Source organism: Candidatus Hydrogenosomobacter endosymbioticus, from assembly GCF_021654655.1.
In the GTDB taxonomy this organism is placed as follows: Bacteria; Pseudomonadota; Alphaproteobacteria; order Holosporales; family GW7; genus Hydrogenosomobacter; species Hydrogenosomobacter endosymbioticus.
Window position 1 is genome coordinate 749,730 of sequence record NZ_AP025225.1, and the last position, 57,671, is coordinate 807,400.

Annotated in this window: 45 protein-coding genes and 1 other RNA gene (2 of these 46 cut by a window edge); 28 read left to right on the forward strand and 18 right to left on the reverse strand. The window is 42.4% G+C overall.

Annotation, left to right across the window (positions count from 1 at the left end; all coding sequences use genetic code 11):
- On the reverse strand, positions 1-731 hold the 5' portion of the coding sequence (locus HYD_RS03475; protein WP_236864954.1) for an LptF/LptG family permease. The gene continues 400 nt to the left of window position 1, outside the view; only the first 731 of its 1,131 coding nucleotides appear in the window; it begins with the start codon at positions 729-731; the stop codon falls past the left edge of the window.
- A 2-nt stretch (positions 732-733) separates the two neighbouring features.
- Positions 734-1,882, reverse strand: a complete 1,149-nt coding sequence (locus HYD_RS03480; RefSeq protein ID WP_336511900.1) for an LptF/LptG family permease — start codon at positions 1,880-1,882, stop codon at positions 734-736.
- Between HYD_RS03480 and HYD_RS03485 the strand changes: the two genes are divergently transcribed.
- On the forward strand, positions 1,881-2,876 hold the full coding sequence (locus HYD_RS03485) for a peptidylprolyl isomerase (RefSeq protein WP_236864956.1): 996 nt from the start codon (positions 1,881-1,883) through the stop codon (positions 2,874-2,876). The two genes, HYD_RS03480 and HYD_RS03485, sit on opposite strands and share 2 nt — an antisense overlap.
- A gap of 158 nt (positions 2,877-3,034) precedes the next feature.
- Here the strand turns inward: HYD_RS03485 and HYD_RS03490 are convergent, their stop codons facing one another.
- The 3 genes from HYD_RS03490 to HYD_RS03500 all read right to left on the reverse strand — a co-directional run bounded on the left by HYD_RS03490 (position 3,035) and on the right by HYD_RS03500 (position 6,176).
- A complete protein-coding gene (locus HYD_RS03490) occupies positions 3,035-4,033 on the reverse strand; it encodes an RluA family pseudouridine synthase (RefSeq protein ID WP_236864958.1) in 999 nt (332 codons plus the stop codon).
- Between the two features lie 114 nt (positions 4,034-4,147).
- Positions 4,148-4,906, reverse strand: coding sequence for a triose-phosphate isomerase family protein (locus HYD_RS03495; RefSeq protein ID WP_236864959.1), 759 nt, complete (start codon positions 4,904-4,906; stop codon positions 4,148-4,150).
- 115 nt (positions 4,907-5,021) lie between these two features.
- Positions 5,022-6,176, reverse strand: a complete 1,155-nt coding sequence (locus HYD_RS03500) for an ABC transporter ATP-binding protein (protein WP_419469449.1) — start codon at positions 6,174-6,176, stop codon at positions 5,022-5,024.
- A gap of 193 nt (positions 6,177-6,369) precedes the next feature.
- On the opposite strand from HYD_RS03500, the gene tsaD reads away from it, so the two are divergent.
- Complete coding sequence (gene tsaD / locus HYD_RS03505) at positions 6,370-7,410, forward strand: tRNA (adenosine(37)-N6)-threonylcarbamoyltransferase complex transferase subunit TsaD (RefSeq protein ID WP_236864962.1); 1,041 nt, start codon at positions 6,370-6,372, stop codon at positions 7,408-7,410.
- Positions 7,411-7,505: 95 nt separating this feature from the next.
- A complete protein-coding gene (locus HYD_RS03510) occupies positions 7,506-8,765 on the forward strand; it encodes an APC family permease (protein ID WP_236864964.1) in 1,260 nt (419 codons plus the stop codon).
- Positions 8,766-8,813: 48 nt separating this feature from the next.
- On the opposite strand, the gene mutS is transcribed toward HYD_RS03510, so the two are convergent.
- Complete coding sequence (gene mutS, locus HYD_RS03515) at positions 8,814-11,225, reverse strand: DNA mismatch repair protein MutS (protein WP_236864965.1); 2,412 nt, start codon at positions 11,223-11,225, stop codon at positions 8,814-8,816.
- Positions 11,226-11,629: 404 nt separating this feature from the next.
- Between mutS and HYD_RS03520 the strand changes: the two genes are divergently transcribed.
- A complete protein-coding gene (locus tag HYD_RS03520) occupies positions 11,630-12,247 on the forward strand; it encodes a class I SAM-dependent methyltransferase (RefSeq protein ID WP_236864966.1) in 618 nt (205 codons plus the stop codon).
- Positions 12,248-12,259: 12 nt separating this feature from the next.
- Complete coding sequence (locus HYD_RS03525) at positions 12,260-13,597, forward strand: phosphohexomutase domain-containing protein (protein WP_236864967.1); 1,338 nt, start codon at positions 12,260-12,262, stop codon at positions 13,595-13,597.
- Positions 13,598-13,666: 69 nt separating this feature from the next.
- Here the strand turns inward: HYD_RS03525 and HYD_RS03530 are convergent, their stop codons facing one another.
- Together HYD_RS03530 and HYD_RS03535 are read right to left on the reverse strand one after the other, a co-directional pair.
- Entirely contained in the window at positions 13,667-15,061 is a 1,395-nt protein-coding gene (locus HYD_RS03530; protein ID WP_236864968.1) for a hypothetical protein, read from the reverse strand.
- 284 nt (positions 15,062-15,345) lie between these two features.
- Positions 15,346-16,347, reverse strand: a complete 1,002-nt coding sequence (locus HYD_RS03535) for a L,D-transpeptidase family protein (RefSeq protein WP_236864969.1) — start codon at positions 16,345-16,347, stop codon at positions 15,346-15,348.
- Between the two features lie 226 nt (positions 16,348-16,573).
- On the opposite strand from HYD_RS03535, the gene HYD_RS03540 reads away from it, so the two are divergent.
- The 17 genes from HYD_RS03540 to dnaQ all read left to right on the forward strand — a co-directional run bounded on the left by HYD_RS03540 (position 16,574) and on the right by dnaQ (position 39,151).
- Positions 16,574-17,266 carry a hypothetical protein gene (locus HYD_RS03540; protein ID WP_236864970.1) on the forward strand — a complete coding sequence of 231 codons (693 nt, stop codon included), beginning with the start codon at positions 16,574-16,576 and terminating at the stop codon, positions 17,264-17,266.
- 39 nt (positions 17,267-17,305) lie between these two features.
- The gene (locus HYD_RS03545; protein ID WP_236864972.1) at positions 17,306-18,640 is read left to right on the forward strand and encodes an outer membrane protein assembly factor BamB family protein; all 1,335 of its coding nucleotides are present in this window, start codon (positions 17,306-17,308) and stop codon (positions 18,638-18,640) included.
- 132 nt (positions 18,641-18,772) lie between these two features.
- Positions 18,773-18,991, forward strand: coding sequence for a preprotein translocase subunit SecE (gene secE, locus HYD_RS03550; RefSeq protein ID WP_236864974.1), 219 nt, complete (start codon positions 18,773-18,775; stop codon positions 18,989-18,991).
- Complete coding sequence (gene nusG / locus HYD_RS03555) at positions 18,984-19,538, forward strand: transcription termination/antitermination protein NusG (RefSeq protein ID WP_236864976.1); 555 nt, start codon at positions 18,984-18,986, stop codon at positions 19,536-19,538. Before secE ends, nusG begins: the two co-directional genes overlap by 8 nt.
- A gap of 37 nt (positions 19,539-19,575) precedes the next feature.
- Entirely contained in the window at positions 19,576-20,004 is a 429-nt protein-coding gene (rplK, locus tag HYD_RS03560; RefSeq protein ID WP_236864978.1) for a 50S ribosomal protein L11, read from the forward strand.
- Positions 20,005-20,009: 5 nt separating this feature from the next.
- Positions 20,010-20,708 carry a 50S ribosomal protein L1 gene (rplA, locus tag HYD_RS03565; RefSeq protein WP_236864980.1) on the forward strand — a complete coding sequence of 233 codons (699 nt, stop codon included), beginning with the start codon at positions 20,010-20,012 and terminating at the stop codon, positions 20,706-20,708.
- A 12-nt stretch (positions 20,709-20,720) separates the two neighbouring features.
- Entirely contained in the window at positions 20,721-21,242 is a 522-nt protein-coding gene (gene rplJ / locus HYD_RS03570) for a 50S ribosomal protein L10 (RefSeq protein ID WP_236864982.1), read from the forward strand.
- 4 nt (positions 21,243-21,246) lie between these two features.
- On the forward strand, positions 21,247-21,624 hold the full coding sequence (gene rplL, locus HYD_RS03575) for a 50S ribosomal protein L7/L12 (protein ID WP_236864984.1): 378 nt from the start codon (positions 21,247-21,249) through the stop codon (positions 21,622-21,624).
- A gap of 633 nt (positions 21,625-22,257) precedes the next feature.
- Positions 22,258-26,415 carry a DNA-directed RNA polymerase subunit beta gene (rpoB, locus tag HYD_RS03580; RefSeq protein ID WP_236864986.1) on the forward strand — a complete coding sequence of 1,386 codons (4,158 nt, stop codon included), beginning with the start codon at positions 22,258-22,260 and terminating at the stop codon, positions 26,413-26,415.
- A 46-nt stretch (positions 26,416-26,461) separates the two neighbouring features.
- Entirely contained in the window at positions 26,462-30,655 is a 4,194-nt protein-coding gene (gene rpoC / locus HYD_RS03585) for a DNA-directed RNA polymerase subunit beta' (RefSeq protein WP_236864987.1), read from the forward strand.
- A 491-nt stretch (positions 30,656-31,146) separates the two neighbouring features.
- A complete protein-coding gene (gene clpX / locus HYD_RS03590) occupies positions 31,147-32,448 on the forward strand; it encodes an ATP-dependent Clp protease ATP-binding subunit ClpX (protein ID WP_236864989.1) in 1,302 nt (433 codons plus the stop codon).
- Between the two features lie 84 nt (positions 32,449-32,532).
- A complete protein-coding gene (ykgO, locus tag HYD_RS03595) occupies positions 32,533-32,658 on the forward strand; it encodes a type B 50S ribosomal protein L36 (RefSeq protein WP_236865823.1) in 126 nt (41 codons plus the stop codon).
- A 4-nt stretch (positions 32,659-32,662) separates the two neighbouring features.
- A complete protein-coding gene (rpoZ, locus tag HYD_RS03600; RefSeq protein WP_236864991.1) occupies positions 32,663-32,905 on the forward strand; it encodes a DNA-directed RNA polymerase subunit omega in 243 nt (80 codons plus the stop codon).
- Positions 32,906-33,385: 480 nt separating this feature from the next.
- Positions 33,386-34,276 (forward strand): hypothetical protein, encoded by an 891-nt coding sequence (locus HYD_RS03605; protein ID WP_236864993.1) that lies wholly within the window; start codon positions 33,386-33,388, stop codon positions 34,274-34,276.
- Positions 34,277-34,501: 225 nt separating this feature from the next.
- Complete coding sequence (locus tag HYD_RS03610) at positions 34,502-35,761, forward strand: 3-deoxy-D-manno-octulosonic acid transferase (protein WP_236864994.1); 1,260 nt, start codon at positions 34,502-34,504, stop codon at positions 35,759-35,761.
- A 128-nt stretch (positions 35,762-35,889) separates the two neighbouring features.
- The gene (gene gyrB / locus HYD_RS03615) at positions 35,890-38,286 is read left to right on the forward strand and encodes a DNA topoisomerase (ATP-hydrolyzing) subunit B (RefSeq protein WP_236864995.1); all 2,397 of its coding nucleotides are present in this window, start codon (positions 35,890-35,892) and stop codon (positions 38,284-38,286) included.
- A gap of 124 nt (positions 38,287-38,410) precedes the next feature.
- Positions 38,411-39,151, forward strand: coding sequence for a DNA polymerase III subunit epsilon (gene dnaQ, locus HYD_RS03620; RefSeq protein WP_236864996.1), 741 nt, complete (start codon positions 38,411-38,413; stop codon positions 39,149-39,151).
- A gap of 242 nt (positions 39,152-39,393) precedes the next feature.
- On the opposite strand, the gene devC is transcribed toward dnaQ, so the two are convergent.
- The 4 genes from devC to rpmF all read right to left on the reverse strand — a co-directional run bounded on the left by devC (position 39,394) and on the right by rpmF (position 42,880).
- Positions 39,394-40,557 (reverse strand): ABC transporter permease DevC, encoded by a 1,164-nt coding sequence (devC, locus tag HYD_RS03625; RefSeq protein ID WP_236864997.1) that lies wholly within the window; start codon positions 40,555-40,557, stop codon positions 39,394-39,396.
- A 6-nt stretch (positions 40,558-40,563) separates the two neighbouring features.
- Entirely contained in the window at positions 40,564-41,583 is a 1,020-nt protein-coding gene (locus tag HYD_RS03630) for an efflux RND transporter periplasmic adaptor subunit (RefSeq protein ID WP_236864998.1), read from the reverse strand.
- Positions 41,584-41,651: 68 nt separating this feature from the next.
- On the reverse strand, positions 41,652-42,674 hold the full coding sequence (gene plsX, locus HYD_RS03635; protein WP_236865001.1) for a phosphate acyltransferase PlsX: 1,023 nt from the start codon (positions 42,672-42,674) through the stop codon (positions 41,652-41,654).
- 5 nt (positions 42,675-42,679) lie between these two features.
- Positions 42,680-42,880, reverse strand: a complete 201-nt coding sequence (rpmF, locus tag HYD_RS03640) for a 50S ribosomal protein L32 (RefSeq protein WP_236865003.1) — start codon at positions 42,878-42,880, stop codon at positions 42,680-42,682.
- 370 nt (positions 42,881-43,250) lie between these two features.
- Between rpmF and HYD_RS03645 the strand changes: the two genes are divergently transcribed.
- Positions 43,251-43,892: an alpha/beta hydrolase gene (locus HYD_RS03645; protein ID WP_236865005.1), complete on the forward strand. Its 642-nt coding sequence runs from the start codon at positions 43,251-43,253 to the stop codon at positions 43,890-43,892.
- A 101-nt stretch (positions 43,893-43,993) separates the two neighbouring features.
- On the opposite strand, the gene argH is transcribed toward HYD_RS03645, so the two are convergent.
- Positions 43,994-45,316: an argininosuccinate lyase gene (gene argH, locus HYD_RS03650; RefSeq protein ID WP_236865007.1), complete on the reverse strand. Its 1,323-nt coding sequence runs from the start codon at positions 45,314-45,316 to the stop codon at positions 43,994-43,996.
- Positions 45,317-45,851: 535 nt separating this feature from the next.
- Between argH and HYD_RS03655 the strand changes: the two genes are divergently transcribed.
- Positions 45,852-47,300 carry a coiled-coil domain-containing protein gene (locus tag HYD_RS03655; protein WP_236865009.1) on the forward strand — a complete coding sequence of 483 codons (1,449 nt, stop codon included), beginning with the start codon at positions 45,852-45,854 and terminating at the stop codon, positions 47,298-47,300.
- A gap of 220 nt (positions 47,301-47,520) precedes the next feature.
- Here the strand turns inward: HYD_RS03655 and dnaX are convergent, their stop codons facing one another.
- From dnaX to HYD_RS03670, 3 genes are all read right to left on the reverse strand, one after another.
- The gene (gene dnaX, locus HYD_RS03660) at positions 47,521-48,831 is read right to left on the reverse strand and encodes a DNA polymerase III subunit gamma/tau (RefSeq protein ID WP_236865011.1); all 1,311 of its coding nucleotides are present in this window, start codon (positions 48,829-48,831) and stop codon (positions 47,521-47,523) included.
- A gap of 65 nt (positions 48,832-48,896) precedes the next feature.
- Positions 48,897-48,990: signal recognition particle sRNA small type (ffs, locus tag HYD_RS03665), an RNA gene on the reverse strand.
- 51 nt (positions 48,991-49,041) lie between these two features.
- Positions 49,042-49,443 (reverse strand): nucleoside triphosphate pyrophosphohydrolase, encoded by a 402-nt coding sequence (locus tag HYD_RS03670; protein ID WP_236865013.1) that lies wholly within the window; start codon positions 49,441-49,443, stop codon positions 49,042-49,044.
- A gap of 129 nt (positions 49,444-49,572) precedes the next feature.
- Here HYD_RS03670 and plsY point away from each other — a divergent pair, with 129 nt between their 5' ends.
- A complete protein-coding gene (gene plsY, locus HYD_RS03675; RefSeq protein WP_236865017.1) occupies positions 49,573-50,187 on the forward strand; it encodes a glycerol-3-phosphate 1-O-acyltransferase PlsY in 615 nt (204 codons plus the stop codon).
- A 23-nt stretch (positions 50,188-50,210) separates the two neighbouring features.
- Here the strand turns inward: plsY and ychF are convergent, their stop codons facing one another.
- Positions 50,211-51,290: a redox-regulated ATPase YchF gene (gene ychF / locus HYD_RS03680; RefSeq protein ID WP_236865027.1), complete on the reverse strand. Its 1,080-nt coding sequence runs from the start codon at positions 51,288-51,290 to the stop codon at positions 50,211-50,213.
- 60 nt (positions 51,291-51,350) lie between these two features.
- Positions 51,351-52,961: an AMP nucleosidase gene (locus tag HYD_RS03685; protein WP_236865029.1), complete on the reverse strand. Its 1,611-nt coding sequence runs from the start codon at positions 52,959-52,961 to the stop codon at positions 51,351-51,353.
- 258 nt (positions 52,962-53,219) lie between these two features.
- On the opposite strand from HYD_RS03685, the gene HYD_RS03690 reads away from it, so the two are divergent.
- The 3 genes from HYD_RS03690 to HYD_RS03700 all read left to right on the forward strand — a co-directional run.
- Positions 53,220-53,657, forward strand: a complete 438-nt coding sequence (locus HYD_RS03690) for a hypothetical protein (RefSeq protein ID WP_236865031.1) — start codon at positions 53,220-53,222, stop codon at positions 53,655-53,657.
- 340 nt (positions 53,658-53,997) lie between these two features.
- On the forward strand, positions 53,998-56,700 hold the full coding sequence (locus tag HYD_RS03695) for an excinuclease ABC subunit UvrA (protein WP_236865033.1): 2,703 nt from the start codon (positions 53,998-54,000) through the stop codon (positions 56,698-56,700).
- 167 nt (positions 56,701-56,867) lie between these two features.
- Positions 56,868-57,671: the beginning of a hypothetical protein gene (locus HYD_RS03700; protein ID WP_236865035.1), read on the forward strand. Its footprint extends 1,104 nt past the window's final position; 804 of the gene's 1,908 nt are visible here — the first part of the coding sequence; the start codon lies at positions 56,868-56,870; the stop codon falls past the right edge of the window.

Consider the following 57,671-nt stretch of genomic DNA (forward strand, 5'->3'; position numbering starts at 1 on the left):
ATTTTGCCAGCATTCATAAAGTTGGGGCTTTTATTTTGCTGTATTTTCCAACAGTTTCTTACAACTATAGAGTTTTTTTTGAATTTTGCGCTTTTTGCCCAATAGCTTTTTATGAATTCTCCTGAATTAGAGAAAAAATATATTCCAACATCATTTGCTACGCCTTTTTGTTTAATGCGAGCTATGTGAAGAAATACTTTTCCAGATTTTGTAGTTATGCTTTTCCAAAAGTTTGATGCTGCTGCCGATTCAGAAGAGGATTCTTTTCCAAGTAATGATTTAAAGGTTGCGCCATACTCTCTCATCATTTTTTCTGATACTGGGCTGAGTATATACAAATCTAGAGTTGCGATTATAAAGCTGATCAATAATACGGGGGTCATAAATTGCATAAAAGAGATTCCGATCGAGCGCAAAGCGACGATTTCTTTATGCCTGCTTAATCTAAAAACAAATAAAAGGGCGGAGAAAAATATAATGAACGCGAGAGTTTGATGTATGATAAACGGCATTTTCATGGCAGAGAGCCAAAGCTGATCTGCCGCTCTTATAAATATAGATGACTTGTTTCTTGACGTTTCAAGAAGTTCTAGAAGGGTTACAATAAATACAATAAATAACAATATTACTATAAGTCGTATTGTAAAAAGGCCTGAAAGATAAAAAAATATTTTGCGCGGGAGTATTAGGTTACTAATTTTTCGAAACTTACGATTTTTCAATTCAAACATTGCTATATTTCCCGTCTTAATAATTCGTCGGCTGCTTTTATCTTCTCTTCTCTAAACAGCTCGTATAACCAAATAATTACCGGGAATAGCATGGCGAATACCATTATAAATGAAAACAACGGGTTTGAAAATTTGTATAAACCAAATAGAATCACAGTTTCGAAAAGCATTACCATGGAGGTGGCCATGAGTGGTTGTTTCCATTTGTTTTTTCTTTGAGCGGAGGTTTTTAGAAAAACGAATACGGAGACTAGCGCAAATATAATCGGCATGAGGGGAAACACAATTCTATACAAAATTTCTGCGTCGTATACGCGCTTTTTTTCATCATCTCCTCCGTTTCTGTTTAGTATAAGTTCGTGAATAAAGCTTTCATGTGGCTTTTTTTCTACCAGAAAATCTTTTCGTGGCTCGAGGTTGACTGTGTATCGTTTAAATTTTAAGAAAAACGGCTGTGCAGACCTATCTATAGTAATTTCCTGATGAGTCCCGTTCGTTATTACGAAATTAATCCCGCCGTCTGCAGAAGCCTCAGTTGATGCTTTTTTCCCTGTTATCAGTGTTCGTTTTTTTGGGTCTGATTCGTCATAAACTATTATATTTTTGAAAACATTACCCGCGTCTCTTTCGCTTACATATATGGTGCGTCCATTTATTCGTATAAATTGTTTTGGAGCAAGGATGGACGGAGCTATGTTGCTCCTTATTTCTCTCTCTTTCTTTTTAAATTCTTGAAAACTAATTGGAAGCAAAAACAGGCTAATAGAATATAGGAATCCCACCATGAACACCGCTATTGCAAAACATGGGTATGCGAAAAACGAGCCGGCTACACCGCAGCACAGCGCTGCTTCCATCTCATGGTCATTTATTATCTTGTAATACACAAATAAAATCGCTAGCAAAAATCCAAACGGAAGAGCAATCATCATTACGTTTGGAAGGAGGAATATAAAAAAAGAGAGAAAATCTGAAAAAGATATTCCGCTGTATGCTATCAAACTGCAAAATCTAAACGATTGTGTCATCCAGATTATCGTTGTTAAAATACAGCTAATTCCTAATGTTGCAAAAATAATTGATCTTGATATATATTTCTGAAATAAAACCATGGGGACGTTAAGATATATATCAAAGGACGCAAACAGCATGAGTATAAAAAAATTTTTTTCTTTTTTCAAGTTTGTGTGCTCGGCGGTTATTATTTTGCTTATTTCGCAATTTATTAATTATTCGGAAGCAAAAGCTGGCAATGAATACGGAATAGCTGGAATTGTCAATAAAAAACCAATAACTATAGGAGATGTAGACGCAAGAGTCAGAATAGCATTTCTTGCGTCTGGAAGCAGGCCGACTGAGGAGGCTATGAAGTCTCTTAGGCCTCAGGCATTGAGAATGCTTATGGAAGAAGAGCTTCAAACTCAAATAGCGAAGCAAAACAATATAAGCGCTGATGAAGGCGAAGTAGAAGATAGGATAGATGCTGCTGCTAGGAATTTGGGCATTAGCAAGGGGGCGTTTATAAAATTTCTTGCTTCTAACGGAATTTCAATAGAAAGCGTTCGAAAGCAGATACGAGCATCTGTTTTCTGGGTCAATTATATACGTGAAAAATATGAGAGGCTTATTGTTGTGAAAAAAAGCGATATAGATGCGTTTATAAGGAGGAGCCTTGAAGACAATATAGGTGAGCAGTGCCAGATATGTGAGATAGTGGACTATGTGGACAGCAAGCATACGGAGCTGCAAGCTATGCAGAACGGTAAAAAGATACGTGCTATGCTTGATAATGGAGCGTCGTTCCATGAGATGGCGCGCCAAATGTCGTCTGCTCCTAGTAAGGAAAGCGGAGGTATGCTTGGATGGATTAGTGTTAACAGGTTAGACCCTTCCATTCGTTCAGCCGTGAAGCATATGCAGCCAGGAGAGTTTTGTGGTCCTATCCGAATTCCTGCGGAGGGGGTTGCAGATAGGGTTGTCATATTTGCTCTGGTTGATAGGAGAGTTGTCAAAAAAGAAGAATTTAAGATCCCGTCTGTTGAAGATGCCGCTAGCGTTTTGAAGCAGGAAGCTTTGGCTAGATGGTCTAAACGAGAGATGATCGATTCGAAAAAATCTGCGTATTATAAAGAGCTAATAAAATAGAAAATGGAAGGTGTGGATGTGTTGGTTGTTTGCTGAGAGCGTCGCTGTTTCTGCAGTTTTTAGGAGATAGGATAGTTTTTATTGTGCTAGAAGGGACCAGCATTCGTCAGAAATAGAAAGGTGGTTGTTGGCTGGGACGATATACAGCAGAATTGTTTTTATAAGTCAAATCTTTCTGGATCATTGGCGCGTATATTGGTCATAGCGGACGTGGCTGGATGAGAGAAAGATACGCTGCGGCAGTGTAGCATCATCCCTTCTTTAAGCTTGCAAGAGCGGTCCAAATTTCCGTATAAAAAATCTCCAACAACCGGACATCCTATGTGTGCCATGTGTGCGCGAATTTGGTGCGTTCGTCCGGTTTCTGGAATTATTTTTATAAAAGAAAAATGGGCTCCGTTTTTGCAAAACTTTCTTACAACTTCGTATTTTGTTACCGCTGATAGGGCCATGCTTGTATTATAGGGTGGGCGCTGGAACTGTGTATTTATCTGCATGGAACACACCATCTTTGCTCCTCCGTTCCAGGATGTTTTTATTAAAGGAGTATCTATTGTTCCCTCAGGATCCTTCGGAAAGTTATGCACAATTGCTATGTATTCTTTTTCTATGGACCTATCTCGGAACATAGCGGCAAGTGTGCGTGCGCATGATATAGTTCGAGAAAACAAAAGAACTCCCGATGTTTGCTTGTCGAGTCTGTGAGCTAATTTTACAGAAAACTTACCGCATTGTTGTAGGTTTTTTTCATAGCCATACAGCGTTTCGGCCACCATGTCCATGCTAACAGATTGACGTGTTCCTCCTTGAGAAGCAATACCGGCCGGTTTATTGAACGCTATCACATGCTCATCTTCGTATATTACCCATAGGCGAGCCGCATTCATGATTTCGTCTGGAATTTTGATTTTTGGACTATGCGTCGCCCTGTTTTCGTTTTCTTCGATGAGCTTGCTGTATATGGAGATCATGTCGTTTTCGCAGAGTCTAAGTGAAGGGAATGCTCTTTTATCGTTAACTTTTATGTCTCCGGTGCGCAAAAATTTTTGTATCGCGGAGGCGGGGATATTTGGAAGCCTATTATATGACCACTTATCGATTCGTGCGCCTGCGAAGGAGGGATCTACAAATTCTTGTACTGTTTTTTGCTTTGTCATAAGGAAGCTCTATCATTACGGTTGACCGCGCTGAAGAAAGGTCTACTCGCTTGCGTTACAATTGCGTTAATTATAAACCGAAGGCGCAGTATATCAAACGTTATTTTCTTTGGGTTAATTTTTTTGATTAGAGCTACAAATTTGCGCTATATCTAAAACTTCTTTTGCGTTCATGCCTGCTCTTCCCAGCATAAGCCCGTCCGCTCCGGAGGCCATTATCTGCAGAGCATTGATGGTGTTTGCTGCCCCTCCATATAAAACTCCAAGGCAGCGATCTTCCGCTGGGTGTATACAAGATTTTATGTAAGATATCGCTCGGGATATATGTCCAGAACTTACAGCCTCATATGGCGCTCCAACAGCCCATACAGGCTCATATGCAATGATGATTTTTCCATCGGATGGGATGCTGGAGGTTATTTGCTGCTGTATTTCGATATCAAATTTGCATGGAGAGCTTTCTCCGATGCATATTATGGGGGTGATGTTGTTTTTGATTGCGCTGAGCGCTTTTGCAAGAATAGTGCTGTCGGATTCTTTATGATATTTTCTTCTTTCACAATGGCCTAGTATTACATAGTCACATCCAATGTCGCGCAGCATGTTGGCGCTTACATCTCCAGTGAAAGCTCCTCTTTCTTCAGAAGAACAATCCTGAGCTCCGAGCGAAATTATGTCTGTATTCTCAAAATCTGCGCTGTTTGCGCAACTTGATAAACTTGGTAGATATGGAAAGGGAAAGCACGCTATTATTTTAGGTGGAATTCCTTGTCCTTGCGAACGTGTTGATTCGGAAATTTCGTCGATAAACTCTGTGACTAGCTTTTTGTTTCCGTTCATTTTCCAGTTGCAGACTATGAATTTATTTTTCATTATTTGTGTGAGAATTTATGTTGTTTCCATATGGTATACGGCTTTAATGTAGCTACGCAATGTCTGGATTCTTTGTGACGTTTTTTGAATGCTAGATTATAGGTTTTATAGATTTTTATATGGTAAGAATGATACTGTTTTCTGTCTGCCAGTAGAGAACAACTTTGTCGTCCCATGTGACAGGCCTTTCTGCCAAGCGGAACAAATTGGGTTGCGTCGCGATTACTATTTTTCCTGACCTAAGTTGAACGTAATAAAGCGAAACATCTCCGAGGTACGCGATGTCCTTCACAATTCCTATTGCGAAGTTGTTGGGGAGGTTTTTTATTTCCGTTGATATGAGAATTTTCTCTGGCCTAATAACCACAGAAACATGAGCCCCAACTGGCGCGGCTGACGAATACGCAACTGCTAGGTCTGTTTCTATATGAGGACTTTTTACGACCACATACTCTTGCTCTTCGGATGTTACTATCCCATCAAAAATGTTTACTATTCCAATGAATTTCGCAACGAAAAGAGAATTTGGGTATTCGTATACTTCTCCCGGAGTTCCAACTTGCTTGATTTTTCCTTTATCCATAATCCCAATTCTTGTAGACATAGTCATAGCTTCTTCTTGGTCATGGGTCACCATTATGAAAGTGGTTTCTACTTTCTCTTGTATATTCACAAGCTCGAACTGGGTTTTTTCTCTGAGATTTTTGTCTAGGGCTGCCAGCGGCTCATCTAGAAGTAGCACCTTTGGTTGTCTAGCTAAAGCTCGAGCCAGCGCCACTCGCTGTCTTTGTCCTCCAGAAAGCTGATATGGGCGTCTGTCTGCGAAATCGCTCATATTCACCAGATCTAGCATTTCTTCCACTCGCTCTTTTATAAATTTTCGGCCAAGTCTTGCTTGCCTTAGCCCGAATGCTACATTATCGCGAACACTCATATGCGGAAACAGCGCATAAAACTGGAACATTATGTTTACTGGAAGGTCATATGGCTCGGTTTTTGTCACGTCGATGTCGTCTATGTAGATATGGCCGCTTGATGGCTTTTCGAATCCTGCTAGTAGACGTAGCATGGTTGTCTTTCCGCACCCAGACTCGCCAAGCAGAGAGAAAAATTCACCCTTGTATATGTCTAGGCTGACGTTTCTTACAGCCGACACCGAGCCAAACTCTTTTGATACAGACTGGAACTGAATAAAAGGTTTCTCCGTTGGGTTAAGCCACGGGTCAACATTTTTTTCCCGCGCTGATTTCATGAAATTAGCTGTAGACATACAAACCATATGGAACAATAAGCAGCGAGACTTGCTGTGATTATACTCGTTTATTTTTGTGTTGGAAATTTTTTTGGAACTTGTCGAAATCTATTTTCGTTTTGTGTAGGTGAGGGCGGATGAATATAATAGCCTTGCGTATATGGAACTCAGGTGAGAGACTGGTGTTAATAATGAATTAATGCTGAGGAAAATGTTTCAGAACAATGTGCCAATAATCGGTATAGAAACAAGCTGCGATGAGACGGCGGTTGCTGTTATATGTGGCCGCAGTATCTTGAGCAACGAAATATATAGTCAAACAAAAGAGCACGAAAAGTTCGGGGGGGTTGTTCCTGAGGTGGCTGCTCGTGCTCATGTGACTGTTTTGACAGATTTGTTTTCTATAGCTATTGGCAAAGCAGGGATTAGGTTAAGGGATGCATGTGCTATAGGCGTTACAAGCGGACCTGGACTTGTTGGAGGGCTGCTCGTAGGAACTATGTTTGCAAAAGGCATAGCCATCGGATCTTGTAAGCCTGTCTATCCCATAAATCATCTTGAAGCACATGCTCTAACTGTACGCATGTTTGATGACCGCGCAAAATTCCCGTACTTGTTGCTTCTGATTTCTGGCGGGCACTGCCAAGTCATCATTGTAAATGGCGTGGGAAAATATCAGATGCTCGGAGCAACTTTGGACGATTCTCTTGGTGAATGCTTTGATAAAGTTGCGCGCCTTCTTGGGTTTTCATACCCGGGAGGACCTAAAATAGAAAAGGCTGCGGTAGGAGGAGATCCGTTTGCATTCGATATTCCGGAGCCGCTTAAAGGAAGCAAAGACTGCTTATTTTCTTTTTCTGGTTTAAAGACTGCTTGCGCTAGCATCATTCAAAGGAGTTCTCTAGACGAGCGCCAGGTAAAAGATTTTTGCGCTAGCTTTCAAAGGGTGGTAGCGGACCATCTTTGTAGAAAAATACTCGTAGCTGTGCAAAAGTCGGAAAAATTTGCCGGTTTGTCTGAAAACAAAATTTCATGTTGCGTGATCGCTGGAGGGGTCGCGTCTAACGCATATATAAGAGAGCGCATCAACTTCGCTCTTTCTAGTGTTCGCTATGAGCTTGTTGTTGCTCCATCAGAATTTTGCACAGATAATGCAGTTATGATAGCGTGGGCGGCGCTGGAAAGAATGGAAGCAGGGGTTGCTCCCGCCGACTCTTTTTCTGTTCATCCAAGGTGGCCTATTGGTTTTTAATTTTATTCTCATAAAAATGCCAAGCAATAGCTCTCAAAAATACATCGTCAAATTTAATAAATTGTGTGGTATAGTACGATCTGGTTGGCGTAGCAATGAAAGAATATATGCAGAGGGCGGGGTTTTGGTCTTTATTAGCATTAGTTATAGGAGTGCAGTTAGGTCTGGGCGCGACGATTCTGCCGAGCAATTTAGCTCCATATGGGGTTTGGGGAATTCTGAGTTTTCTTATTACTGGAAGTGGAGTCATATCTCTTGCCCTTGTTTTTGCAGCCCTTTCTGAGAATTCGCGCGCTGGCGGGCCATATGTATATGTGCAGGATGCCTTTGGTGACAGAGCTGCGTTTGTTGCGGCTTGGAGTTACTGGATAATATCATGGGTTGGAACCGTGCCAATTTTGGTTTTTGCGGCTGGTTCTATGGAGATGTTGTTCGGAGGATGGAGCACTTCTACGGCGATAATAGTTGAGATTACCATACTTACGGTCATAACACTGATCAACCTTACTGGCGTTGGAGCAGGCGAGATCATTTTTAGTGCTGCGCGCGTGATCCCATTTGTCGTTTTTCCGTTTATTGCTCTGAAGTATGGATCGCTGAAAAACATAGAAATACCTAAAGATATTTCGCCTATGCTTGCTTTGAATAAGGCGAGCCTAATAGCCCTATGGGGATTTCTTGGAATAGAGGCTGGCACTACGCCGGCAGATACTGTAGAAAATCCTAATAAAACGATTCCGAGAGCTATAATCTATGGAACTTTTATAGTTGCCGCTTTGTATATAGTAAATCTTGTTTCTGTGATGAGCGTTGTTCCAGCTGGCGCTCTTTCAAATTCCCTTAGCCCTTATGCGACTTATCTTGAATACTCTATGGGGGGAGATTATGCTAAGGTTGTATCAGTGTTTATCATCATAGTTTGTGTTGGGTGCGTGAAGTCATGGATTTTGACTTCTGGAGAAGCTGCGTATTCCGCTGCGCAGGAGCAAATGTTCCCAAGTTCCTTTGCTAAAAGAAACAAATTTGCTAGCCCATATGTTGGAGTAATAACTACATCAGTTCTTATGGGTATTTGCGGACTTATGTTGAAAAACAACACAATAAAGGAGCAAATCAACATTCTAATCGAATTTTGCAGCACAGCATATCTCATATTGTATATGATATGCGCTGTAATACTGGGTATTATGATGTGGCGTCGGAAAATAGCGGCCTCCGTTATGAGGTGGTCTCTTGTGACTGTGGGGTTGGCATTTTGTTCGTGGGCTATATGTATGGCCAGACCGAGAGATATAATTGGCGCCGCTATGATTCCTCTTTCCGGTGTTGTTTTGGGGCTGTTCAGAAGGAAATAGATTTTATTTATGTATACATAGCTTGCTCAGTTGCATGGAAGAGATTAGCTATAGTCTGTTCTCGAACCTGTCTAAAACTTGCTGAGCTCTATGGATTATATTTGTCGGTATTCCTGCGAGCCGAGCTACATGAAGACCATACGACCTGTCGGCGCTTCCTGGAATTATTTCGTGGAAAAATACTATTTTGTCATCCCATTCTCTGACGCTAAGCGTATAACATGCGATATTTTCTATTTCTTGAAGCTCGGTCAATTCGTGATAGTGCGTTGCAAACAATGTCCTGCACTTTGCAGACAATGCAAAATGCTCGACGCACGACCAGGCCAACGAAAGTCCATCGTAGGTCGCTGTGCCTCTTCCAATTTCATCAAGAATTACAAAACTTTTGCTCGTGGCGTGGTTTACAATAGTTGCAGTTTCTATCATCTCCACCATGAATGTTGAGTGGCCGCGAGAAATATCGTCTGATGCGCCAACTCTGCTGAACAAATGATCTACAACCCCGATCTTGGCTCTATCCGCTGGAACGAAACACCCTATATGTGCCATCAACACAATCAAGGCATTTTGACGAAGAAAGGTACTTTTTCCTGCCATGTTTGGCCCAGTTATCAGCCATAATTTCTTTTTTGATAGGTCGCAGTCGTTTTTTGTGAAATCAGACTCGTACGAATTTTTATAGGCTTGTTCAACGACAGGGTGTCTTCCGCCGATTATTTCAAAATCATCTGAATCATTTATTACCGGCTCTGTATAACAATTTTCTTCTGCGAGCAATGCAAACGCTGACGATATGTCTAATATTGCAAGAGAGCTTATAATTTTACGAATTTTTTCTGTTAGTGAGCGTAAATCTTCTATAAATCCATTAAAAATAGAAGTTTCCAACTGGATGGCTTCTGAATATGCTACATTTAATTTTTGCTCAATCTCTATTAGTTCTTGAGTTGAATAGCGCATTCCAGATACTAGCGACTGTCTAAGCACAAAGCTAAATGGTATTTTTGATGAAAGAGATGGCGATACTTCTATGTAATATCCGATTATATTATTACGTTTTATTTTGAGATTAGGAATTTTTGTTTCTTGCGCATATTTTTCTTGAAGCCTTTGTATTAGTTCTGAACTTTTGAAATGTGTGTCATAGAGTTCGTCTAGCTCTTCGCAATATCCTCTGGCAATTACTCCTCCGTCTCTTAGAAAAGCAGGAAGTTCGTCGTTGATCGCGGTAGATAATTTATGAGAAAATTCTCCAAGATCGCTGTTTATGTTGCTGATGGCATCAGAAATTTCATTTGGAATTGACCAGCATTCTTTGTGTGAAGCAAATATCATTTTAATAGATGGAAGAAGGCATAGCGCGCTTTTCACGGCTCCAAGATCTTTAGGGCCTCCTCTATCTAGTAATAGCCTAGAAAGAGACCGTTCTATATCTGGTATTTTTTTTAATATTGAGATTAGGTTATTTCTTGTTGCGTCATGCTGCTTGAAAAACCGTACGCTTTCGAGACGCTCCGATATGTCGAGCGCGTTTTTTAAAGGGTGCATAAGCCTCATGAGCAATAAGCGCGCCCCCATGGGCGTGGAAGTACGGTCTATTGTTGAGATAAGAGTCCCATTTTTTTCTCCTCTCATTGTTTGAAATATCTCCAGGTTTTTTCGAGTAAATGGATCTATTTCAAGAAATTCAGATTCACAAAGTTTTTTTGGACGAGATAGCGATAAAAGCTCTTTTTTCTGAGTAAGAAGCACATAGTCTATTAAGGCTCCGGCTGCGCAAACTTCCGATTCGGAAAAATCAGCTATTCCTTTGAGAGTTGTTACTTCGAAAAAACTTTTCATTCGTTCCATGCTTGAGCGTAAGCTGAATCTGCTGTCCGGCATTGGGTTTACTTTCCATTCGCGAATGATTTTTGATATTTGGTCGTTTCGCAAAATTCTTTCTGGAACCAAAATCTCTTTCGGCTGAATTTTATGGATAGCGGAGAAAAGCTGCTCAATATTTTTTGCTTCTGTGAAAAAATCTCCTATTGAAATGTCGATGAACGCTATTCCGAAAGATCCGCTATCGGCCTCATCGCAGATTGCCATAAGAAAATTGTATCCTTTCGATTCTAGAAGGTTGTCTTCCAGAAGAGTTCCTGGCGTGACAATTCTAGTCACCTCTCTTTTTACCAACTTTGAGCTTTTATTTTCAGCAGACTCTGTTTGGTCGCATATCGCTATTTTGAATCCCTTTTTTACGAGGCGAGAAATATAGTTTTCGCTCGCATGATGAGGAACTCCGCACATGGGAATATTATCCTTTTCTGTTTTTCCGCGCGAAGTAAGTACTATATCCAGCTCCTTGGACGCCGTGATTGCATCTTCAAAAAATAGCTCATAAAAATCGCCCATTCTGAAAAAAACCAGGCAATCTTGGTGCTCTTTTTTTACAGCAAGGTATTGTGTCATCATTGGCGTCTCTTTTGACGTCTCCACCTTTGAAAATCCATTGAAAGTAGTCACAAATTTTATACAAATGTTTGCTATACGGGACAATTCTACACCGTTATTGTGTTTTAGGTAAGGAATTCCATGAATCGTTGTCTAGCGCGTTGATGTATCGGTGGGACTTTGTTTTTATGGCTTGAATTTTTTCTTTTGACATTTATTTCTTAAGGTTTTGCGTGAAAAGGTGCGTTGTTTTTTCTAAGTTTTCTTTCGATAGCGGATTTTCTGAATTATTGCTAACCTTCTAAATTATGATTGAAAAATGGTTTATTAGGTTTTTATAAACGAATGAAACCTAGCCCATCGAAACTTGCCTAAAGTTTTTAGTTGCATTATAGTGTCTCAAGCAGTTTTTATCAGTTTTTTCTATGGATTGCGGGTTGAATGACAGGCAGCGCCGTTCGGAGACGTTGCTGTTTTTGAAGAGAATGGTGGCTCATCCCCTGCAGATTGGAGCCTTTTTCCCAAGCTCTAGGAATCTGTCTAGGGTTATTGCCGGCGAAGCTGTGAGATGCTTAAGGGACTTGTCTTGCGATTATGTTCTTGAGCTTGGCTGTGGAACTGGAAGGTTTACTCGCGCTCTTATAGAGGCCGGAATACCGGAGGAAAACCTTGTATGCGTTGAGATCGACGGGGAGCTTTTTAATTACCTAGCTGGTGAATTTAAAAAAGCTAGAGTTATACGCGGTAATGCGTGCGATATGATGTCTATAATTCCTGGCGAGCTTATAGGAAAGATCGGTGTTGTGGTTTCTGGTATACCTATGATTAATCTTCCGCATGTAGTGCAAAAAGCTATTGTAGATGGATGTATGAACGTTATGCGTCCGAGAGGAGAGATAATTCAATTCACATATAGTCCGTTGGCCTCTCTCAACACATCGTTGCTGGGATTGCGTAAACGAAAAGTCGCGACCGTTTTTAGAAATTTTCCTCCGGCGACTGTTTGGGCATATGAAAGAGCTCCTTCGGTCAATAGTCTTTGATCATAGCGTTTTATGATAAATAGGTATTTTGGGACTGATGGAATAAGGGCTCGTTTTGGCGAGTGGCCGCTTTCTCCGCATGGGCTCTCTGTCATTGCGAATGGTATTAGAAAGTATTTGCATGCGAAGAAAATCTCTAGCGTGGCGATTGGATGTGACACTCGCTCTTCATGCAAAGAGATAGAATTGAGAATTTGTTCTGAATTAGAAAAATGTCCTATAGACGTTAAGATTCTGGGTGTGATTTCTACGCCAATGATGTCTTTTTGTGCGATGACTGGCGGAGCGGAGCTTGGAATAATGATATCTGCGTCGCACAACCCATATGAGTATAATGGTATAAAAATGTTTGACCGTTTTGGAAACAAATTTTCTCTTGGGGACGAGGCCGAGCTCGAGGAATTTTTTGACGAAGTGGCGGCTGGTGACTGTGGGAGATCTCGGGTTTCCTATCGAGCAGAAAAGGGGTCTACCTACCATATGCAAGATGATTTTGTGCTGAGGTATAAAAATTTTTTGCTGGGAAATATGGCGCATGCTCTGGAAGGATTGTCAATTGTTGTTGATTGCGCAAATGGAAGTTATTCAAATATTGCGAGAGATGTTATGAAGTCGCTAGGAGCAAAGAGTTGCGTGTCTATTGCCGACGCCCCAAGCGGCTTAAATATAAACTACGAATGTGGGGCAACTCGACCTTTGCTTGCGCAAAGAACAGTGCTGGAAACTAGGTCAGATATGGGCATGTGTTTTGATGGAGATGGAGACAGGGTTATTTTTATAGATGAAAGGGGCCGGGTTATTGGCGGAGATCAAATAATAGCATATATAGCAAAAAAAGTGGGTTTGGAAGGTACGGCCGGAGTTGTTGGCACAGAGATGTCTAATAAGGGGTTGGAGTTTTTTGTAACAGGTCTTAGTATGGGATTTTCTCGCACTTTAGTTGGAGATAGGTTTGTTTCGGAAGAGCTGTCGAAACGCGGATGGAAAATAGGCGGAGAGCCGTCGGGCCATGTTATTTTGAAAGAATTTTTGCCAACAGGAGATGGGCTTTTAGTGGGTGCTTATGTCGCAGGGCTGGTTGCTAGCTGCAGAGGGGTTGCCAGCGAAGTGCTTAATGTGTTTTTTCCGTTTGCGCAGGTTTTGTTCAATATGCCGATAGAAAAGGTAAACCCTTTTGCTGTTGAAGACGCCAAATCTAGAGGAGCTTTTTTGAACCTTCTCGGATGTGACGGAAGAATTTCTATAAGAAAATCTGGCACGGAACCGGTGTTGAGAATAATGGTAGAAGCAGAGACTCACGAACACGCGAACGAAACCGCGCGCGCAATAGCGAAGTTCATCTCTGCCTAATAAACGAAAAAAATCCTAACGCCGAGCATTTCTCATGAATAAACCTAAATTTGCTCTAGTATACCCCACCTATCCTTTCGTTTTTTCTTCTTCATCGTCATCTATCTTCGGCTTCAGTTTCCGTCTTTTCGACTTCGATTTTTTCGACTTCGATTTTTTCGCATTTTCTAAATCTTTTTGCAAAGTCTCCTTTTCCAGAATTGTTTGAGCTATGAGCTCATCATATTTTTTTTGCAAATCCCCTTTTTCCAGAGCTGTTTGAGCTATTAGCTCATCATATTTTTCTATTTTTTTTTGCAAATCTCCTTTTTCCAGAGCTGTTTGAGCTATGAGCTCATCATATTTTTCTATTTTTTTTTGCAAATCCCCTTTTTCCAGAGCTGTTTGAGCTATGAGCTCATCATATTTAACTTGGTCTGACCTTAGCTCTGCAATATGGTTATACAATCTGGATATTTCCCCTCTATAGTAGTCTCTGTCTACTCCCCATTTCTTCCTGTCTTCATTAAAATCTTCTAACCTTATTTGCATATTGGCTTTTTCTGTTTTTGCTTTATCCGCCTCTTCCAACAAACCTAGCGTAACTTTCGACAATTTTTTATCAAAAGCTTCTTTTTGCGAAGAAATTTGCAGCTCTAAATGACTAATTTTGTTAATCAAGCTAGATACCTCAATTTTTGAATTGTAGACTTTATTTTCTAATGAAGTTTTTCTTTCAGCAAACTTAGCTTTTTCTTCAGCAAATTTAGCTTTTTGAACCTCGAACTGCTTCTTTTCATTTTCGATCCTCAGCCTTTCGTCGCAGAGTTGTTGCTCTAGAGAGTTATATTTTTCTTCAAACTCAGCCCGAATCTCATTTCTTATATTTTTTTGTTTTTCCAACAGTTGCGCTATTTGTTGAGAATGTGGTACGCGAACAAGTGCTTGCTGTTGTGCTGACGGCTTTTTTTGATTGGTTTTGAGCTGCGCTGACGGGCCTTTCTTGTCGCTTGTTTGTTTGCCTTTGCTCTGTTTTTGCTTTACAAAATCCTCCATCTCCTGGTATAGAGATTTTCTACCTCCAGCCTTCTGCACTGCTTGTTCTGGCGGCTGAGTGTGAATTCGCTCTTTAAGTTGCTCAGTGTCATCCTGATTTTGGATTTGAGCTAGCTCTTTAAGTTGCTCAGGTTGATTCCGGATTTTGCTTTGAGCTAGCTGTTTAAGCTGCTCAGTGTCATCCTGATTTTGGATTTGAGCTAGCTCTTTAAGCTGCTCAGTGTCATCCTGATTTTGGATTTGCTGGAGGTCCGTGATTTTCTTATGTTCTTTCTCTTTATTCTCTTGATATTGAGAGACCTCTTTTTTCGCACGAAATTGTGAAAGGTCCTTGCTATCAGCTGTTCGAGAAGTGAGAATAGCGCGTTTACCGCATTCGACCGTTTGTTTTGGGAGATCGCCAGAGAAAGATAAGCTGGTCTTTTTCATAGCAAAAGCGTCGAGATGTGCAGCAAAAACGATAGTTAGAAAAGTAATTCTGTTCATAATTTACCAAGCATGCCTACGGAACTCCGGTTATACATGTAAACAGTGGAATTATCAAGCAAGTAATGCATCGAAGAATTGTTTTTGCAGTGTTAGATAGGTTTCTTGCAATTGTTGCGTAATTGGTGCCGATAAGAGGACTGGTAGAAATTTTTTGCTATGACATAATAAACAATGGCGAGCATGCTAAAAATCTATTAATTGTTTAATATCGTTTAGCGAATCTATCATCCATATCCGTACACATCCTTGAAAAATGTTGGTTTTCCGTTTTCATCAATCCACACTGTGAGATACGAGATATATATAGGGACCGGGGCCCTAGGTTTTATGGTTTTTGTCTGACGGTGTTTTATGTATGAAGAAAAAGATTCTTTGTTTATTGTTCCTTCAAGGACAAAATTAGCTACCCGCTCAGGCTCCTTGACCCTGATGCAGCCAAGGCTGAAAGCTCGATAAGTTTTGTTGAAGAGGTTTTTTTGTGGAGAGTCGTGCATAGCTATGCTATGTTTGTTTTCGAAACTGAACTTTATTTTTCCAAGAGGATTGTTTTCAGATGGAGCTTTGACGAGAGCTCCTCCGACTATTCGATACCCGTCTCTTCCTGCTTTGCAGGCGAGCTTTCCTCTTATGCATGGAGGGACAACCCACGACGGATTTGTAGTGACAGAATTTATCTTTGCTATAATTTCAGGAGTTTTTTTAGAAATTTTTCCAACTATTACTGGGAGTTCTATTTTTTCTTTATGTTCATCAAATGCTTTTAGCGTGAACGAAGGGATGTTTATAAAAACGCATCTTGAAGGCCAAGGCTCCATTTTCTCCCATCTCGAGATATTGAGCTTTAGTTTTTCTATCAAGTTTTTTATGGGTTTATTAAGTTCTGTTATTGTATCTGGGGTTAGCTTTCCCGAAGGCTCCAGGCCTAGAGCTTTTTGAAAATTTTTTAAAGCTGCAATGGTTTCTGATTTACATGAATTTCCAACGCAGCTGTCTTTGGCTAAGAAGCCCATTTGAAATAGACGTTTATAAACTTCAGCGAATAGTGCTGTATCGTTTTTGTTGGAATTTGATATTTTTGTTTCTGAACTTGCTTGTCGTTCATAAAACTTGAGAAGCGAGATCAGTGCTTTGTGCTGAGGGTGGATGGACGCCTGGCTTGCGCAAGAGAGCTTGTTTCCTGTTTCTATATACTCGCTGCGCGCTGAAAATGAAGAAAGCGCAGCCATAGTAATCACTGTATATTTTAGATAATATAAATTTTGCATATAAACAACAGGCAAGACCGGAAATATCTGTAAAAACAATAATATAGTATAGGTGCGAAAATATCGTTTAAGCTGAAATAGTGGGGCGCATTAGTTGTATGGTTATTTTGCGATCAGAGTTTTTAAGGCTTTACGCAGATATCTAGTGGAGATATATTTAGTCTGAGTTGTTGGGGGAGGAATAGTTATGGCGAGCGCATTTGATGAGATAAACGACGAAATTGAACGGGAGAATTTTTTTGCTGCGGTAAGAAAATGGATACCTCTTTTTATAGCGGCGTCTTTTATTGCTCTCGTGTTTACGGCGTCATATTTGTTTGTTAGCTATCGCAACGAGCAAATTCTTATATCCCAAGAAAAGATGTATGAACAAGCTCTGGAACATATGAAAGTGGGCGATATAGAAAAAGCTAGGGTTTTATTTAATTCTTTGCGTAAATCGGCCAAAGAGAAGGGCTATGGATTTTTGGCAGCGTTGCAAATTGCTAGCATGGAACATAGAGACTTTAAAGCTAGCCTTAGCAAGGAACCCATTAAGCGAATTCAGGATATATATGTCGATATTTTGAGAAACCGCTTTGGTGGCGTTAGCACTGCGCTGGAAAATTTTTTTATGGCTGCTTTTGATTTGTCAAAGATGAACCATAGGCCTGATGATGGAAAAGTGAAATCTTTTGTGATGGGGCGTTTTTTTACTCCGCATAATGCATGGGCTGGGGTCGGCTATCAAAGAGTCGCTTTAGCTGACATTGCGAGCGAAGTTTCTTCCGATAAATTGGCGAAAAGCCTTGCAAATTGGGTTAAATTTTCCGATAGATCGTGGATGTCAAATTTAGCTTATATAGGAGAACAGGCGTCTATGCCGATGGAGATGGACTGACGTTGTATATGATCTAGGTGGTTGCTTGTGGGTGTTTTGATGGTTTATAGGTTTGTTGTTCTGCTCGGAATTTGTGCGCGTTGTTTTTTTCTTGCTGTCATAGCTGTGGCATTTGTTGGGTGCGATAAGAAGGAGAAGATACCGCTTGTTGGTGATAGGGTGGCTTTTGACGTTTCAGACTCGGAGATAGAGACCTTGCCTTGCGAGGTGACGGAACCATGTAGGATAGGTCCTGAAGAGCGAAGTTCTGTGTGGGCCCAGCCAAATAGGAACAACCGTAATGATATTGGCAATATTGTAGCTCCTAAGAAATTTTCTAGAACCGCCAAGATACAGCTCGGTTGTGGCGACGGAGCTGGAAAAATTTTGAGCTCCCCGGTTGTTTCTGGGAGAACGCTTGTAATAGTTGGAAAAGATGGGCGGTTATACTGCCACAGTTTGGATTCTGGTGAAGTTATTTGGTCTGCTAGTTTGTCTGTGGATGAGAGCCAGTGCGCTAACGGCAAAGAGATAAGCGGAGGTGGGGCGGTTATCTGTGGAAAATGTGTTTATGCTTCTAGCGCGACGGGAGGGGCGTTTTGTTTTGATGTCAGGTCTGGGAAGAAGATTTGGAAAACCAGACTGTCAGCTCCGGCGAGAAGCGCGCCTCTGGTTTTAGATGATTTGGTTATAGTCACTAATGTAAATAACCAGATCGAGGCGATGGATTTAGCTAGTGGGACTATAGTTTGGAGCCATTATGGGATTGTTGAAGATACAAACGTACAGGGCCTTTCTGTTCCCGTTGCTGTTGGCGGTTGCGTTATAGCTCCATATTCTTCAGGCGAAGTCGTGTGTGTGTCGGCGAAATCAGGCGAGGTGGTATGGGCTAATGCAGGCTCTCTACTTCGCGCTTTTGACGGGACTACCACTGCTCTCGCGCATATAAAAGCTTCTCCTGTGGCGAAAGACAACTGTTTATACACCGTAAGCTATAACGGTCAGACGTCGTGTTTTGACATAAGAAACGGGCAACTTTTATGGAAAAGAAATATTGGAGGAGTTGAAACGCCTTCTGTTTCTGGTAACTGTTTGTTTTTAGTTTCTATAGACAACGCTCTTGTCTGTATGAATAAAAATTTCGGATCTGTGTATTGGGCGAAGCATCTTCCGTTTGTCAAAGACGTTGTTTCTGCATGGGCTGGACCTGTTATAGCCGGGGGCTTGTTATATGTTGTTGGTAAGAATGGCGTTATGCTTGCGCTCGATCCTGCAAAGAAGGGAACTGTGGTGGCTAGCTATAAGCTTGATGCGCCTGTAAGTTTGGCGCCTATAGTTATTGATGGAAAAATTTTTGTTATAGATGAAGAATCTTTTTTGTATGTGTTTAGTTAAGTCATATATTGCTTGATTTTTAATTTATTTATGCAAAGCAGTTTTTTAGAAAAATGGAGGATGTTTTTAAGTTGACAGTTTTCTGATTTTTTGTAACAATTCAGACTGGTCCGTGCTGGTGTGTGGGATTTTGTGAAGTCTGCTGTATCTTGGATAGGCAAATCAGTTAGGTTTGTTGGCGAAGTTGTTTATGAGTGTAAGCGGGTCGTGTGGCCTACAAGGAGCGATGTGTTTGTTACGAGCATAATGGTGTTTGTTCTTTCTGCTATATTTTCTGTGTTCTTCTTTGTGATAGACCAGGTTCTTGGGTCGGTTGTTGGATGGGTATTGGGGATGGGCGCAAATGTGTAGCGAGGTTAGCGGGACAAAATCTGTTGCCAGGTGGTATGTTGTGTACGTTGCTGCAGGCGGAGAAAATAGGATGGTTTCCGAGTTGAGGGACAGATTTGATAAGTCCGGCGTCGGAGATTTGTTGTTTGACGTGTTTGTTCCCAAGAAGTGCGTCACTGTTGTTAAGCGCGGCGTGAAAGTTCGCACAGAGGGCAGGGTTCTTCCAGGGTATGTGTTTGTGAAGATGCAGTGCACTCCTGAGACCGTTAATATAGTGCAGAATTTCCCAAGGGTTCTTAGCTTTTTAGGTTCTAGCAACGGAGATCCGAAACCTCTTAGCGATAAAGAGATGGCGGCTTTGTTGGATCAGGTTGATGAGCTAGTTAAGACCTCGGAGTCTGAAGTTAATTTTGAGCCTGGTGAACACGTAAAGGTGTGCAACGGATTGTTTGCTTCTATGAATGGAGTTGTTGAAGAGGTTGTTGGGTCGAGACTTAAGGTTTCGATTTCTATACTAGGAAGATCGACTCCAGTAGATTTAGACTTTTCTCAAGTGGAAAAATTGTGATATCATCTAGTGGAATTGGAAGTTAGGTTGTTGTGTTATGGCTAAGAAGGTTGTTAAGTTTCTTAATTTGCAGATTTTGGCGGGAAAGGCTAACCCGGCACCGCCTATTGGACCCGTGCTGTCTCAGAACAAGCTTAACATTATGGAATTTTGCAAGGCGTTTAATGACAGAACGAAGGAGATGCCTTCGGATGCAGTTATTCCTGTCGTTATTTCTGTGTATGCTGATAAGACGTTTACGTTTGTGACTAAAAAGCCTCCTGTAAGCTATTGGATAAAGAAAGCCGCTGGGTTGAAAAGCGGAGGGAAATTGCCCGGTAGGGAGAAAGCAGGCAAAATAACTATGCAGCAGGTCGCTGAAATTGCCAGGGAGAAGATGGAAGATATGAACGCATATAACGAGTCTGCCGCTGTTAGCATGGTTATGGGTACTGTTCGTTCTATGGGCATAGAGATTGAGGGGTAGTTGATATGGCAGGGTATTGCAAGCGCTTGAAAAATGCTTATGGCGGAATTGATAGAGGCGCGATGGTTTCTATCGACCAAGCCGTAGCTATGGTTAAGGAGCGGGCTGTCGCTAAATTCGATGAGACGATTGACGTCGTTTTTCGGTGTAATATCGACACCAAAAAATCTGATCAGGTTTTGAGGTCTATCGTGAGTTTGCCGGAAGGGACGGGTAAGGTTGTTCGTGTTGCGGTTTTTGCTAAAGATGCTGCCGCTGAAACCGCGAAGAAGGCCGGCGCTGATATTGTTGGGGCTGAGGATTTAGTAGAGCGAATTCAGAGAGGTGAGATGGATTTTGATAGTTGTATCGCTACTCCTGATATGATGGCGCTTGTTGGTCGTCTTGGAAAGGTTCTGGGACCTCGTGGTCTTATGCCAAATCCCAAGTTGGGAACTGTGACTGCTGATGTAGAGAAGGCTGTTAAGGCTGTTAAGGGTGGGCAAATATCTTTCAGGGCTGATAAATCTGGAATTGTTCATTCTGTGATTGGAAAGGCAAGTTTTTCTGCGGAGGCTCTTCTTAACAACTTTCGCGCTCTTTATGGGGCGCTGATTGAAGCGAAGCCAGCTTCTGTTAAAAATGATCTTGTTTCTCGGGTGTTTGTATCTTCCACTATGGGAGTAAGTGTCCGAGTAGATGTTTCTAGTATAAAGTTTAGCTGATAGAGAGTTAGTATGAATCGTCAGGAAAAAGCACAATTTATCTCTGATTTAAAGGGGTTGTCTGGTAAGTACCCTATAGCTGTGTTGACTCGGCAATCTGGGTTGACAGTGTCTAGCATTTCAGAGTTCAGGCGTAAAGTTCGAGGTGTCGGCGCGCAGTTTATTGTGGTAAATAACAGGCTGGCAAAAATTTCCTTTGATGGGATGGCTTCAAATGGATTTATTGATGAGTTTAGAGGGCCTTGCGCTCTGTTATTTGGAGATGACCCTGTTGGAAGCGCCAAAGTGGCTGTGGATTTTGCAGACGAAAATGACGGGTTTAAAGTTGTATGCGCGTACTTTGATGGCGACGTCCTTGATGTGGTGGCGGTTAAGAATTTGGCGAGCTTGCCGTCGCTTGATGTTTTGAGGAGCCAGTTATTGTCGTTGCTTTTGGCGAGTGCAACTGAGTTTGTGTCTGTGCTTCAGGCTCCGTCTCGTAAATTGGTTTGTGTTTTGGACGCATATCGAAAGAAATTAGCAAAGGAGAATTAATAAAATGGCTGATAAATTAGTTAATATTGTTGGGTCTATAGAGCAGTTGTCTCTTATCGAGGTTTCTGAGTTAGTTAAGATGCTTGAAGAGAAGCTTGGCGTGTCTGCCGCGATGCCTACCGTCGCCGCACCAGTTGCGTCTTCGTCTTCCGCTCCTGCCGAGGAGGCTAAGTCGGAGTTTGATATTGTGTTGAAGAGTGCTGGAGATAACAAAATGAACGTTATCAAAGAAATTCGCACGATAACTGGGCTTGGGTTGAAAGAAGCCAAAGAGGCATCAGAGACTGCGGGAAAGGTGTTGAAGAGCGGGGTTGCTAAAGCAGAGGCAGATAAAATTAAAGAACAGTTAGAAAAGGCTGGAGCCGTAGTTGAACTTAAGTAGTAGAGGGATTCCTGCAAAGGGGTGTTTTGGAGGGCGCGTGGTTTTGCTCTCCTTTTCTCTTTTCTCTTTGCTTTTTGATGAGATTTGTTGTTTTGTTTGTAATTTTTTCAGGATGTCCTGCTGTGACTGTTTTATACCAATATCTGGTTTAGAAATGGTCAACGATGGAATGACCCGGTTTGAAGATGAGTTCGAGTTGGTTTGAGTTTTGTAGCGTGTGTTCTTGGTGAAGTGGTGTACTATGCTCTGTGTTTTAGATAGTTGTTGCATTCTGTTTTGCAATTGTCCTGTCGGCGGAGCTTTGTTACATTTGGCGCTTAGAGTTATCGCTTCTTCAGCGTCCTCGTCTTTGAAGGCCTCTTTTTTGCTTAGCGTTTTGGCGAATAAGTCTTGGTTATGCGTTCTTAGTTCTGATATTCGTTGTGGGCGTGGGAGTGATAGGAGACAGCGTGAAGGCGGTCGTTTTTTTGAGCGACATTTTGGGGCTGTTAGAGGCTTCGCGGTGACTGTTTTTATGGTCGTGGCGGTGGAGTTTATACGTATTCTGTGCGCTAGTCTGCGGGGTGTGAGTCTTATGTTTCTTCTTGCGCAGTCGTTGTTTTTTTTATGTGGTCTGGTTAGGGAGATATAAGTATGGTTTATTGCGTTGAATCTTTCTGTAGAGCTGCGAATGCGCATAAACGTATCAGGTATAATTTTGCGAAGATAACGGAAGTTATGTCTATGCCCAGTTTGATCGATTTGCAAGAGAAGTCATATCAGGATTTTTTGCAGAAAGATGTTCATCCTAATCAACGAGAGAATAAGGGCTTGCAAGCTGCGCTTCAAGCGGCTTTTCCAATTAATGATTTTTCCGGAAGGGCTCAGCTAGAATTTGATGGATACAAGCTGTGTGACCCTAAGTATGATATTGAAGAATCTAAGTATAAAGGTGTAACATACGCGTCTCCTATGCGTGCTCGGCTTAGGCTTGTGGTTTGGAGTGGAGAAAAAGAAAACCGAACTATAAAGCATGTTAGAGAACAAGAAGTGTATCTTGGCGACGTTCCTCTTATGACTGGTCGAGGTACGTTTATCATCAACGGAATAGAAAGGGTTGTTGTGTCTCAAATGCACCGTGCGCCTGGTGTGTTCTTTGATTATGACAATAGGGGAGGCGCCGTTGCGGGCAGATATATGTTCGTTGCCAGAGTTATCCCATTTCAAGGATCTTGGCTAGATTTTGAATTCGATATGAAAGACGTTTTGTATGTAAGGATCGATAGAAAGCGTAAATTTCTTGCTTCTACGCTTCTTATGGCTTTAAGCGACACTCCGTCTGATAAAGAAAGTGCCGGAATGAGCAAAGAGGAATTGTTGTCGAGCTTCTACGATAGTTTTGAATGCAGTTCTTCCGGTGGAGTTTGGCGTATACCATTTATGCCATCTATGTGGAAAGGCGTTGTGTTAGATGGTGACATGGTTAATGCTGAGACCGGCGAAGTAGTGGTAAAGTCTGGTGGGCGTATAGATAGAAAGACCATCAATGCCATTCAGGCTTCTGGAGTGAGACATATAAACATAGACAACGAAAAATTGGTTGGTAAGTATTTGGCGAGACGTGTTGTTAGTCAGGATACGGGCGAGGTTTTTGCTGAATGTGGAGCAGAAATTACTATGGAGTTTTTGCAAGCGCTGAGTAAAGAGCGAATAGACACTATACAGCTTTTAGAGATAGACCATTCTAATATAGGCGCTCATTTTAGAAACACGTTGATGGCCGAAAAAAATGAAACTAGAGAAGAGGCGTTGGTCGATATTTACAGAATTTTACGTCCTGGGGAAACGCCAACTCTAGAAGCGGCGAACACTTTGCTGTATAACTCATTCTTTAATCCTGAAAGGTATGACCTTTCAGATGTGGGACGTATAAAGATAAACTCATGCCTTAACCTTGATACCGATGTCTCTGTTCATGTTTTGCAGAAGCGTGACCTTATAGCTGCTGTGAAATTTCTCTTGAGGCTTAAGGATGGGCACGGAGCAGTAGACGATATAGACAGCCTCGCTAATAGGCGTGTTCGTCCTGTTGGAGAGCTTTTAGAGGGGCAGTACCGAGCTGGGATTATTAGGATGAAGCGCGGTATAAGCGAAAGGATGGTTTCTGTGGACCTTGAGCAGGCTATGCCAAACGATTTGCTAAACGTTAGGCCTCTCTCGGCTATTATTAGGGAATTTTTTGGGGCCTCTCAGCTATCTCAGTTTATGGACCAGACAAACCCACTATCTGAGGTGAGTCATAAAAGAAGGCTCTCTTCGCTTGGTCCTGGAGGTCTGTCGCGTGATAGGGCTGGGTTTGAGGTACGCGACGTTCATCCGACGCACTATGGGAGAACGTGTCCTGTTGAGACTCCTGAGAGCGTCAATATAGGGTTGATAAGTGCGATGGCTACCTATGCTCGGGTGAACAAATATGGATTTTTAGAGACGCCATATAGGAAGGTCCGAAATGGCAAACTTACAGATGAGATAATATACCTTTCTGCCAAGGAGGAGGAAAAATATTCAATAGCTCAAGCGGATGTTGATGTTGATGAAAAAGGGAACCTGCTTGGCGAGCTTGTTGGGTGTAGAAGGGCTGCTGGCGACTATGCTCTTGTTCCAGTGAAAGAAGTTGATTTTACTGATATTTCTCCCAGACAGATAGTTTCAGTTGCCGCCGCGCTCATACCTTTCATAGAGTGTGACGATGCTGCGAGAGCGCTTATGGGATCAAACATGCAGAGGCAAGCGGTTCCTCTTTTGCGTCCACAATCTCCGCTTATTGGCACTGGCATGGAGGAAATAGTTGCTCGCGATTCTGGTGCTGCGGTTGTTGCCAAGAGGTCTGGAGTTGTGGATCAGGTTTCTTCTGAGAGGATAGTTGTACGCGCGACAGACGACCTGTCTAAAGGGAAATCAGTTGTGGACATATACTCTCTTGCTAAATTTCAAAAATCCAATGCAGGGACGTGCGTTCACCAAAGGCCACTCGTGTACGTCGGGCAGTCGGTGAAAGAAGGGGACGTTATTGCTGATGGCCCTGCTACAGATAGGGGAGATCTTGCTCTTGGTAGGAATGTTACAATAGCGCTTATGTCTCTCAACGGTTATTGCTTTGAAGACTCTATAGTTATATCCAGCGAACTTGTGAAGGAAGATGCTTATACAACCTTGCACATAGAAGAGCTTGAAGTTTCTGCTAAGGATACGCGTCTTGGGCCTGAATATGTTACTCGCGATATTCCTGGGGTTAGCGAGGAGTCTCTTAGGCATTTAGATGAGTCTGGTATAGCGTATATAGGTGCGGAAGTAAGGGCTGGAGATGTGCTGGTTGGTAGGGTGAGCCCTAAAGCTGAAGCTCCGCTAACTCCTGAGGAAAAACTGCTGCGCGCGATATTCGCCGATAAGGCATGTGAGGTGAAAGACACATCTCTGAGGGTGCCGCCTGGCGTTTCTGGAACTGTTGTTGATGTTAGGGTATTTTCTAGGCGCGATATAGAGAAGGACGAGCGGTCGCAGTCTATTGACAGAGAGGCTATTGCCCGGCTCGTCGCGGATAAAGAAACAGAACGAAAAATTCTTGACCAAGGTTTTGATAGAGCATTTAAGGGGCTTGTTGTTGGAAAAATTGCTCTTAAGGGCGGGAAAAAAGAGCAGATTGCGATTACCGAGGAATACTGGGAGTCTCTTACGAAGGCTCAGAAGAATAGTATAATTGTTGAAGATGCCGCGCTTATGGAACAGATAAAGGCTCTCTTAGCGCAGCACGAAAGCGCTATGAAAGATCTTCAGATCAGGTTTGAGCAAAAGGTAGAGAAAATCCATATGGGAGATGATCTTCCTGCTGGAGTTTTGAAGACGGTAAAAGTTTATATAGCGGTGAAGAGAAAAATTCAGGTGGGCGATAAGATGGCGGGTCGCCATGGAAACAAAGGGGTAGTTTCCATAATAGTTCCTGTGGAGGATATGCCGTATCTATCTGACGGCACTCCTGTCGATGTTGTGCTTAACCCTCTTAGCGTTCCGTCCAGAATGAACATAGGGCAAATTTTGGAAATGCATCTTGGTTGGGCGGCGCTTAATTTTGGTAAGAAAGCAGTAGGTCTTTTAAAGCAGGCGGCAATGGATGGAATTTCTGAAGAGGAAGGTTCCTCTATTATCAGGGAGGGATTGAAAGATATATATTGTAAGCCAGAAATATGCGAAAAGATTGACTCTATGAGCGGAGTTGAGCTTATAGAGATGGCAGATGGCATATCTAAAGGTGTTCCGATGGCTTGTCCTGCGTTCGAGGGAGCCAAGTCTGCTGAAATAACAGATGCGCTTGTGAAGGCCGGATGCACATCGTCTGGACAGGAGATTTTACATGATGGGTTGACGGGAGAGCCTTTTGATAGGCCTGTTACGGTTGGAGTGTTATACGTTATGAAGCTTCACCACCTTGTCGATGAAAAAATTCACGCGAGGTCGGTCGGCCCATACAGCTTGGTAACTCAGCAGCCGCTGGGCGGAAAGGCTCAATTTGGCGGACAAAGATTTGGCGAAATGGAAGTATGGGCGCTTGAGGCGTATGGTGCAGCATATACATTGCAGGAGATGCTAACAGTAAAATCAGACGATGTTGAAGGCAGAACAAAGGTGTATGAGGCGATAATAAAAGGGCAAGAAATGTGCGATTTTGGTATACCGGAGTCGTTTTACGTGTTGAATAAGGAAATACGAACTCTAGGGCTTAACATGGAATGTTGCAAAGAAAACGCGGCTAGCTAGTGTTATGGATGGTTTATTATGAAAAATGTGTGTGATGGAGACGATTATGGTGAGCGGTGAACAGCGCGATTCGCGATTTTTTGGTCAAGACTTTTCTTCGAAAAGCTTTGATAGCGTGAAGATATCCATAGCTAGTCCTGAGCAAATTCGCTCTTGGTCGTTTGGTGAAGTGAAAAAGCCAGAGACCATAAATTACCGCACTTTTAAGCCAGAGAGAGACGGGCTTTTTTGCTCCAGAATTTTTGGACCTGTAAAAGATTATGAGTGCTTATGCGGTAAGTATAAGAGAATGAAATATAAGGGAGTGATTTGCGAAAAATGCGGAGTAGAGGTTACTCTTGCGAAGGTTCGGCGCGACAGGATGGGACATATAGAGCTTGCGTCGCCCGTTGCGCACATATGGTTTTCAAAATCTCCTCCGAGCAGGATGGGCATTATCTTGGATATGAGCGTCAAAAACATAGATCGATTGCTGTATTTCGATGGATATGTTGTGCTCGATCCAGGTTTGACAGGGCTAGAAGAGAATCAAATCTTGACGGAGGATGAGTATTACAGAGCTCAGCAGGAATATGGCCAGGAGAGTTTTAGAGCCTCGACTGGAGCTGAGGCTGTGAAAGAAATGCTTGCCAACTTGGATTTGCCTTCACTTCGTGAATCTTTAAGGCAGGAGCTTAGCTCTAGCCTTCCGGAAATGAGAAAGAAAAAGGTGATGAAGAGGCTTAAGCTTATAGAAGCTTTTATATCGTCGGGCGCGAGGCCTGAGTGGATGGTGTTGGACGTTTTGCCTGTCATGCCTCCAGATCTTCGTCCTTTGGTTCCTCTCGACGGAGGCAGATTTGCTACGTCTGATCTTAACGACCTCTACAGAAGAATTATTAACAGAAATAATAGGCTTAGACGTTTGATAGAGTTACGCGCTCCAGATATGATCATAAAAAATGAAAAGCGTATGCTTCAGGAAATTGTTGACGCATTTTTCGATAATGGTCGACGAGGAAGGCCTATAGTGGGCAGCAATAAGCGTCCTCTGAAGTCGATGTCTGACATATTAAAAGGGAAGCATGGTCGCTTCAGAATGAACTTGCTTGGAAAGCGCGTCGACTATTCTGCTCGTTCTGTTATTACAGTTGGTCCAAACCTTAAACTTCATCAATGCGGTCTTCCGAAGAAGATAGCGCTGGAGCTGTTTAAGCCTTTCATATATTCGAAGCTAGAATCACACGGATTTGCTCCGACCATAAAGGTTGCCCGCGCTATGGTGGAGCGTGAGCGTCCAGAGGTGTGGGATATACTTGAAGAAGTCGTGAAAGATAGGCTAGTGCTTTTGAACCGCGCCCCAACCCTTCATAGACTTGGAATCCAGGCTTTTGAGCCTATACTTGTGGAAGGAAAAGCGATACAGCTGCATCCGCTCGTGTGTCTTGCGTTTAACGCGGACTTCGATGGAGATCAAATGGCAGTCCACGTCCCGTTGTCTCTCGAGGCGCAGGCAGAGGCGCGCGTCCTTATGCTTTCTTCCAACAATATACTGAGCCCGGCTAACGGGTCTCCGATAACGCTTCCTACAAAGGACATTGTTCTTGGAATATACTACCTTTCTATAATGAGAGAAGGAGAAAAAGGCGAGGGGAGAGCTTTTTCTGGTCTAAGCGAAATGATAATGGCGCATCAAGAAAAAACTCTTTCGATGCACTCGAAGGTTGTCACAAGAATCGATACATATAACGACGATGGGACAGTGTCTGGATTGCAGAGGGTAGAGACCACGCTCGGCAGAATGATTGTATGGGACATAATTCCCAAAAGCAATAAGATTAAGTTCGAAAAAGTGAACAAGCTTTTGTCGTCAGAAGATATTCTCGAGCTTCTTGGATGCGTGTATAGCAACTGTAAAAAAGGTGATACTGTGGAGTTTTTGGATCGCCTTGTACAGCTTGGTTTCAGATACGCGACGCTGTCTGGTGTGTCGATTGGCCAGGACGACATGATCGTGCCGAAAGAAAAGTGGAATATAGTTGCAGAGACAAGGAAGATAGTAGACGAGTTTCAAAACCAATATCTTGACGGTCTTATCACGCAGGGAGAAAGGTACAACAAGGTTACAGACGCTTGGACTAATTGCGCAGATAGGGTCGCAAAGGAAATGATGGATGAAATTTCTAGCGATATTCCAGGAAAGCCTTTGAATTCCGTGTTTATAATGGCAAATTCTGGCGCGAGGGGATCTCCCGCTCAGATGAAGCAGCTGTCTGCTATGCGCGGTCTTATAGCTAGGCATGATGGAAGTATTTTGGAACACCCTATCGTTTCTAACCTGAAGGAAGGGTTGCGTGCTTTTGAATATTTTAACGGTACCCATGGCGCAAGAAAGGGTATGTCAGACACCGCGCTTAAGACTGCTGGAGCCGGTTATCTTACGCGAAGGCTGGTTGATGTCGCTCAGGACTGCGTCATAACGGAGCTTGATTGTGGAACGGATAATGGAGTTACCATAAGGCCTATTGTTGATAGCGGAGAAGTTGTTGCTCCTATGGCAGACAGAGTATTAGGCCGTATTTGTGCCGAAGATGTGGTTTCGCCAGAAACTGGAGAGTTAATAATTGCTCGGTCTAGTATGATAGACATTGCTGCTGTGGAAAAGCTGTCTTTGGCTGGAATAGAATCTGTAAAGTGTAGGTCTGTTATTACGTGCGAATCTGCAGAGGGTATTTGCTCTATGTGTTATGGAAAAGATTTGGCGAGAAATAAGCTTGTGGTTGTGGGAGAGTCCGTTGGAGTTATCGCTGCTCAGTCCATCGGAGAGCCCGGTACACAGCTCACGCTTCGAACTTTCCACTCAGGTGGAGCGGCGCAAAGGGCGGCAGAATCCTCGTTCGTTGATGCTCTAGTTGATGGCGTTGTCAAGTTTAGAAACAGGCAAGTGATAAAAAATGGCTCAGGACAAACCGTTGTTATGAATCGCCATATGGAAATTATTGTGTGCGATTCTTATGGACATGAGAGCGCTGTGTATAGGCTTGTGTGTGGAGCGCATGTGTTTGTTTCTGAGGGAGAGAGCGTGAAGGCTGGCCAGAGACTAGCAGAGTGGGACCCATATACCATACCTGTGATAGCAGAGTGTGACGGTTATGTGCACTACGTGGATCTTGTTGATGGTGTGTCCATGAAAGAAATAATAGACGAGTCATCAGGAATAGCGAAGCGCACGGTTAGCGATTGGCAAAAGACTGGTAGAGGCAAGGGTATGCAGCCTAGGGTTGTGATACGCGGAAAAGATGGCGAACAGCTTAAGCTTTCTAATGGTGCAGATGCGCGGTATACGTTGGTACCAGAAACAGTTCTTATGGTAGACAACGGTGCATGGGTCCATGCAGGAAGTGTGATAGCCAGGTTGTCGAAAGAAACATATAAGTCTCGAGATATCGTTGGAGGTTTGCCTAGAATAGCCGAACTGTTTGAGGCTAGATGGCCTAAAGATCCTGCTATTATGAGTGAATGTGATGGTTATGTGGAGTATGGTAAAGATTACAAATCTCGCAGGAGAGTTGTTATAGTCCCGTCTGTAGAGGGCGAGAAACCGTTTGAGTTTTTTGCTGCTAAAGGTCGAATGGCCCTTGTTCAGGACGGGGATGACGTTAAGCGCGGCGATATTCTTGTAGATGGTAACCCAGCATTGCAAGATATTTTACGTATACAAGGGGTTGAGTCTTTGTCTTTGCACCTTATTAAAGAAATACAGAATGTATATAGGCTTCAGGGCGTTAAGATAAACGACAAGCACATAGAGGTAATAATAAGGCAAATGTTAAGAAAGGTTGAGATAACCGATCCTGGAGATTCTGAACTTCTTGTGGGCGACCAGATTGCTCGCGACGAGCTTAAAGAAATCAACAAACGTGTTGAGTCTGGTGGTGGGCGACCGGCATCGTTTATGCCGGTGCTTCAGGGTATTACAAAGGCGTCTTTGCATACTAGGTCGTTTATTTCTGCAGCGTCTTTCCAAGAGACCACCAGAGTTTTAATAGAAGCCGCTGTTCACGGGAAGCAAGATAAACTTATAGGATTGAAAGAAAACGTTATAGCTGGAAAGCTTATCCCCGCTGGTACGGGGTTTGTCATGAGAGAGATGAAGAGGAAAGCTGTTTCCAGGGACGTTGTTGTGCGCGCGGCATCTTCTTCTACGGAAAGCGGGGTTGAAAAAGATTGCGAAGATGCGTCGGTCCGCGAAGCGTATTAGAATGGGCGGGCAGGTAGGTTTAGTTTTTTGCCGCTGTTTCGCTCTATTGGTACTGGCTGCTGGTCGGGGTTTGTCATGAGAGAGATGAAGAGGAAAGCTGTCTCCAGGGACGTTGTTGTGTAAAACACAGGTGATTTTGAAAAATCAGACCATAAAGACATAAGAAACCTTTTTCAATTCGGTTTTTTGGTTTTTACGATCTTATAATTGACCGGCGTGATATCTATTGGTTTTTTATATTGTTAAAGAGTTGTTGTGAGCGGTAACGGCGTTGCTTTTTTTACTTTTCCTATAGCCATTTTAGAGTTGCGCTTGTTGATGTGCACCTTAAAATATGGCTTTTCAATAGCTAGGATGGCTGCGATATGCGGGGCTGCGTTGGCGCTTTCGGCTCGGTTTCGGTCATTTTTTTTTTATGACTTTATGGCATGATGAAGGTATATTAGATGAGAGCGTTAAATTTTGTTTAGCGAGTATTAGTAAGGAGGATCATGGCGCGTCAAGGTGGTGAGGGCGGGACTATGCTGAGGTGTTCTTTTTGTGGTAAGAGCCAATATGAAGTCTATAAACTGATAGCTGGGCCAACGGTGTTCATCTGCGATGAATGCATAAATTTGTGTAATGATATCCTAAGGGAAGAAGCAAAAAACAAAGAGGTACAGATTGGAGATTCTTCAGCGTTATTCACTCCTAAGGAAATCCATAATGTGTTGAATGACTATATAGTCGGACAATCTCATGCTAAGAAAGTTCTTTCTGTTGCTGTATATAACCACTATAAGCGCATAAGGCAGATGGAAGACGATGTCGACCTTACAAAATCAAACATTCTCCTTATCGGCCCAACAGGATGCGGGAAAACTCTACTTGCACAGGTTCTTGCAAAAATACTAAATGTTCCATTTACAATAGCAGATGCTACGAGTTTGACAGAAGCTGGCTATGTTGGAGAAGACGTAGAGAATATTCTTTTAAAATTGTTGCAAAGCGCCAATTATGACGTAAATTCTGCCCAAAGAGGAATCGTTTATATAGACGAAATAGACAAAATATCGAGAAAATCGGAAAACCCATCTATTACGCGAGATGTTTCTGGAGAGGGAGTGCAGCAAGCTCTTCTTAAACTTGTTGAAGGCTCTATTGCCTCTGTTCCTCCGCAAGGTGGCAGAAAGCACCCGCAACAGGAATGCGTCCAGATTAATACCAAAAATATTTTGTTCATATGCGGAGGAGCATTTTCTGGTATGGAGAAGATAATAGAAAATCGGCTGAAGGGACAGAGCATAGGATTTACTTCTAACATAAAAAGTTCTTCTGACAAAAACATTGGCGACATTCTTAGGCATGTGGAGCCAGAGGATTTGCTTCAATATGGGCTTATTCCAGAGTTTATAGGACGGTTTCCTATTGTCGTTCCTCTTACAGATCTTGACGAAAGCGCGCTTATAAAAATTCTTACGGAGCCAAAAAATTCTATCGTTAAACAATACAAAAAATTGTTTGAGATGGAGAATGTACAGCTTACGGTTAAGGAGGAAGCTTTGGAGGCAGTTGCCAAAAAGGCTAAGGAGCTTAAGACTGGTGCGCGCGGACTTCGGTCTATATTTGAAAATGTTATGCTTGATCCTATGTATGAAATTCCATCAAAAAAAGATATAAAAGAAGTTATAATAAAGAAAGAATCTATAGAATTTGGCATTAGCCCAATAATGGTGTATAAAAAAGATAAAGACGAAGAGTTTGGAGTCGGCGACAAAAAGAAGGAAAAAAAAGAGAATGGAGGATCATTCTAGGTCTGCTTTTTTTCTGTCTATTGAATATGTGGTATTTGGAGTGTAGAATACACACACGCTCTGGTGTTATTTTGGTTTGTGAGAATGAAAGTAAAGAATTCGATTAAAATGCTTAGACTTCGGGACAAAAATTGTCGTGTTGTTAGAAGATGTGGGCGGGTTTTTGTTATAAACAAAAAGAACCCGAGGTATAAGGCAAGGCAAGGTTAGCCTGATGAAAAGAGGTGCATGTTTTGTGGACGGTGGCGTCGATCATTTTAGGCTTGCTATGGCGATAGCGTATAGGGCCAAGCAGCTCTCTTCTGGGGTTGAGGCGAACGTTCCTAAGAATAACGACAAAAATGTAGTTATAGCTCTGCGGGAGATCGCTTGCGGCGCTGTTAGTATAGGCTATATGGAAGAGACGATGATTTCTGGGTTTCAGAGATATTCGTATCTTATAGAGGGCGGAGAATAGAGGGCGGGGTGGCTGACTCAGCTTTTTCTGTGGGCTTGCATTGTTTTTTGATGCAGGATTTGAGCGTTTTTCCTTTTGTTCTGTTGTAAGATGGCGGGGCTCGTATGGTGTGGGATCGCTTTCTGTGCCTCGTGTTTTGTCATTTTGTCATATTAGTATATGAAGAACTGTGATTTATGCGGCTGTTTAAAGCTGTAGGTTCTGGGCCGCGAATTTAACCTAAGCGTCAGCTTTGTTGCGAAGATTTAATATAGCGGATCTGGCAGTTTAGCATTCGTGAAGCTGGCATGACTAATTATAATTATAGTTTCATGTTTCATAGTAAGTTTCAAGTCTTTGAATGTGACAGTTATGAGCTCTATGTGCGCGCCGAAGACAGAAAAAACCTTGCTTTTTCAACGGGATACCTAATAGGATATTCACTTTTTTGAAATATTTTTCGTGCATAATGCCAAACGTGATTAATCTTCGGAGAAATTTATGAATTCGCTGTCAAAAATTTTGGTGTCGCTTGCTTGTGCTTGTATTGCGTGCTCTAATGCTGGGGCTGCTCGGGTCAGAACCGCTTCTGCTATTAAGTCGCCTGGTTTGCAACGTGAAAGTGAGCTGAATAAAGAGGTTGGTTTTGTTAATGGACAAAGGGAAAAAGTCGATACTAAGTCTAGCTCTATAAAATTTGCTGATGATTATAACTTGAGGTATATGTTGATTGTAGCGAGGGATGGGGCTAGATTTTACGAGTCTGTAAAGGGCGAGGTTCCTCCATTTAAGTCATTTCCAGAGAATCCTTTTGCTTCCCAGCTAAAGGGCGACAGTTACGAGGACTCGCTCAGTGTCGGGTTTGAGTCGTCCAGAAAAGAACGCCAGGAAGTAATCGACCAAACGATGGAGCTTATGTATGACGTTGCATCTGGGATAGGGTTTTCCCTTGATCCATTTGATGTTCAGCTTGGTTTTGGTATATATGCATTGCCGAACGTTAATAACCATAAATATGTTGGCATGATTTCTGCTAACCTTGGGTGGGACAATTTGGAAGACCGCTATAACGTGCCAACTGGAACGGAGGTTTCTTTTTCTTTCACTAAAAAAGGAAATTCTTTAATACAGGAGTCTGCAAAATATCAAACTCCAAACGGGGCTTCTCTTTCCGAGGGAGGGTGTGAATTTTTGACTCAAGACATGAAAACATTTATGAGAAAATTAGTTGATGGGGCGGTGGACATAATATGCGGCAATGAAATATTAAGAAATGGTAGGAGCATTGAAGGCGCTGGAGTGGGAGATATTCAAATTAATGTTTACTATAGAACAAATAATAGATGCGAAGTTCAAGCGCAATTTTTCTTAGATGACAAAAACAACTATTAATATATCAACAAATCTATAATTCTATTATGTGCGCTCGCATAATTGTGGGCGTATTTTTTTGCTATGCCATATTGTTTTCGCGCCCTAGTTTCATTTGGATGTTGCGTAGGCATGTCGGGGTTGTTCATAAAAATTGCGACACTCATGAAGAAGCGGTATCATTAGCTTCAACATGAAAATTTATTAGTGTGCATGGTTTTTGGGCGCATTGTTCTTTGTTTGTATATGATTCTGTCAACGGCTTTTGTTCCAGTGTGGTGGATTGTAATTATTGTGCGTGTGTTGCGAGGAAAGGAGTCTTTCCATAATTTTATAAAACGGATGGGATTTGGAAATCGCGGTATACCTCCTTCGAGCGTGTGGATACATGGAGCAAGCATAGGTGAAGTGCGTGCATCTTTCGTCATAATAGACAAAATATCTAAAACTTCTGAAAAAACCCATATATTAGTGACATTTCAGACTTTTGGCGCAGAAGAAACATTAAAAAAACACATCCGGGAAAGTGGGTTAGAAAAAAGGGTTAGCATAAGAATGGTTCCTATAGATGTTCCATTGTGTGTTGGCGCGTTTCTTAGGGCTACTCGTCCTGTGGCCGCTATATTCATAGAATCTGAATTTTGGCCTGCTCTTTTGCTAGGGCTGAAGAGGTATAAAATTCCTGCGGTTCTTGTGAATGGAAATTTATCGAACAAAAGCTTTGAAGCGTGGAGAATGGCTGGAGACGCGCTTAGTATATTGTGTTCTGTATTTAAAGCATGCTTTGTGTCGTCTGAATCTGCGTTTGAAAAAATATCAAGCATAGCGGGCGCAGAGGTATTTCGATCTCCATCTATAAAATGCGCTGCAAACAGACTTTCTGCTTCCGCTGAACTTGTGAGCGCTTTAAGAGAAAGCATAGCAGAAAGACAATTTCTGCTGGCAACATGTATACATGCGGAAGAAGAAGCGCTGGTTTTGGACAGTTTTAAGCGTCTGCGCGAGACAATGCCAAAGCTGATTCTTATCATAGCTCCTCGTCATATAGAAAGAGCGCATATCATTTGTGAAATGTGTTCAAAAATTGGTCTAAAATCTGTTTTGCGGTCAACGGTTGGATTTTCTATTGGCGAAAGTGATGTGTATGTTATCGACACATTTGGAGAGCTAGGCATATTTTATGAAGTGGCTAATTTCGCACTTCTTGGAGGGTCTTTTTCTTCTGCTGAAGGACATAATATACTTGAGCCTGCAATGATGAGATGTGCGGTTGTTCAAGGAAACAGGATAAAGAGCCAGGAAGAAATTTCTGATGAGTTTATTTCTGAAGGAGCCTGCGTTTGTTGCGGAAGCTATGAGATGCTCTCATTAGAATTATTACGCCTGCTGCAAAATCCGTATATAGCGTCATCAATGGCAGAAAAATCTTTTGTTATAGCTGAAAGGCTGCATAAAAATTCGCAAAAATTAGCAAATGAAATTATGGACATTTTGAATGTGAGTTAAGACGTGCTCAGCTAGCTATTTAATAGCGATGAGTTTTTGATGAGACACTAGGTCTTTGTAATCTGCGGCCATATAATGTACTATTAATGAAGGTTTTGTTCTAAAACTGAAAGATTGGAAGTTGTCTAGTGTCGAATAAAAATAATTACGATTCCAGGTCTATAAAGGTCCTAAGAGGGTTGGATGCTGTTCGGAAGCGTCCTGGTATGTATATAGGAGATACAGATGACGGGTCTGGGCTTCATCACATGGTGTATGAAGTTGTTGACAACTCTATAGATGAGTCTTTGGCTGGTCACTGCGATCACATAAAAATAGTTCTTCGTTCTGATGGCGCTGTTTCTGTTACAGACAATGGAAGAGGGATTCCGGTTGATATTCATGAGGAAGAGGGCATTTCTGCTGCTGAGGTTATCATGACACACCTACACGCTGGCGGAAAGTTCGATCAAAACTCGTATAAGGTGTCTGGAGGACTTCATGGTGTTGGAGTGTCGGTTGTAAATGCCCTATCATCATGGCTTACTCTTAGGATATGGCGCGACGGGGGTGAGTATTTTATAAAATTTGAGGATGGAGTCCCAACAAAATCTCTAGAGAAAATATCGGAATGCGAAAAAGGAAGGCATGGCACGGAAGTTGTGTTTTTTCCATCGAGCTCTACGTTTTCTGGTATAGATTTCGATTTTTCTGTGATAGAGCGCCGCATGAAGGAGCTTGCGTTTTTAAATCCAAAACTCTCTATATCTGTTGTCGACGAGCGAGAATCTCCGCATAAAAAAGTCGATATGAAATATGCTGGAGGGGTTAAGTCGTTTGTTCAGTACTTGGATCGCGGAAAGACATCTATACATGAAGAGGTAATCAGCTTTTTTGGAGAAAAAAACGGAATTTGTCTTGATATAGCGATGGAGTGGACGTCTAGCTATCACGAAAGCGTATTGTGTTTTACGAATAATATTCCGCAAAAGGATGGTGGAACGCATTTATCTGGTTTTCGTTCGGCCCTCACCAGAACAATTTCGCACCTTTTATCAGCTTCCGGTAGGAAGGAAAAGTCTATTGTTATGGGGGAAGATGCAAGAGAAGGGTTAACGGCCGTTGTTTCAGTGAAAGTTCCTGATCCCAAATTTTCATCGCAAACTAAAGACAAGCTTGTCTCGTCTGAGGTGCGTCCAATTATAGAAAGCATAGTAAGCGAAAAGATTGAACAGTGGATGGAAGAAAATCCGAGCGAAATGAAGAAAATTTTGTCACGCATAGTGGAGTCTGCGCTCGCGAGAGAGGCGGCCAGGAAAGCTCGTGAACTTACGCGACGCAAAAGCGCTCTCGACATCGCATCTCTTCCAGGAAAACTGTCGGATTGCTCCGAGCGAGATCCTTCGTTGTGCGAGCTATATTTGGTGGAAGGAGATAGCGCTGGTGGAAATGCTAAGAGCGGTCGAGACAGAAAATTTCAAGCGATACTTCCGCTGCGCGGCAAAATTCTTAACGTAGAGCGGGCAAGGTTTGATAAAATGCTTGGGTCTGCAGAAATTGGTACTTTAATAACGGCTCTTGGAACCGGCATAGGCGAGGACTTTAACGTATCGAAGCTTCGATATCATAAAGTAATTCTTATGACAGATGCAGATGTGGACGGGAGCCATATACGGACCCTTCTTTTAACATTCTTTTTCCGGTATATGCGTGAACTGATATATAAAAAGCACTTGTATATAGCGCAGCCACCTCTATATGGTATACGACGGGGGCAATCCATGATTTACATGAAAAATGATAGGGCTCTGAATGGGTATTTTATTCAGTCTGGCTCTCAAGTTGTTTCTATAATTTCTGCGGACGGGGTGCAAATAGCAGGCGTAGACCTAGAGAGTCACATACAAAAAGCATGGCAGGTGGCTTCAATCACAGATCGGATGTTTTTCAAGGATTTCTCTCTATACATTTTAGAGATGGCTATTGTTAGCGGAGCATTGAGTGATGGCAGATTTTATTCTGATAGAGAATCTTGGGCGCAGGATTTACTTAAATTTTCTAATAACAATGAAAAAACTGGAAAGTGGAGCATAGCAAAAGTAGATTCTGGGGGGGCGACATTTATTCACGAATTTGACGGAGTTAGTCAAAGTTACTCTGTGTCAGAGCAGCTTATGGATTCTTCCGAGGTGCTTCAATTGAAGTCTATGGAGCACGATATGCGCGGCTTATATCCGGCGAAGCTTATAATGTTGAAGGACGGAAGCCAGAGAACAGTATTGAGACCATCAGAGCTTTGGAAAGCTGTGTCTGATATAGTGAAAAAAGGAATATATATACAACGATATAAAGGTCTTGGAGAGATGCAAGCAGACCAGCTGTGGGAAACCACTCTCGACCCAAACTCTAGAACGCTGATACAAGTTTCTCTTCGCCATGCAGAGGAAGCCAGCGAGCTGTTCTCGATATTGATGGGAGACATAGTCGCTCCAAGGCGATCGTTTATACAGGAAAATGCACTGAATACAATAAATCTTGATGCATAGGAGCAAAATGACGAGCTCTCTATAAAAAAAGAATTTGGAAATATGGCTTTTTAATTATAAAAATGGTTCACATAATGAAATGCTTTGGGCTGCAAATTGCGAAGATATTGGAGAAAAGGTTTTTATGAGAGAGATCGTTCTTGATACAGAAACCACTGGGCTGTCTGTGCAAAATGGACACAGGTTAATCGAAATAGGGTGCGTGGAACTGTTCGGAGGAAGCACAACTGGCAGGACTTTTCATAGATACATAAACCCAGACAGAGATGTTGATTCAGAGGCATTTTCTGTGCATGGAATTAGTTCTGATTTTTTGAAACAATTTGATCCATTTGATAAAGTTGCTGACGAGTTTTTGGAATTTATTGCTGATTCGTCGCTCATAATACACAACGCGAAATTCGACCTTCAATTTATTAACTTTGAGCTGGAGAAGTCCAAAAAACCTTTGATAGCTAATAGAATTGTCGACACTCTTATGATGGCACGCGAGATGTTTCCGGGCTCTCCGGCAAGTCTGAATGCGTTGTGTAGGCATTTTGATATAGATCTTTCCTCTAGGAGTCTTCATGGAGCGCTTTTAGATGCGCAGCTTTTGTCGAGGGTATATATAAAGCTAACTGGAGGCGCTCAAAAATCGTTTGAGTTTTTTCCGCATATTCAAGATTCTAACGCGGCTAAACAAGGTGATATGGGCTACCGTAAACCGATTAGCGACAAAGCAAAAGCAACTGATGGCTCGATTAGTAGGCTTTATGATGATGCTATAAATAATCGCGAATACACTGTTCTTTTTCCTTCAAGCGAAGAATTGATGACTCACGCAGATATTATAAAACAGATTGGTGCGCCGGCGTGGAGATAGCTAATAGGCTTATAGCTGAGCAAATTTATTAGGTGACTTTATGAATAGAGTTCTTCGGAAATTATCACTTTGTTAAATAAATGGTATAAATGCTTGCAACAATACTAAACTTGAAAAAAATCTATTTATTTTTTATTTTAAATCTAGTTTCAGAAGGAGTATAATAAAATCGAGCACAAAGCGCGAAAAAGCTGAAATGTATGTTTTTAGCAAACAGAGCGTCAAAATGTCTTTTATATATGCTAAAACATATCAGCTGGGTCTATGCTTTTTAGTTTATTCATGGCCAAAATTCCAGAAGCAACGCACATCAAAAATATCAAAGAAAACACATTCAGTATTTTGCCAAAAGTCATGTCCATTGGGATATATGTCACCGACTCTGTAACTTTATACAGCGCTGCAGAGGCCAGGGCTCCTGGTATGAATCCTACTATTGCGAGTATCATAGACGAGCACACAACAATCTTTACTAAATAGCTGTGCGGATAGCCCATGGCTTTTAAGGTGGCATACTCATTTAAATGATTTGTGATGTCTGTGAAAAGTATCTGGTATACGATTACCATCCCGACTATGAGACCCATGATGGTTCCAAACCCAAATATAAATCCTATAGGAGAATTTATTCTCCAATAGGCTTCCTCGTGCTCTATAAGCTCTTTTTTTGTAAAAACGAATACGTTTTGGTTTAGAAGCGCTTGTAAATCTTTTTTCACTTGATGTGTGAGGTCTTTATTTTTTATGGAAATCATTCCGACATCAACTCTGTTATGTGACTTATATGGGAACAGTTTAAAAAAACTGTCTTCGCTTACAACTATATTTCCGGAAGCCGCAAACGATGTACCAAGGCTAAATGTGCCCATAACTTTTATTCTATAGTCATTTACTTCTGTTTCTATCGGCCCGGTTTTTAGCATCTCTTTTATTGGTCCAAAATCATACTTCGATCTGTCATCAAAAAGAGCGCTGTCTTTTATTGTTAAAAGAGATTTTTTAGATCTAAATTCGTCAGACGATATGATGCACTTGTCTGGAGCAACTCCGAAAACCAAAAGAGCACGCTTGCTTTTTTTCTGAGGATTTGTCCAAATGGCCTGCCCTATGTATAGCTTTTTCACTTCTTTTACATCTGGGTGGCCGCATGCTCTCATCAGTTCATATTTAGGAAAGCTGCTCCCGCGCCAAATGGCTTCTGTTTGCTTGTGGATTACAAACAAGTCTCCATCGAGCTTCCGAGGAATGTTCGAAACACTCTTGAATAAAGAGTCTTTAAACCCGGACTGCATGAACACTAATATGCACGCAAATATAACTCCTAGTATGGCGGCTATTGTCTTAGATTTTTCGTATCGCAGTTGCCGCCACGCAAGCCTTAAAGCGAAGTAACATGATCGTAGCATTCGCGTTTATCCTTCAGGGCTAGCCTTAGCTTGTCTGCTATCGTTTACGAAGCGCACATTAACTTGCATTCCTATTCCATGCTGTAAGCGGCTGCTGTTTTGTTGCTTTGGAAGGTCGATCCTAACTTCTATTGTTCTAACATCTTGGTCTGCGTCTGGGCCAGTATCCCGTAAAGAACTTTTGCCGACTTGAAACCCAATCGCTATAACTTTTCCAATGATAGGGGTTTGTACGCCAGATATAAGAATCTCCGCCGCGCCTCCGACTCGTATCCTTCCTATATCATGTTCATACACGTCTGCTACAACTTCTATCTCGCTGAGGTCTGCCATCTCCACGACCCCTTCTTCTCCAACTTTCTCTCCAGGACGAGTGTTGATTCTCAATATAGTCCCATCAATCGGAGCCCTAAGAACGCACTGTTCAAGCTTTACTTTTTCCAGATTAGCTGCGGCTTCAGCAGACTCTATTTCTGCTTCTGTCTTTTTAACCGTTGCCAATGCCTTCTTCAAATTTTTGTCAGCTTCATCTTTTTTTGATTGAGATGTAGCTTTTGCTGCGAACATAGCCTCATGTCTTTTTGCTTCTTTTTCTGCAAATTCTTTTTCATTTTTTTCCGCTACTAGGCGAGATTTAAGGGCTCGAACATTTGCTTCTGCGGACGCCGCTAGGGCTTTTTCTACGTCATAATCCTTGAAGACAGCAATAAGCTGTCCTTTTTTAATAGCCGCTCCTTCTGAAACGTGTATATCTTGTACGCGAGCAACTTGTCCCATGTTGTGAGATACCCTTATTACACGAGACTTAGGCTCTATTCGTCCAAGTGCGCCAATGGTGAGTTTTTTACTTTGCGCATTGCAATCCAAATTCGCCGGAACACCATGCTGACAGTGAGAAATGGGCTCAGAAACAATGTTAACTCTGTTACCGCGATTTCTTCTTACTAAAACCACAGACACCGCTATAGACAAAGCGCATACCCCAAATACGGCGGCGATAACTTTTTTAGAAATATTCTTTCTCATACCGAGTTCACTAACTATACAATGATATACAATTCCGGCAAGTTAACCAATAGCTGTGACAGGGTATTTCATGGTTCTGTCGTCTTTATAACCTTATCTTCTGAGACTTCCTTTAATATTTTATTGTTGATATCTGCGGAGATCATGTCTGCGATCATTTCTAGGGCGTAAGCAAAGCCTCTTTCATCTGCGCCGCCGTGACTTTTTACTGCTATACCGTTGAGTCCAAGCCATAAAGCTCCATTATACGATCTAGGGTCGAAGTATTTTGTCATCTCCAACAGAAGCGGTTTCGCCAGCATCATGGCAAGCCTGCCTCTTGTGGAGCTTGATAAAGATTTTTTCAGGGAGTTCATTAACAGCTTCATAACTCCTTCTCCGGTTTTTAGAGCGATGTTTCCTGTAAAGCCGTCTGTTACCATGACGTCGACAACGCCGCTGGAGATGTCGTCTCCCTCTATAAATCCGTAAAAATTTACGTTTCTAGATTTTATGATAGAAGCAGCTTCCTGGAGTACGCCGTCGCCTTTTGTTTCTTCAGACCCAACATTAAGCAATCCGACAGAAGGATTGTCTACACCGAGCACATGTTTTGCGAAAACAGACCCCATAACAGCGAAATCAACAAGATTTTTTGATGTGCACGACAAGCTTCCTCCAAGGTCAAGCATTATGCTTTCGCCGCGTTCTGTGGGGATTTGGCTTGCTATAGCTGGTCTTGCTATACCTGGTAACGTTTTTAACATTACTTTCGAAAGAGCCATATAAGCTCCTGTGTTGCCTGCCGATATCACACCATCTGCTGCTCCTTCCACTACAGCCTCAAGCGCTAGACGCATGCTGGATCTGGCCATTCCTCGAACAGCCCTGCTTGGCTTTTCACCAGTGGAAACGACTTGGTCTGTATGAATAATACAGACCCGGTCGCGCAAAGATGGAGGCTCGGCATTTACCAAACGAGAAAGTTCTCTTTCGTCTCCAAACAGCACAAACGAAAACTCGGGCAGTCTTTCAGAAAAAATAGCCATTCCGCGAACAACTACACCGGGCGCGCGATCTCCTCCCATGCCATCAACAGCAACTATTGGCACAGTTGTTAAGACTCCTCAGCCTCTTTAGCTACTTTGATGTTAATAACAACCCTGCCTTTATATTTTCCACACGAAGAGCAAAAACTGTGCGGAAGCTTCACTGCGCCGCAATCATTACACATTTGGACAGACCTATGCATAGCCCTATCATGAGACCGTCTCATTCTCATGCGAGAGGGACTCGTTTTCTTCTTTGGAACCGCCACAACAACCAACCTATCATACAACGTACACTATGACCTTATTTCTAAATAAAATCTGCGCACAAATCAAGCTATAGGTTTTTTGTTATAACAATGAGGGGCGCTGAAGGCGAGTTTTTGAGATAGATTGATGAATGCAAATAGCGTAGAGGCTGAGCGGCGAGATGGCAATTTGCGAAAATTTGTAAAAAGTTCCTTTAATCCATCTAGCGTTTTGGTCATCCTGGCTGCGCTCGCTCGTGTTATTCATATAGTTTAGTTGTTTAAAAGCATTTTACGGACTATAGCAGATCTGATATGCTGTGTAGGACACTTTTAGCAGAATGTTTTTATGAGCAGCTTGGTAAGTTTTTGCATAGGGCCGCAAGGAGCTATGAACGCGAGTGATGGGCCGGGCGCTGTGGTGTTTTTGTTTCATGGTTATGGTGCTAGTGGAAGAGACCTTTTGCCTGTTGCGGAATCGTTCTCTGGTGAGATAAAGTCGGCGAGAATTTGTATGCCGGATGGGATCGCTCCATGCGAAGAATACCCGTGCGCAAGACAATGGTTTTCCCTTAAGTTTGCGGATTTTTTTTCTGGGGATAGAGATGCTGGAATCTGGAAAGCTCTGGATGAGTCTTGCGAAGTTATTGCAAACGAGATGAAAGACATTTTAAAAGGGTTTAAAGGAAAGCTTTTTGTTGGTGGTTTTTCTCAGGGGGGCGCGGTTGCTTGCCACCTTGGGTTGCATAAAATTAAAGTGGACGGAATCATAAATTATTCTGGTTTTTATAGCTTGGTTTTTGGAGAGCCCAGATATTGTCCTCCTGTTTTATGGTGTCATGGTATAGAAGACAAGGTAGTTTCGTTTTATGAAGCAGAAAAATGTGCGGAATTGATGAAGTCTGAACGACTTAGTATAAACTTTTGTCCTATCGAAAACGTGGGCCATTCGATTTGTCCGGCTGCTGTTGCTATTGGAGTCGACTTCATTAAAGAAAAAGGGTGTTGCGAGAGAGGGAAAAGCGGCGTTTGAATCTGTTCTAGTGCAAAAGGCCGAGAGTATATCTGTGGTGTTTTATGGACTTGCTTGGTTTATGCGTATGTCTCCTGGCGTGGGTAGCCGGTTGTCAATGATCAGTTTTCGTCGCTGTCCCTTTTCGCTAATAGCTCTGAAAGCTCAATAAGTCCAAGTTCATCTAGCCTGCAGCCCTTTTGTACGGCTCGCTCTATCATGACGTCTTTTATAGTGCCGTTTTTTTCAGCTGCCTGAGATATCCAGAGGCCTACTATATGCTGAGCGTCTCTAAATGGAACTCCTTTAAGAACGAGCCCTTCAACAATACCTCCGGCTTCTATGAACCCCGAGGTTGCTTTTTCTTCCATCAGTTTTGTATTAAATTTCACGTTTTTTAGAAGAAAAGTAATTGCGTTAACGCTAGAAATAGTTGTGTTTGTTGCGTTAAACATAGCGCCTTTGTCTTCCTGCATGTCCTTATTGTATGCCATTGGCATTGCTTTCATTATTGTTAGAATTTCCATTAGAGAGCCGAATACGCGGCCACTTTTCCCTCGAACTACTTCGAATACAACAGGGTTTTTTTTATTTGGCATGAATGCAGATCCGCTGCAGAAGCTGTCGTCTATGCTGATGAACCCGAACTCAGACGTTTGCCATAAAATCATGTCTTCACACAGGCGAGACATGTGTACCATTATTGTGCTGCAAACAAAACACCACTCTATAATGAAATCCCTATCGCTTATGGCATCTATAGTGTTTTCTATTATTCCAGCGAACCCAAGCTCTTTTGCGACAAACTCTCGGTCTAGCGATAGCAAGCTGCCAGAAATAGCACCAGCTCCGTATGGGCAGAAATTTGCGCGCTCTTTCCAAGATGCAACGCGGCTTAGATCTCTCGTTAACATGCCGACGTAGGCCATGAAGTAAGAGCTTAGAGCGATTGGTTGTGCTTGCTGTAGATGGGTATAGCTAGGCATAGAGACATTTTTATGGGTATCGGATAGATTGGATAAAACTGCAATTAGCGCATTTAGCGTGAGAGACAATTCTTGAGATTTTTCTATAAGATACATCCGCATGTTGCAAGATATTTGTTCATTTCTGCTCCTGCCTGAGCGGAGCCCTTTCCCTATATCTCCAAGTTTCTCTATAAGAAGGTGCTCTATGAAAAGATGGATATCTTCAAATTCTATGTCATCAAGCTCGTGCTTATTTGCATCTATTTCATCAGAGATGTCTTTAAGGGCGGTTATTATCTTTTGCTCTTCTTGTTTATTTATTATTCCTCGACAGGACAGAACTTTTAAATGAGCGACAGAGACGGCTAGCTCATACCTGTGAAGTATGTAGTCTGTCAATAATGACGAGTTTATTTTTGCTGCAACTGGGTCAAGATTTTTTTTGAACCTTCCCCACCAGGTCTTGTTGCTCACCATATCTGTCTCCAGAGACACAAGCAACCGGCTATAAAAAGAAGAAAGCGGCCGCCAATACAAAAACCCCAGTACTAATCAATATAATCAACAAAAGTAATTTTGTCTATGTCGTTGTAAGTTTGATATAAAATGTTGAGACTGCATATAAAATCTATATAGCAAAAATTGCTGTTAGGCGTCAGAAATCATTCATCTAACAGTCAAGTAAAAAATTGCAGGAGCAGTATGACATGGTAAAGCTGTTATACCAGAGGAACTCCAACATATACGATTTTAAAAATGGAGGATCCTCTTGATGGCTGTGTTAGTGATATGAAATTAGCTCAAGAGATTTATGTTGAGCGAGATTAACTTAAAGAAATGGGTTCCGATGAACAGATGGTTCAGTTTGGAATGAATAATTTGCGCTGATACTGTTGTATGATGCTGTTTTATATAGAATAATTCTTGTTTTTGTGGTTGTATTGTGTGGCGATATGATAAAAAAGTGCGTTTTTTCTGAGGCGTGTTTTCGATGATAGGGAGGGAAACTGATATGAACGTGATTAAAAAATCGGTAGCGTTGGCGCTTTTTGGAGTTTTGTTTATTGGTGCAGAAGACGGTGTTGCAGGTCCTAAACAGGATGTGAATATGGTTTTTGAGCAGTTTGTGAAGATTGCTTTTGAACGAGAATCAGGTCGTAGAGGTAAAAACGACGAATTTCACATCGCCATAAGTTATCTTTCTGACGTATTCTATCGCGAGTTAGCTGCTGGCGCATTCAACTTGGATGATTTTAAGCTTAAGCCTAGGCATTTTAAGATTGACATTCGATACATTGGAGAGGAATCAGAAAAAGCTATTCAAAATTTTGAGTATGAAATGCGGAATGGACGGCTTGCCGAAAACATGATGTCGCTTGCGGTTAGGCTTGGGACGGAAGACTTAAAGCAAAAGGGATTGATTGAGGCCGAGAGGCCTAAAACGTCTTACAGCGACCAAAAAGGTATGAAGAAAGTTGCGACTGAATCTCCGCTCAAAGTTTTAAAGCAAAAAAATTTGACTGGAGCCGATTTGTCTAAGACGTTTTATAGCGATCAGAAAGGAAAAGCTACTTTTACACAGCAAATGCGTAAAGACAAAGATAATAGCGTTCAGGAGGATAAATTAGAGTGGCTACAGCGCGTGTGCATCGAATGCGTGATGGATATAAACAGTCTCAAATCTGAAATAAAAGATCTTAAATCCAGGGGCAATTCGGCGCAGAAAATGAAGCTATGGGAAAATGGTCAGCTAGAGCGTCAGGGAGAATTTCAACAGAAAATGATGGGGGGCATAAATGAGCTTCGCGCTGGGTTGGCTAAGAAGATTGATGAGCTCGGGAATTCTCAGAGCGAATCTGTGAAGCTCGGGCTGCAGGTTAAAGATGAAACGACAAATCTTCGAAGTGAAATGAAAAAGCAAACTGATGAGCTTAAGGCGCAAAAAGCTGTCAATAAAGCTGCTCAGGATAAAGCAAACGATGCATGTGTGGCGGCGCAGAGTTTACGGGATCAAATAGCCGCGATAAATAAAAATGTCAGCGAGCAGAAAGAGGCTGTTAAAAACGTTCAGAATTTGGTAAAGAACATGAGCGGCGATCTTCAGCGGCTGCAGCAACGCTTTGAGGATCAGTCGAAGCAAGTTCAGGAAGCGAGGAACTTGGCGGATGGCTCGCGTGTGGATATTCAGCAGTTGCAGCAACGCTTTGAGGTTCAGTCGAGGCAGCTTCAGGAAGTGAGGAACTTGGCGGATGGCGTGCGCGGCGATATTCAGCATCAGCTTGTGCAAGTGAGGGCGGACCTTCAAAATCAAACCGCTGAAATACGCGGACAAATCGACAGAATAGAGCAGATTCAAAATTTGCAACAAGAGCAAATAAAAATGATGTATAAAAAAGGCGGAATTCCAGACGATAGAGCGAATCAATGGGGGCTCAACCAATCTGGGGCTCTCCATAAGTAATGTTGTTATTATTGGCAGAGGATGCATAGATGGATAAAAATGCGCGTTTTTGCTGAGGCGCGCTTTCGATATGGGGTTTTTTGATGAGGGAAGAATCTGATAGTCGTTCTCGCGTGCTACTTGCGATGAGCTTCGTTGAAACGCCCACGGCCTGGGTTTCTGTCATCTTTCCATGGTCAAGCTGTTGCGGAAGCTCTGGTTATGGAGCGTGGCTATATAGCTAATCGATCGCGTGAATAGCATCGCTCCCGAAAAGCTCTGAGGCTTTTTTAGACAGCTCTCCAGACAATTCGTAACTTCGATCAGGTTGAGCGCGCGCGCATGGCGTGGCAGCTGGCGTTGAAGGCGGCTTTGCTTCCCAGCCGGCCAACTGCTTTAGTATCGCTTCCGGAGATGGAAAATGTCCTATATACGCCATTCTCATAACCATCATTTCCAGCGCTATCGATGGCAGCGATGAGGATAGTTCAGAAGGTCCGTTAGTCGCGAGTTTCCATATGCGAGCTAGATTTGCTATTCCAAATTCTCGCGCTTGCTCGATGTAGTCTCCCAGTTCTGGTGAGCCTGTTACAAGCGATACGCTGAGGGCGTGTATCGCGGTCATAAGCTCACTTAGTATGGACCTAGGGTCTGCTCCTGTTGAATATAGCTTCCGAACGATAGATATGGCTTCTGCTGCGTTTTTAGAGAAAATAGAAGCTACTAGAGGCATGATGTCGTCTGATTTTACTCCACCAAACATCCGATAAAGAGTTTGGTCGGATATATAATTGTTACTTGACAGCAAAATAGCCTGCTCCAGTATTGACAAAGCATCTCGCATAGACCCTTCAGATTTAATTGCTATTTCTCGTGCTGCAGTGGAGTCTATTTTTATGCCTTCAATTTCGCACACAGAGATAATGAATTTCTCTAGCAACGCCACGTCTATTCTTCGTAAGTGAAATTTTAGGCATCTGGAAGAAATCGTGTTTGGAACTTTATTTTCCTCTGTAGTTGCTAATATAAATTTCACATGATGCGGGGGCTCTTCTAGAGTCTTCAAAAGAGCATTAAAAGCGCTTTTTGAAAGCATATGTACTTCATCGATAATGTATACCTTGTATTTTCCGCACACGGGACTGTATGAGCAGGACTCTATTATCTGGCGCATATCATCAACGCCAGTGTTGCTTGCTGCGTCAATTTCGATCACGTCCAGGTGGCGGTCCTTTTCGAAAGCTAAGCAAGATGCACATTTAGCGCAAGGCTCTATTTCTTGTTCCTCGACCGTATTCGATGCTATGTCTAGCAGTTTTTCGCAGTTTATTGCTTTTGCTATTAGGCGAGCCATAGTGGTCTTTCCTATGCCGCGCATGCCTATCAGAAGAAATCCATGAGCAACTCTAGAGGAGCGAATAGCATTTTGTATAATTTTTGCAAACACATCTTGCCCCACAATATCGCGAAAAAATCTTGGCCTATATTTTCTTGCTAAAACAAGGTAACGACCTCTGTCAGAGTTGTTGTCTGGAAATAAAGCTGTATCCATCTTTTTTACTTTTTGCTCCTCGCGGTGTGTATTTCGGTGTGAAACCTTCGGCACACCAGTATGAGCCTAACTGGGCGCCACGACCCGCAAACAAATGCTCTGGCTGCTTTCTTCCGAACCTGACCAATTAAGTACTGCACGCGTCCACGACGCCCACGAAACTTATAACATATTTTGCAAATTTTATGTAGAGAGCGGAGGAGCTGGTTATTATAAATCTATTTCTGGATATTTGTCCTTTCGGGCTTTATAGTATTCTATATTTTGATTATTTGACTCTATTTCGACAAATTCATTATATATTCTACGATCAAACCCTCCATTTTCTTTTTTTTTATTGTCTGCGGCCATCATAATATCTTCTAAGTTCATATCGTTTACTTTAGCTATCGCGAGCATTACCTCTAAAAGATCTGCTAGTTCTATAATAATTTCCTTTTTGTCGATTGCGGAACACACTTCAGCAGCTTCTTCTAGCAGCTTTTCCTTTAGCCTTTTATAATATTCTTCCGCGTCCATAGACCGTTCGCATAAAACCATTCCGCGAGCGCGCATTATTTCTGGCATCTTATCTCTTATCAACTTATCAACCTTAAAACGGTGTTTTGACATTATACATATAGAGCATGTGTATTGGGCATACATAATAGCACATGCCTTTGTACTGGGCTAGAAAGCGTTGCGTTTAGAGCATTAATGTGGAAGTATCAGTCGTGGCAGCATATATTGGCGTTTAGATAAATGATTTCTTATATGGTTTACGCGTTTTTGTATTTAGGTTTTTGCTATGTGTTTGGGAGCGTCCCATTTGGGATATTGGTTTCCAAGGTGGCAAACTATGGTGATCCTAGGAAAATGGGCTCTGGAAATATCGGAGCGACTAACGTGTTGCGTCTTGCCGGAAAAAAAGCAGCGCTAGCAGTGTTGCTGTGCGATTTTTTTAAGGGGTTTGTTTGTGTGTATCTTGCTCGAGTGCTATTTTCAAATTTTCCAGCAGATGTACAGAATGATATCTGTTTGTCTGCTGGTATGGCTAGCGTCATAGGACATGTATTTTCTGTATTTATCAAATTCAAAGGAGGAAAAGGTGTGGCAACTGTTTTTGGTGTGACTGCTGCTGTAAATCCTGTTTTGTTTATAGCTGGGGTTTCGATATGGGTAGTAGTGTTTTTCGTATCTAGATACTCTTCGGTTTCTGCTATAGTATCGATATCAGCTGTTTCCCTTATTTCAGTTGTTTTAAATAAATCTGATGTTAACAATGCTGTGTCGTTGGCAATTTTTATATTGGTTATTTACACACACCGTCAAAACATTCGCAGAATTCTAAGCGGATGCGAAGACAGAATGTGGTAGGCACAGCTTGGTCGGGTGGGTGTTTATACATTGAACCTAAACAAAATTACATCGCCATCTTGCACTATATAGTCGCGGCTTTCTGTACGGAGCTTTCCTGCAGCTTTTATTTCCGCATGAGTTTTATGTTTTTCATAGTCTTCATACGAAATTACCTCAGCGCTTATGAACCCGCGCTGAAAGTCTGAGTGGATCGCTCCAGCGGCCTCTGCTGCATTATCTCCTGCTTTTATTGTCCATGCGTGAGCTTCTTTCGGACCAATAGTGAAAAATGTTCGCAAGTTTAGTAATTCATACCCCAACCTTATTAGTGAGGACATCTTTGTATCATTAAGCCCGATGCTTTGCAAAAATTCCTTCCTGCTTTCATAGTCTAACACAGCTGATTCGGCCTCGAATTGAGCGCATACATACTCGCTTTTTTCCCCTCTATCTCTGAGAAACTCATCTAATTTTTGTGCGAATTTATTATTTTTTGGAGCGGAGGCATCATTTTCCGGGACATTTCCTACGTACATAGCTGGTTTTATGGTCAAAAGGTGAAGCTGCTTCATTAAAGATGCTTCTTCTGGAGAGAATTTTTCTCTCCGTAAGATCTTTCCATCTGCAAGCATAGCTGCAGTTTTCTCCATTAGAGCGATCATCTCTGGATCTTCGCCGCGCTTTTTCTTTTTGTTTGCGAGCTGCTTTTCTATGCTTTGAAGATCGGCAAGAAGTAGTTCTGTCTCTATCACATTTACGTCTGATACAGGGTCTGCGGGCTGCTCGACGTTTTCTTCAAAACATCGTACGACGTGAACAATAACATCTACTTCTCGTATGTGTCCCAAAAACTGATTGCCAAGACCTTCTCCCTGGCTGGCTCCCTTCACCAGGCCGGCGATATCAACAAACCTTATTTGAGAAGGGATTATGATTTTTGAGCCTGCGAGTCGCGCTAGCATTTCGAGTCTATTGTCCGGGACGTTTACGCTTCCTTTGTTTGGGTCTATTGTACAGAAAGGATAGCTAGCAGTCTGCGCCAAGGACGTCGCGGTTATAGCGTTAAACAAAGTTGATTTTCCAGCGTTGGGAAGCCCAACAATACCACACTCAAATCCCACAATATCCTCCCAAAGAACTTTATCCCGCGACAGTATTTCGCCGAAACAGCACCAATAGTTTCACCATAGCGGCGGAGCCCCAACTTCCAAGAATGACCTTGAGTAAGAGCCTTCTGTGCTAAATTTTTTCCGGCGAAGCTTCTCCATAGCGTTTATGCCTATGCGCAGATGCTGCTCTGTCCACTGTTTATAAACCATCTTTGCCATTTCTTTCATTCTTAACTCGCCATGAAGCGGCTTATCAGATACGCTCAGCAATACTCCGTATGGTATGCGAAATCTGAAACCATTTGCGGCGATAGTTGCAGACTCCATGTCTACCGCGACGACGCGACTTCTTCTAAAAATTTCATGAAATTCACCAGCCCTAAGCTCCCAATTTCTGTTTACTGTCGACATAACGGAGCCTGTTTTTACTTTGCTGGACATATCATTATCGTCGTATCCGGATACCTCTTTGATAGCGCCTAAAAGAGCGCTGTGTACTTCTGGTATCATGGCTATCGGGGCGTCGAGCGGAACATCGCTATCCAAAACGAAGTCCTTTCGCACATATCCGCTGGCGAGCACATAATCTCCAAGATGTTGATCATGAAGTATTCCTGCGCAATGCCCAAGCATAACCCAGCATTCTGGTCTCAAAACGGCAAGATGGTCTGTGATGGTTTTAGCGTTGCTAGCGCCTACTCTTATATTTATTACGCTTATTCCATGCCCATCTTTTCTTTTAAGGTGGTACGCCGGCATTTGCACTGAATCAGCAACTTCGGTTTTTCTCTCAGAATTTTTTATGCTTGAAGCATTAAAAGAGTTATCAGGATCCACCCACTCGCTATATTCGCTTCCATTCTGGAGGCTTTCTTTAGCGTATTCAAAAAAGATGTCGGAACAGTGAGAGTAATTTGTGAACAAGATATACTTTTGAAAATGTTCAGCATCTATTCCGCAGTAATGCGCGATCCTGCCCATGGAATAGTCAACTCTGTCGGCTGCAAATAATGACAAAGGTTTTACGGCCGTTTCCTGCTCTCCAAGCCCGTTAGCTATATCGTCGTTTATGTCCGACAGCTTGAACACGTATGGTAGCTCGTACAAGCAATTTTCGCTGAATTTTGCATCTAAGAAAGGTTTTTCATTCAGAAACGGAAGATATATAGGGCGCGAACTTATGCCGACTATGATTGTGCACCGTTTGTTTGAAAGAATTTCCTCAAATTTTCCTCTATAGATAGCTTCAAACAAGTCTGGTTTTGTTATTGTTGTCCCATACATTCCGCTTTCGTGAACGCTTCTGCCGCTGCTTCCTGGCGCAATTCCAATTCCTGGTGCGGCGATACGATGCTTATGGATAGTCAACCCGAGATACGGATACGTCATACAAAAATCTATGCCAGATGTCCTTGCGTGTTGTGACGCGTGAAATAAACAGGCGTCATAGCTTTCTCTTAACATATGAAAAGCCTGATCAACGGAATGACATACTTTTGCTTCTTTTAGTTTTGCGTGCTGAATAAACGACGAAACGATGCTCTCATCGCTATCAGAATGACTAAATGCGCTTTGTAGTACCGATATATTTTTCAGTTGCTCTTCCATCCAACTTCCCTTTCTGCTGATTGCTAGCGAACAAAACGCCAGGCTGAGTATAGCATTTTTCTCGTCAATAGGCAAAATTGGCCGGCTTGTTGCTTATTTTCTCTATCAATATTGGAGGTGGGAGGTGAGGTGATTTTTTAAATAACACAGTTTTTTAGCAAATGTATTTGTTTTAAAAAACATTTTTGATTGCTTTTTTTGCTAACGGGGGGCGCAATCTTGGCAGTTCCGTGGGCGAGAGGTGAAAAATATAAGTAGAGTTTCTGTTGTTTTTGTCTTAATGGCGGTTTCTTTGAGTTTTTCTGAAGGTTCCGCTATAGGGGCTTGGACTATTTGCGCAGAAAGAAAAATGGTGCAAAAGAAAATAAAAAATCTTATCCAGAGAAAGATAGCAAAAAGGAGAAAGCGAAAAATCAAACTAAAGAAACAACTCTGAGCGTACAATCTAGTTCAAATGAATTGCTAGAAAAGCTTATAGTGTCTGTTGATATTGGTTTTAATAAGCTTGGGAATAAAATGGACGCTGGCTTTAAGAAAGTGAACGCTAAGCTAGACGCGATGAATACGAAAATCGACGATCTTGGAGTTAACATGAATAAAAGGTTCGATGAGTTTAATGTGAATAGAAACAAACCGCCAAAAAGTGAGCTGTCCGACAGCGAGATACTGCTGGAAGCGGAAGTGAAAGCAGGCCCAGACCTCTCTTTCTTGTTGGAGATGTGTCGGCAATTCAAGATGGCGCAGCGTTTTCATCTAATCAAGCAAGGTTAGCGCAGAAGCAGATGACTTCTTCTCGCCAATCTTTGTATCATGAGACGCTGTTGCGTGCCGCTCCGTAAGACCAGCCCCAATGACAACAGGCCGATGAGCGTGGTTCTGGAGGAATTATTAGAACTCGAGTCGGCCAATAGCTTGAAGGAGACCTGCAAAATCCATAGCGGCGTGGCGTTATTGTGTGCAGACGCTTGTTGGAACTTTCGACATGCGAGATCGGTTTGTGTTACGGTTTTTATTGATAGGTAAACGCAATAGAAGCTATTGGCATATGAAGGCGTAGCGCATACCATTATTCTCTAGTTATAAAATTTATTGAAAATTTAATAAAAAAATTATGATAGAGGAAATATCGGTTATTGGTGCGCGGGAACATAATTTAAAGAATATATCCGTGCGATTGCCAAAGAATAAGTTGATAGTTATCACAGGATTAAGTGGATCCGGCAAGTCTTCGCTTGCTTTTGACACGATATATGCTGAGGGGCAACGAAGGTATGTTGAAAGCCTCTCAGCGTACGCTAGGCAATTTCTAGAGCTTATGCCGAAGCCAGATGTTGACAGCATCACGGGGCTTTCTCCTGCAATATCGATAGAGCAGAAAACAGTGTCTAAAAATCCAAGGTCTACAGTTGGAACAGTAACAGAGATATACGATTATTTGCGTGTACTGTTTGCGAGGATAGGTACACCATATTCTCCTGTAACTGGTCTGCCGATAGAAGCGCAAACTAAAGACAAGATGGTAGACAAGATAATGGCATTAGGAGAAAGAGAAAGGTTTTATATTCTGGCGCCTGTTGTTCGCGGGAAAAAGGGAGAGTTTCATAAAGAAATAGCAAGCCTTAAGAAGCAGGGTTATAGCCGTGTTAAAGTAGACGGAGTTGTTCTGAATATTGACGAGCTGCAGCCTATTAACAAAAACAAAAAGCACGACATATTCGTAGTTATAGACAGATTGGAGCTCGAAAACACGGAAGATTTTAGGGTAAGAGTGTCGCAGAGCTTGGAGAGCGCGCTTATTGTTGGAGATGGCGTTTGCGAGATAGAGCTTGTGAACAGCGAAGAGCGCATCGTATTTTCATCGAGATTTTCTTGTCCTGAGTCAGGTTTTTCTATTGAAGAAATAGAGCCGCGATTGTTTTCGTTCAACAGTCCTTTCGGCGCGTGCAGGGACTGCGGCGGACTTGGTTTCGAGGGAGGGGCATCTGTTTCTAGGATGTTATTCTTTCACTCTGGAGGGAAACTACAAAGCAACGAAGAAGATGACTCGTCTTGTAGAAACGAGAAATGCGAGAGTTGTGCTGGGTATCGGCTTCGACCAGAAGCTTTATGCGTGAAAATCTCTGGTTTTCATATAGGCGATGTGTGCGATATGTCTATACAGAGAGCCTTTGCGTGGTGCGATGATGCCTTTAATAAATTGAGCGCGCAGAATCGAAGTATTTCTGAGCGTTTGTTCAGAGAAATTCGTGAGCGCCTTCAATTTTTGATCAGGGTGGGGCTTGAATATTTGACTCTTGGTCGCTCATCAGGAACTCTATCTGGAGGAGAGGGGCAGCGTATACGCCTTGCGTCACAAATAGGGTCTGGATTAACTGGTACTCTGTATGTTTTGGATGAGCCGTCTATAGGTCTTCACCAAAGAGATAACGAAAGACTTATCAATACTCTGAAAAGTTTGCGAGATATAGGAAATACGGTGATCGTTGTGGAGCACGATGAGGACGCTATAAGGAGCGCAGACCACGTTATAGATATGGGGCCAAGAGCTGGAGGTTATGGTGGTAATGTAGTCGCAGAAGGCCCTCCTTCAGCCATAGAAATATCTGAGAAAAGCCTAACAGGAGCGTATTTACGGAAGGAGGCATCTATAGAGATTCCGCAAAAAAGGCGCGAGGGCTGTGGGCGAGAAATACGCGTGCTCGGCGCTAGACTTAACAATTTGAAAAATTTATCTATAGGATTTCCTTTGGGTAAATTTGTTTGTGTTACAGGCGTTTCTGGTGGAGGAAAATCTTCTCTTGTAATAGACACGCTTTATCGAGGGCTTGGAATTATAAAGAGAGCCGGAAGCTTTTCTCATGAAGAAAAAGAGGCGCTTAGAACAGCGGCGCTGAGGGCGAAGAGCGCAGAAGAAGCAGCTATGCTAGCTCGCAGAAAAATAGAGATGTTCGCAGAAAAAATGCAAAGCGGAAGATGCGATGAAATGCGTAATGTTGTTAAGTGCGACAGCATAGAAGGAACAGAGTTTATAGAAAGCGTAATAGAAGTGAGCCAAACGCCGATTGGACGAACCCCGCACTCTACCCCTGCAACATACATAGGTGCATTCACGCCGATACGAGAGTGGTTTGCGTCTCTTCCAGAGGCTAAGGCGCGTGGATATGGCATTGGCCGCTTTTCGTTTAACACAAAGGGCGGTAGGTGCGAATCATGCGACGGAAAGGGCGTGCGCACAATAGAGATGCACTTTTTGCCAGACGTAGAGGTTGTGTGTGAGTCGTGCAAGGGATTACGCTATAGTCGCGATACTCTCGAGGTTAGGTATAGAGGAAAATCAATAGCAGATATTCTTAACATGCCTGTTACTGACGCATTAGAATTGTTTAGCGCTGTTCCTTCTGTTGCAAACAAACTGCGTACTCTTGTGGATGTAGGTCTTGGATATATCACCGTTGGTCAAAGAGCTACAACAATTTCTGGAGGAGAAGCGCAGCGAGTAAAACTTTCAAAAGAACTCTGTAAGCGTTCGACAGACAAAACGCTTTATATCCTAGACGAGCCAACAACAGGACTCCATTTCGAAGATATAAGAATGCTTCTCGGAGTTCTTCATAAGTTTGTGGATAAAGGAAGTTCTGTCATAGTTATAGAACACAATTTAGACGTTATAAAAACTGCTGATTGGGTGATCGATATAGGCCCTGAAGGCGGAGAATTGGGTGGGCGGGTTGTAGCGGAAGGAGCGCCAGAAGACATTGCTAAGTGCATCAACAGCTATACCGGTAGATTTTTGGCCAAATACTTAAAGAGATAGAAAAGTTCCTAGATAAGATAAGGTAAAAAAAGTCAATACAATCAAATTTTTGCTTAATAGAAAAATTCTGTATAATTTTTCCATAACGAATTTTTAGCGAACAGAAAGCTAGTAAGTTGCTAATAGGTCATTGATTGTGTGTTGTAATTGACATAGAATCTCTTATCATGTGTGGTGTTGCGCTGTGCTTTATGACTCTCAGGAGTGGCTTTTTGGTCTCTATTTGTTCTTTGGCGCTGCTGGGCTGTCAGGCTGACGTTGAGGTTGGGTCCTCGGTTCAGCAGTCTAAGACGAAGGAAGGGCTAGCGGCCTATTTAGATTCGTCTAGGCATGCGTTTCCACAGTTTTTTTCTATACAAAAGGTTAAAGATCTTATAAAAGACGGAGAACTTAAAGATGCTTCAAGATATGTAAACCTGGCGCTTAATAATTGCGCCACTAATGCTTGCTTGCATTTAGTGAATGGTTTTATTTACGAGGAGATGGCGAGAATGGGCGATAGCTCATACATAGAGCTTGCTGGCGTAGCGTATCAGACCGCGTATAATATTGATCCGTCACAGTGGTATATAGTTTACCTATATGGCCAGCACCTTCTAAGAGTTAACAAATTTAGCGATGCGCAGCGAGTGCTAGCGGATGCTGCGATACTGCGCCCTAAAGACCCGAAGATATTGTATTCGCTGGCATACGCGTCTTATTATTTGAAAGATCTTCCAGTCGCTGCCGCAAGTATAGAAAAGGCTGCGGCGATAGCTAAAGATGATCCTGTGATACAGCGCGCTGCCGCTGTTATTCTTGCCTCTGCTGGAAAAGATGATAAGGCAAAGCGGCATTTCGATACGTATAAAGCGTCTGCAAAAGGATTGCATAGCGATGTTGAATATGTGTCCAACAGAATTTCTGATTGGAAAAGAGCGCATGACAATGCGGTTGTACAGCAAGCGGCTTCTGGCGGAGGTGAAGGAGAC

What these genes read in the sequence shown, in the direction of transcription:
- HYD_RS03485 (WP_236864956.1), top strand. Translation starts at nt 1,881, where the DNA reads ATGAGTATAAAAAAATTTTTTTCTTTTTTCAAGTTTGTGTGCTCGGCG.
- HYD_RS03480 (WP_336511900.1), bottom strand. Translation starts at nt 1,882, where the DNA reads ATGCTGTTTGCGTCCTTTGATATATATCTTAACGTCCCCATGGTTTTA.
- HYD_RS03490 (WP_236864958.1), bottom strand. Translation starts at nt 4,033, where the DNA reads ATGACAAAGCAAAAAACAGTACAAGAATTTGTAGATCCCTCCTTCGCA.
- HYD_RS03495 (WP_236864959.1), bottom strand. Translation starts at nt 4,906, where the DNA reads ATGAAAAATAAATTCATAGTCTGCAACTGGAAAATGAACGGAAACAAA.
- HYD_RS03500 (WP_419469449.1), bottom strand. Translation starts at nt 6,176, where the DNA reads ATGTCTACAGCTAATTTCATGAAATCAGCGCGGGAAAAAAATGTTGAC.
- tsaD (WP_236864962.1), top strand. Translation starts at nt 6,370, where the DNA reads ATGTTTCAGAACAATGTGCCAATAATCGGTATAGAAACAAGCTGCGAT.
- HYD_RS03510 (WP_236864964.1), top strand. Translation starts at nt 7,506, where the DNA reads ATGAAAGAATATATGCAGAGGGCGGGGTTTTGGTCTTTATTAGCATTA.
- mutS (WP_236864965.1), bottom strand. Translation starts at nt 11,225, where the DNA reads ATGATGACACAATACCTTGCTGTAAAAAAAGAGCACCAAGATTGCCTG.
- HYD_RS03520 (WP_236864966.1), top strand. Translation starts at nt 11,630, where the DNA reads ATGGATTGCGGGTTGAATGACAGGCAGCGCCGTTCGGAGACGTTGCTG.
- HYD_RS03525 (WP_236864967.1), top strand. Translation starts at nt 12,260, where the DNA reads ATGATAAATAGGTATTTTGGGACTGATGGAATAAGGGCTCGTTTTGGC.
- HYD_RS03530 (WP_236864968.1), bottom strand. Translation starts at nt 15,061, where the DNA reads ATGAAAAAGACCAGCTTATCTTTCTCTGGCGATCTCCCAAAACAAACG.
- HYD_RS03535 (WP_236864969.1), bottom strand. Translation starts at nt 16,347, where the DNA reads ATGGCTGCGCTTTCTTCATTTTCAGCGCGCAGCGAGTATATAGAAACA.
- HYD_RS03540 (WP_236864970.1), top strand. Translation starts at nt 16,574, where the DNA reads ATGGCGAGCGCATTTGATGAGATAAACGACGAAATTGAACGGGAGAAT.
- HYD_RS03545 (WP_236864972.1), top strand. Translation starts at nt 17,306, where the DNA reads ATGGTTTATAGGTTTGTTGTTCTGCTCGGAATTTGTGCGCGTTGTTTT.
- nusG (WP_236864976.1), top strand. Translation starts at nt 18,984, where the DNA reads ATGTGTAGCGAGGTTAGCGGGACAAAATCTGTTGCCAGGTGGTATGTT.
- rplK (WP_236864978.1), top strand. Translation starts at nt 19,576, where the DNA reads ATGGCTAAGAAGGTTGTTAAGTTTCTTAATTTGCAGATTTTGGCGGGA.
- rplA (WP_236864980.1), top strand. Translation starts at nt 20,010, where the DNA reads ATGGCAGGGTATTGCAAGCGCTTGAAAAATGCTTATGGCGGAATTGAT.
- rplJ (WP_236864982.1), top strand. Translation starts at nt 20,721, where the DNA reads ATGAATCGTCAGGAAAAAGCACAATTTATCTCTGATTTAAAGGGGTTG.
- rplL (WP_236864984.1), top strand. Translation starts at nt 21,247, where the DNA reads ATGGCTGATAAATTAGTTAATATTGTTGGGTCTATAGAGCAGTTGTCT.
- rpoB (WP_236864986.1), top strand. Translation starts at nt 22,258, where the DNA reads ATGGTTTATTGCGTTGAATCTTTCTGTAGAGCTGCGAATGCGCATAAA.
- rpoC (WP_236864987.1), top strand. Translation starts at nt 26,462, where the DNA reads ATGGTGAGCGGTGAACAGCGCGATTCGCGATTTTTTGGTCAAGACTTT.
- clpX (WP_236864989.1), top strand. Translation starts at nt 31,147, where the DNA reads ATGGCGCGTCAAGGTGGTGAGGGCGGGACTATGCTGAGGTGTTCTTTT.
- ykgO (WP_236865823.1), top strand. Translation starts at nt 32,533, where the DNA reads ATGAAAGTAAAGAATTCGATTAAAATGCTTAGACTTCGGGACAAAAAT.
- rpoZ (WP_236864991.1), top strand. Translation starts at nt 32,663, where the DNA reads ATGAAAAGAGGTGCATGTTTTGTGGACGGTGGCGTCGATCATTTTAGG.
- HYD_RS03605 (WP_236864993.1), top strand. Translation starts at nt 33,386, where the DNA reads ATGAATTCGCTGTCAAAAATTTTGGTGTCGCTTGCTTGTGCTTGTATT.
- HYD_RS03610 (WP_236864994.1), top strand. Translation starts at nt 34,502, where the DNA reads ATGATTCTGTCAACGGCTTTTGTTCCAGTGTGGTGGATTGTAATTATT.
- dnaQ (WP_236864996.1), top strand. Translation starts at nt 38,411, where the DNA reads ATGAGAGAGATCGTTCTTGATACAGAAACCACTGGGCTGTCTGTGCAA.
- devC (WP_236864997.1), bottom strand. Translation starts at nt 40,557, where the DNA reads ATGCTACGATCATGTTACTTCGCTTTAAGGCTTGCGTGGCGGCAACTG.
- HYD_RS03630 (WP_236864998.1), bottom strand. Translation starts at nt 41,583, where the DNA reads ATGAGAAAGAATATTTCTAAAAAAGTTATCGCCGCCGTATTTGGGGTA.
- HYD_RS03645 (WP_236865005.1), top strand. Translation starts at nt 43,251, where the DNA reads ATGAACGCGAGTGATGGGCCGGGCGCTGTGGTGTTTTTGTTTCATGGT.
- argH (WP_236865007.1), bottom strand. Translation starts at nt 45,316, where the DNA reads ATGGTGAGCAACAAGACCTGGTGGGGAAGGTTCAAAAAAAATCTTGAC.
- HYD_RS03655 (WP_236865009.1), top strand. Translation starts at nt 45,852, where the DNA reads ATGAACGTGATTAAAAAATCGGTAGCGTTGGCGCTTTTTGGAGTTTTG.
- dnaX (WP_236865011.1), bottom strand. Translation starts at nt 48,831, where the DNA reads ATGGATACAGCTTTATTTCCAGACAACAACTCTGACAGAGGTCGTTAC.
- HYD_RS03670 (WP_236865013.1), bottom strand. Translation starts at nt 49,443, where the DNA reads ATGTCAAAACACCGTTTTAAGGTTGATAAGTTGATAAGAGATAAGATG.
- plsY (WP_236865017.1), top strand. Translation starts at nt 49,573, where the DNA reads ATGATTTCTTATATGGTTTACGCGTTTTTGTATTTAGGTTTTTGCTAT.
- HYD_RS03695 (WP_236865033.1), top strand. Translation starts at nt 53,998, where the DNA reads ATGATAGAGGAAATATCGGTTATTGGTGCGCGGGAACATAATTTAAAG.